Annotated in this window: 49 protein-coding genes (2 of these 49 running past the window's edge); 38 read left to right on the plus strand and 11 right to left on the minus strand. The window is 65.8% G+C overall.

The features are described 5' to 3' along the window. Positions 1 to 129: the start of a metal-sensitive transcriptional regulator gene (locus tag GUY37_RS00775; protein WP_166821029.1), read on the minus strand. The gene continues 165 nt to the left of window position 1, outside the view; the window shows 129 of its 294 coding nt (coding positions 1-129); its start codon is at positions 127 to 129; its stop codon lies off the left edge, out of view. Positions 130 to 242: 113 nt separating this feature from the next. Between GUY37_RS00775 and GUY37_RS00780 the strand changes: the two genes are divergently transcribed. The 4 genes from GUY37_RS00780 (at position 243) to GUY37_RS00795 (ending at position 7,152) form a co-directional block, all read left to right on the plus strand. Continuing rightward, on the plus strand, positions 243 to 2,027 hold the full coding sequence (locus GUY37_RS00780) for an MOSC domain-containing protein (protein ID WP_166821031.1): 1,785 nt from the start codon (positions 243 to 245) through the stop codon (positions 2,025 to 2,027). Between the two features lie 41 nt (positions 2,028 to 2,068). Then, positions 2,069 to 3,943 carry a sensor histidine kinase gene (locus GUY37_RS00785; RefSeq protein WP_166821033.1) on the plus strand — a complete coding sequence of 625 codons (1,875 nt, stop codon included), beginning with the start codon at positions 2,069 to 2,071 and terminating at the stop codon, positions 3,941 to 3,943. Between the two features lie 147 nt (positions 3,944 to 4,090). Next, positions 4,091 to 4,825 (plus strand): response regulator, encoded by a 735-nt coding sequence (locus tag GUY37_RS00790; RefSeq protein ID WP_152347193.1) that lies wholly within the window; start codon positions 4,091 to 4,093, stop codon positions 4,823 to 4,825. A gap of 380 nt (positions 4,826 to 5,205) precedes the next feature. Further along, entirely contained in the window at positions 5,206 to 7,152 is a 1,947-nt protein-coding gene (locus tag GUY37_RS00795) for a penicillin-binding transpeptidase domain-containing protein (protein ID WP_166821035.1), read from the plus strand. A gap of 51 nt (positions 7,153 to 7,203) precedes the next feature. Here the strand turns inward: GUY37_RS00795 and GUY37_RS00800 are convergent, their stop codons facing one another. Next, on the minus strand, positions 7,204 to 8,805 hold the full coding sequence (locus GUY37_RS00800; protein WP_166821037.1) for a succinic semialdehyde dehydrogenase: 1,602 nt from the start codon (positions 8,803 to 8,805) through the stop codon (positions 7,204 to 7,206). Positions 8,806 to 8,854: 49 nt separating this feature from the next. On the opposite strand from GUY37_RS00800, the gene GUY37_RS00805 reads away from it, so the two are divergent. Further along, complete coding sequence (locus GUY37_RS00805; protein WP_166821039.1) at positions 8,855 to 10,054, plus strand: amino acid deaminase/aldolase; 1,200 nt, start codon at positions 8,855 to 8,857, stop codon at positions 10,052 to 10,054. Next, on the plus strand, positions 10,051 to 11,409 hold the full coding sequence (locus GUY37_RS00810) for a D-arabinono-1,4-lactone oxidase (RefSeq protein ID WP_166821041.1): 1,359 nt from the start codon (positions 10,051 to 10,053) through the stop codon (positions 11,407 to 11,409). Before GUY37_RS00805 ends, GUY37_RS00810 begins: the two co-directional genes overlap by 4 nt. Before the next feature lie 126 nt (positions 11,410 to 11,535). Here GUY37_RS00810 and GUY37_RS00815 read toward each other — a convergent pair whose 3' ends face one another. Continuing rightward, complete coding sequence (locus GUY37_RS00815; RefSeq protein ID WP_228278281.1) at positions 11,536 to 12,168, minus strand: alpha/beta hydrolase family protein; 633 nt, start codon at positions 12,166 to 12,168, stop codon at positions 11,536 to 11,538. Between the two features lie 355 nt (positions 12,169 to 12,523). Here GUY37_RS00815 and GUY37_RS00820 point away from each other — a divergent pair, with 355 nt between their 5' ends. Then, positions 12,524 to 13,894, plus strand: a complete 1,371-nt coding sequence (locus tag GUY37_RS00820; RefSeq protein ID WP_208094733.1) for an MFS transporter — start codon at positions 12,524 to 12,526, stop codon at positions 13,892 to 13,894. Between the two features lie 223 nt (positions 13,895 to 14,117). Then, positions 14,118 to 14,918, plus strand: coding sequence for a transcriptional regulator (locus GUY37_RS00825; RefSeq protein ID WP_166821043.1), 801 nt, complete (start codon positions 14,118 to 14,120; stop codon positions 14,916 to 14,918). A 115-nt stretch (positions 14,919 to 15,033) separates the two neighbouring features. On the opposite strand, the gene purB is transcribed toward GUY37_RS00825, so the two are convergent. Next, on the minus strand, positions 15,034 to 16,467 hold the full coding sequence (purB, locus tag GUY37_RS00830) for an adenylosuccinate lyase (protein ID WP_166821045.1): 1,434 nt from the start codon (positions 16,465 to 16,467) through the stop codon (positions 15,034 to 15,036). A 250-nt stretch (positions 16,468 to 16,717) separates the two neighbouring features. Between purB and GUY37_RS00835 the strand changes: the two genes are divergently transcribed. The 6 genes from GUY37_RS00835 (at position 16,718) to GUY37_RS00860 (ending at position 23,333) form a co-directional block, all read left to right on the plus strand. Then, a complete protein-coding gene (locus GUY37_RS00835; RefSeq protein ID WP_166821047.1) occupies positions 16,718 to 16,963 on the plus strand; it encodes a hypothetical protein in 246 nt (81 codons plus the stop codon). Then, positions 16,960 to 17,652, plus strand: coding sequence for a hypothetical protein (locus GUY37_RS00840; RefSeq protein WP_166821049.1), 693 nt, complete (start codon positions 16,960 to 16,962; stop codon positions 17,650 to 17,652). Before GUY37_RS00835 ends, GUY37_RS00840 begins: the two co-directional genes overlap by 4 nt. 66 nt (positions 17,653 to 17,718) lie before the next feature. Continuing rightward, the gene (locus GUY37_RS00845; RefSeq protein ID WP_166821051.1) at positions 17,719 to 19,236 is read left to right on the plus strand and encodes a hypothetical protein; all 1,518 of its coding nucleotides are present in this window, start codon (positions 17,719 to 17,721) and stop codon (positions 19,234 to 19,236) included. Positions 19,237 to 19,749: 513 nt separating this feature from the next. Continuing rightward, entirely contained in the window at positions 19,750 to 20,904 is a 1,155-nt protein-coding gene (pdhA, locus tag GUY37_RS00850) for a pyruvate dehydrogenase (acetyl-transferring) E1 component subunit alpha (RefSeq protein WP_166821053.1), read from the plus strand. Beyond that, a complete protein-coding gene (locus tag GUY37_RS00855; RefSeq protein WP_152347181.1) occupies positions 20,904 to 21,881 on the plus strand; it encodes an alpha-ketoacid dehydrogenase subunit beta in 978 nt (325 codons plus the stop codon). The genes pdhA and GUY37_RS00855 overlap by 1 nt, the downstream gene beginning before the upstream one ends. An 18-nt stretch (positions 21,882 to 21,899) precedes the next feature. Then, a complete protein-coding gene (locus GUY37_RS00860; RefSeq protein ID WP_166821055.1) occupies positions 21,900 to 23,333 on the plus strand; it encodes a dihydrolipoamide acetyltransferase family protein in 1,434 nt (477 codons plus the stop codon). 595 nt (positions 23,334 to 23,928) lie between these two features. Here GUY37_RS00860 and GUY37_RS00865 read toward each other — a convergent pair. After that, positions 23,929 to 24,747 (minus strand): LysR substrate-binding domain-containing protein, encoded by an 819-nt coding sequence (locus GUY37_RS00865; protein WP_166821057.1) that lies wholly within the window; start codon positions 24,745 to 24,747, stop codon positions 23,929 to 23,931. 3 nt (positions 24,748 to 24,750) lie between these two features. Here GUY37_RS00865 and GUY37_RS19555 point away from each other — a divergent pair, with 3 nt between their 5' ends. Further along, positions 24,751 to 24,945 (plus strand): AtuA-related protein, encoded by a 195-nt coding sequence (locus tag GUY37_RS19555; protein ID WP_456061975.1) that lies wholly within the window; start codon positions 24,751 to 24,753, stop codon positions 24,943 to 24,945. A gap of 58 nt (positions 24,946 to 25,003) precedes the next feature. Here the strand turns inward: GUY37_RS19555 and GUY37_RS00870 are convergent, their stop codons facing one another. Beyond that, positions 25,004 to 25,969 carry a protein kinase gene (locus GUY37_RS00870; RefSeq protein WP_166821059.1) on the minus strand — a complete coding sequence of 322 codons (966 nt, stop codon included), beginning with the start codon at positions 25,967 to 25,969 and terminating at the stop codon, positions 25,004 to 25,006. 566 nt (positions 25,970 to 26,535) lie between these two features. Here GUY37_RS00870 and rpmB point away from each other — a divergent pair. From rpmB to GUY37_RS00905, 7 genes are all read left to right on the plus strand, one after another. Then, on the plus strand, positions 26,536 to 26,772 hold the full coding sequence (gene rpmB, locus GUY37_RS00875; protein ID WP_039211930.1) for a 50S ribosomal protein L28: 237 nt from the start codon (positions 26,536 to 26,538) through the stop codon (positions 26,770 to 26,772). Continuing rightward, the gene (gene rpmG / locus GUY37_RS00880; RefSeq protein ID WP_092010042.1) at positions 26,772 to 26,939 is read left to right on the plus strand and encodes a 50S ribosomal protein L33; all 168 of its coding nucleotides are present in this window, start codon (positions 26,772 to 26,774) and stop codon (positions 26,937 to 26,939) included. The genes rpmB and rpmG overlap by 1 nt, the downstream gene beginning before the upstream one ends. A 6-nt stretch (positions 26,940 to 26,945) precedes the next feature. Continuing rightward, positions 26,946 to 27,251: a 30S ribosomal protein S14 gene (gene rpsN / locus GUY37_RS00885; RefSeq protein ID WP_025779151.1), complete on the plus strand. Its 306-nt coding sequence runs from the start codon at positions 26,946 to 26,948 to the stop codon at positions 27,249 to 27,251. Between the two features lie 69 nt (positions 27,252 to 27,320). Beyond that, entirely contained in the window at positions 27,321 to 27,608 is a 288-nt protein-coding gene (locus tag GUY37_RS00890) for an HU family DNA-binding protein (protein ID WP_025779153.1), read from the plus strand. A gap of 217 nt (positions 27,609 to 27,825) precedes the next feature. Then, entirely contained in the window at positions 27,826 to 29,883 is a 2,058-nt protein-coding gene (locus tag GUY37_RS00895) for a cytochrome c oxidase assembly protein (RefSeq protein ID WP_166821062.1), read from the plus strand. Between the two features lie 361 nt (positions 29,884 to 30,244). Then, positions 30,245 to 31,603, plus strand: a complete 1,359-nt coding sequence (locus GUY37_RS00900; protein ID WP_323127517.1) for an MFS transporter — start codon at positions 30,245 to 30,247, stop codon at positions 31,601 to 31,603. A 232-nt stretch (positions 31,604 to 31,835) separates the two neighbouring features. Beyond that, complete coding sequence (locus GUY37_RS00905) at positions 31,836 to 32,582, plus strand: 3-hydroxybutyrate dehydrogenase (RefSeq protein WP_166821065.1); 747 nt, start codon at positions 31,836 to 31,838, stop codon at positions 32,580 to 32,582. A gap of 87 nt (positions 32,583 to 32,669) precedes the next feature. On the opposite strand, the gene GUY37_RS00910 is transcribed toward GUY37_RS00905, so the two are convergent. Continuing rightward, positions 32,670 to 33,545 carry a LysR family transcriptional regulator gene (locus GUY37_RS00910; RefSeq protein ID WP_166821067.1) on the minus strand — a complete coding sequence of 292 codons (876 nt, stop codon included), beginning with the start codon at positions 33,543 to 33,545 and terminating at the stop codon, positions 32,670 to 32,672. An 80-nt stretch (positions 33,546 to 33,625) separates the two neighbouring features. Here GUY37_RS00910 and mmsB point away from each other — a divergent pair, with 80 nt between their 5' ends. From mmsB to GUY37_RS00925, 3 genes are all read left to right on the plus strand, one after another. Beyond that, positions 33,626 to 34,591: a 3-hydroxyisobutyrate dehydrogenase gene (gene mmsB, locus GUY37_RS00915; RefSeq protein ID WP_323127535.1), complete on the plus strand. Its 966-nt coding sequence runs from the start codon at positions 33,626 to 33,628 to the stop codon at positions 34,589 to 34,591. Positions 34,592 to 34,648: 57 nt separating this feature from the next. Next, on the plus strand, positions 34,649 to 35,392 hold the full coding sequence (locus GUY37_RS00920) for a YggS family pyridoxal phosphate-dependent enzyme (protein ID WP_166821073.1): 744 nt from the start codon (positions 34,649 to 34,651) through the stop codon (positions 35,390 to 35,392). 93 nt (positions 35,393 to 35,485) lie between these two features. Continuing rightward, complete coding sequence (locus GUY37_RS00925; protein ID WP_166821076.1) at positions 35,486 to 37,450, plus strand: NHL domain-containing thioredoxin family protein; 1,965 nt, start codon at positions 35,486 to 35,488, stop codon at positions 37,448 to 37,450. A 201-nt stretch (positions 37,451 to 37,651) separates the two neighbouring features. On the opposite strand, the gene GUY37_RS00930 is transcribed toward GUY37_RS00925, so the two are convergent. The 4 genes from GUY37_RS00930 to GUY37_RS00945 all read right to left on the minus strand — a co-directional run bounded on the left by GUY37_RS00930 (position 37,652) and on the right by GUY37_RS00945 (position 42,598). Next, positions 37,652 to 38,527, minus strand: coding sequence for a hypothetical protein (locus tag GUY37_RS00930; protein ID WP_166821079.1), 876 nt, complete (start codon positions 38,525 to 38,527; stop codon positions 37,652 to 37,654). Positions 38,528 to 38,911: 384 nt separating this feature from the next. Beyond that, positions 38,912 to 39,871, minus strand: a complete 960-nt coding sequence (locus GUY37_RS00935; RefSeq protein WP_166821082.1) for a hypothetical protein — start codon at positions 39,869 to 39,871, stop codon at positions 38,912 to 38,914. A gap of 62 nt (positions 39,872 to 39,933) precedes the next feature. After that, positions 39,934 to 41,094 (minus strand): ABC transporter, encoded by a 1,161-nt coding sequence (locus GUY37_RS00940; RefSeq protein WP_166821085.1) that lies wholly within the window; start codon positions 41,092 to 41,094, stop codon positions 39,934 to 39,936. A 7-nt stretch (positions 41,095 to 41,101) separates the two neighbouring features. Further along, positions 41,102 to 42,598, minus strand: coding sequence for an LPXTG cell wall anchor domain-containing protein (locus GUY37_RS00945; protein ID WP_166821088.1), 1,497 nt, complete (start codon positions 42,596 to 42,598; stop codon positions 41,102 to 41,104). Positions 42,599 to 42,955: 357 nt separating this feature from the next. On the opposite strand from GUY37_RS00945, the gene dcd reads away from it, so the two are divergent. The 13 genes from dcd to GUY37_RS01010 form a co-directional block, all read left to right on the plus strand. After that, entirely contained in the window at positions 42,956 to 43,534 is a 579-nt protein-coding gene (gene dcd / locus GUY37_RS00950; RefSeq protein WP_166821091.1) for a dCTP deaminase, read from the plus strand. Then, entirely contained in the window at positions 43,531 to 44,814 is a 1,284-nt protein-coding gene (locus GUY37_RS00955; protein ID WP_228278282.1) for a hypothetical protein, read from the plus strand. The genes dcd and GUY37_RS00955 overlap by 4 nt, the downstream gene beginning before the upstream one ends. Positions 44,815 to 44,950: 136 nt before the next feature. Beyond that, positions 44,951 to 47,998 (plus strand): Na+/H+ antiporter subunit A, encoded by a 3,048-nt coding sequence (locus GUY37_RS00960; protein WP_166829092.1) that lies wholly within the window; start codon positions 44,951 to 44,953, stop codon positions 47,996 to 47,998. Next, positions 47,995 to 48,630, plus strand: coding sequence for a Na(+)/H(+) antiporter subunit C (locus GUY37_RS00965; protein WP_152347164.1), 636 nt, complete (start codon positions 47,995 to 47,997; stop codon positions 48,628 to 48,630). The genes GUY37_RS00960 and GUY37_RS00965 overlap by 4 nt, the downstream gene beginning before the upstream one ends. Further along, complete coding sequence (locus GUY37_RS00970) at positions 48,627 to 50,210, plus strand: Na+/H+ antiporter subunit D (RefSeq protein WP_152347163.1); 1,584 nt, start codon at positions 48,627 to 48,629, stop codon at positions 50,208 to 50,210. The genes GUY37_RS00965 and GUY37_RS00970 overlap by 4 nt, the downstream gene beginning before the upstream one ends. Beyond that, a complete protein-coding gene (locus tag GUY37_RS00975) occupies positions 50,207 to 50,887 on the plus strand; it encodes a Na+/H+ antiporter subunit E (protein WP_228278283.1) in 681 nt (226 codons plus the stop codon). The genes GUY37_RS00970 and GUY37_RS00975 overlap by 4 nt, the downstream gene beginning before the upstream one ends. Next, the gene (locus GUY37_RS00980) at positions 50,884 to 51,462 is read left to right on the plus strand and encodes a monovalent cation/H+ antiporter complex subunit F (RefSeq protein WP_166821094.1); all 579 of its coding nucleotides are present in this window, start codon (positions 50,884 to 50,886) and stop codon (positions 51,460 to 51,462) included. The genes GUY37_RS00975 and GUY37_RS00980 overlap by 4 nt, the downstream gene beginning before the upstream one ends. After that, entirely contained in the window at positions 51,452 to 51,847 is a 396-nt protein-coding gene (gene mnhG / locus GUY37_RS00985) for a monovalent cation/H(+) antiporter subunit G (RefSeq protein WP_101546653.1), read from the plus strand. The genes GUY37_RS00980 and mnhG overlap by 11 nt, the downstream gene beginning before the upstream one ends. After that, on the plus strand, positions 51,837 to 52,589 hold the full coding sequence (locus GUY37_RS00990; RefSeq protein WP_039211949.1) for a response regulator transcription factor: 753 nt from the start codon (positions 51,837 to 51,839) through the stop codon (positions 52,587 to 52,589). Before mnhG ends, GUY37_RS00990 begins: the two co-directional genes overlap by 11 nt. Further along, positions 52,586 to 54,025, plus strand: a complete 1,440-nt coding sequence (locus GUY37_RS00995) for an ATP-binding protein (RefSeq protein WP_166821097.1) — start codon at positions 52,586 to 52,588, stop codon at positions 54,023 to 54,025. The genes GUY37_RS00990 and GUY37_RS00995 overlap by 4 nt, the downstream gene beginning before the upstream one ends. A gap of 23 nt (positions 54,026 to 54,048) precedes the next feature. After that, complete coding sequence (locus GUY37_RS01000) at positions 54,049 to 54,747, plus strand: DcrB/PsbP domain-containing protein (protein WP_228278284.1); 699 nt, start codon at positions 54,049 to 54,051, stop codon at positions 54,745 to 54,747. 187 nt (positions 54,748 to 54,934) lie between these two features. After that, on the plus strand, positions 54,935 to 56,950 hold the full coding sequence (locus GUY37_RS01005; RefSeq protein WP_166821100.1) for a S9 family peptidase: 2,016 nt from the start codon (positions 54,935 to 54,937) through the stop codon (positions 56,948 to 56,950). Between the two features lie 95 nt (positions 56,951 to 57,045). Further along, positions 57,046 to 57,671, plus strand: the 5' portion of a protein-coding gene (locus GUY37_RS01010) for an N-acetylglucosamine-6-phosphate deacetylase (protein WP_166821103.1). The gene runs 601 nt beyond the window's last position; 626 of the gene's 1,227 nt are visible here — the first part of the coding sequence; the start codon lies at positions 57,046 to 57,048; its stop codon lies beyond the right edge, outside the window.

A 57,671-nucleotide genomic window follows, 5' to 3' on the forward strand; every position in this document is an offset into this window, starting at 1 on the left:
GGTGAGGATGTCGATGCAGTACTTGTCCTCATCGATCATCTTCCCGATGCCGCGGACCTGACCTTCGATCCGCTTCATCCTCCGCGCGAGAGCGTCCTTCTGCGAGGTGTATCCATGTTGCTCAGTCATGATTGCACCGTATACCCCTACAGGGTATAAATCAAGATGGTCCTCGCCGAGGCGGCTGTGCGTTTGCTCTCACCCCGACCCGTCCGTGCCGTCCGGCTCCTACAATCGTGAGTATGCGTGCTGCCAGACTGTTCCGGTTCCCCGTCAAGGGATTCCCCGCCGAGGAGCTCACCGAGGCTCGGGTGGTCAGGGACCGCGGAATCCGCGGCGACCGGATCGCGGCATTCACCAACGGCAGCCTCGACGTTCCCGCCGACGCCTGGCACTCGTACTCCGCCTTCACCGTGCTCAAGAACGACACCGACCTGCAGAGATGGCGTGTGGGCGTGTCCCTCCCCGAGGCGGCCGATGACGACTCCGCGACCGTGACCCTGACTGCCCCGACGGGAGAGTCGACGACCTTCTCCACGGACGATGAGAGCGGCAGGGCCGCCTCGGCGGGGTTCCTCTCCGAACGGATACCCCCTCAGGGTTCATTCCCGCGTTGCCTGGCCGTCGCGGATCAGGGGATGTTCGACTCGCAGCGCTCGGGGATCTCGCTCATCAACCCCGCCACGGTCGCCGCGATCGCCGATACGGACGAGGGTCGCGCGGCCCTCGGTGCCGAGAACGACGAGCTCGACCCGCTGCGGTTCCGCGGCAACGTCCTGCTCGATGGCCTCGCCCCGTTCGCGGAATTCGCGCTCATCGGGTCGATCGTCCGCCTCGGCGGCGTGCGCCTGGCGATCCGATCCTCGATCGAACGCTGCCCGGCGACGACGGTCAACCCCTCGACGAAGGCTGTGGACGTCAACGTCCCGCGGCTGCTCAACTCCGCATGCGGCCACCTGCACTGCGGCGTCTACGGCGAGATCCTCGAGACCGGGGACATCACGGTCGGCGATGAGGTCGTCGTCGAAGGCGAGGCACCGCGCGAACTGATCAAGACCGCCCGCACCCCGAGGTTCATGACAGTGGTCGGGCGGCAGCAGATCTGCAACGACATCGTCGAGGTGTCCCTGCGCGATGATCTCGGCTGGATCCGCGCATTCGACGAGCCGGGCACGAACCTGCGCGTCCACCTCGACCTCGGCGCACCGTTCTGGCGGACCTATACGATCACCGACGTCGACGACGACATCGTCCGCATCGCCGTGCGCACCCAGGGCAAGGGCTCGCGCGCCGTCGCATCGCTGGAGACCGGAGCGCGGATCCTCACCTCCGGGCCGCACGGAACCATGACCGCCTCCCGCGTCTTCGGCGGCACAACGGCCCTGATCACGGCCGGAATCGGCATCACCCCGAGCCTCGGTCTGCTGCGCGGGGACGGGCTGGCCGACCTGCCCGCCACCGACCGGATCCGACTCGTCCACGTCGACCGCGACCATCGCACCGCCTGCCTGTGGAACCGCCTGCAGGACCGCGCCCGCTCGGGCGGGGTGCCCGTCGAGACGCACCACCGCGACACTGCGACCGCCGGTCGGCCCGGCCACCGGGACCTCGTCGACTGGGTGGCCGGCTGCGACAATGTCATGGTCTGCGGGCCCCGCGACTTCACGGCGGCCGTGCTCGCCGCCGCGGACGAGGCCGGAGTCCCCGCCGTCCACCAGGAGACCTTCGCCTCCCCGAACACGGGAATGAGCGAGGCCATCGCCGCCTGTTCCCCCGCCGAGGTGACCTTGGAGAATTCGGGCACGAGCTTCGTCTGGCAGCCGCAGGAAGGCACCCTGCTCGAATCCTTGGAAGCGCGCGGATTCGGGTCCCCGAGCTCCTGCCGCGGCGGATCCTGCGGAACCTGCTCGGTGTCCCTGGCCGCCGGGTCCGTGCTCTACCCGATCGAACCGGCCGCCCGAGTCGAGAACGACGAAGTGCTCGTGTGCTCCGCGGTCCCCGCCGGACCCATCAGTCTGGCTCTCTGACCCCGGCAGACGGCGCCCGACCGGGTGGCACAATGGTTTCCATGCCGAAGAAGAAGCGCACCATGCTGTCGAAGGGGCCCGCCGGACCGGTGGGCCGCCTGAGTCGGTGGGTCCGCCTCAGCGCGGCCGGGCGGATCATGTTCGCGAACTCGATCATGCTCGTGGGCATCATGGTGCTCACGACGAGTCTGCTCTACCTCCAGCTCTCGCAGCTGAACACGAAACGCGAACAGGACCTGCTGCGGTCGGCGGCGGACAACATCTCGATGTCGCTGGGCCTCGTCGGCACCGGTGAGGTCGGTCAGGACGACTACCTCGATTCCGAATCCCGCGACGACGTCCAGACGCTGCTGAGCAACGTCATCAGCCAGTACGGCTTCGACATCGCCGCCGTCGTCCCCATGGATTTCCTGCTCACCCCGCCGACTCTGGGCTCACCCGGACGGCAGCAGGCGCTGGAGGCGAAGACCGCCTCGGCGGATTCCGGGCGGATCCCCGAGGATTCGATCGACCAGCTGGCCCAGGCCGTCGACGGACAGGCCCTGCAGGACGGCGAGTCGACCGTGCGCTTCATCGACGACGGCGGGCCGGCCGACGGCACCATGTACGTCATCACCCCGGTCTATGCCGAACACGTCGGCGTCGATGGAATGAGGTCCGACACCGTGGTCGGCGCCGTCATCGTCGGCAGCTCCGCCGATTCGGTCCGCGAGGGCTTCCTGGCCCAGGGCAAATGGCTCATCGGCATCGCCGTGCTCACCCTCCTCCTGGGCATCGGCTCCTCCTGGGTGACATCGCGGGGTCTGCGCCGAGTCACCGGTGACTACGGTGCCGACGAGCTGCGCAGCATGCTCGACTTCTACTCCTCTGTGCTCAAGGCCGTCTCCGAAGGACTGCTGCTCGTCGACCGAGCTCGCGGGATCGTGCTCATCAACGCCGAAGCCCGGGAGCTGCTGGGCATGCCGCCGGTCGAGGACGACGCGGACCCCGGCCCCACCTCGGCGGAGGAGATGCCGCTGCGCGAACTCGACCTGCCCGAAGCGCTGCACGATCTGCTCGCGGCAGGGCGGTGGGCCCGCGACGAGATCCACTACACCGACGACCGGGTCCTCGTCGTCAATCAGCAGCCCACCGAGGCGGCCAGCGATACGTGGGTCGTGACCATGCGCGATCACACAGAGCTGGCCGAACTCTCCGGCGAGCTCGTCTCCGTGCGGTCCTTCTCCGATTCCCTGCGCGCGCAGACCCACGAATACGCGAACCGGCTGCACATGGTCGTGTCCCTGCTCGAGACCGGGCACGTCGATGAGGCCATCGACTTCGCAGCGAAGGACATCGACGATCTCAACCGGGTCAACGGGGACGGGTCGATGACCTTCGACCACCCCGTCCTCTCGGCCCTGCTGTTGTCGAAGATCGCCCAAGCCGCCGAGGTGGGCATCGAGATGACGGTGGACACCGCGGATCTCACGGGCAACCTCGGCGGGGATGATCGCGATCTCGCGACGATTCTGGGCAACCTCGTCGACAATGCTTTCGACGCTCTGAGCAGGCAGGATGTTCTGTCAGAGGACAAAAGGGTCCACGTCGAGCTCTCCGGTTCGGGCGGTGCCGGCGGATTCACGATCGAGGTCAGCGACGACGGTCCGGGCATCGACGAGGAACATCTCGACGCGATCTTCGAACGCGGCTGGTCGACGAAGCACGACGGTGTCGAGACCGACCAGGGACAGGGCCGCCAGCAGACAGGCACTCGCGGGGTCGGGCTGTCGCTGGTCGTGCAGGCGATCCGCCGCCTCGGGGGAGCCGTCGATGTGCAGGGGCACGGGGAGGACTGCGACCGGTTCAAGGGCGCCGTGCTCACGGTGTGGCTGCCGGACCCGAGCGGTACAGCTCAGGTCAGCGGCGGATACTAGGCCGGCGGCGGTCAGGCGGGCGGGCCGGCGAAGGTCAGGCGGGCGAAGGTCGGGCCGGCCCCGCAAGCTCAGCCGGCCGCAACCCGATGTGACGGGACTGCAACACGATCCGGGGCGCTGTCAAACCGCTGAAGCTAGACTGAAAGCATGTCGGATACAACTGCGCCTGAACCGAGCATCGGTGTGCTCGTCGTCGAGGACGAGGTCGTCGCCGCCCGTGCTCACGCGAAGTACATCGACCGCATCGAGGGCTATCACGTCGCGGGAGTCGCGAAGAGCGCCACCCAGGCGATGGCTGCTCTCACGGGGCAGATCTACGGCCTCGATCCCTCCGGCGTCCATCTCGTCCTCCTCGATATGAACCTGCCCGACGGGCACGGTCTCCAGGTCTGCCGCGCCATCCGCGGCCAGCGCGTCGACGTCGACATCATCGCCGTCACCGCTGCCCGCGACATGCAGATCGTGCAGGAGGCGCTGTCGTACGGAGTCGCTCAGTACATCATCAAGCCCTTCACCTTCCCCGTATTCAAGTCCAAGCTCGAGGCGTATTCGTCCTTCCGCAACCGCCTCGGCGGGGATTCGAACGACGGGGAGGTCACCCAGACCGAGGTCGACAAGGCGATCTCTGCGCTGCGCACCCACACTGTGGCCGCAACCGCGAAGGGCGTGCCCGATGCGGTCCAGACGGAGGTCAGAACCCTGCTGAACGAGACCCCGGCGCAATCCGCCGCCGAACTGGCCGAAGGCCTCGGAGTCTCCCGAGTCACCGCGCGCCGCTACCTCGAATCCATGGCCGACGCCGGGATGCTCGAACGCCGTCCCCGGTACGGTGCCGCCGGGCGCCCCGTCCTCGAATACACCGTCGTCGCCGACGCAGGCTGAGGCCCGCTGATCGGGAACCGTCCCGGCTGAACCTCGTCCGGTGTGTCACACGGCGCGGTGCGTCGCCGGGCGCCGAGATCGACCCCACGGTCGGCCCACTGGCAGGATCAGCCGGCTGACCCCGGCCCGGCAGCGATTGTCTGGTCGATCCGCGGCGCTCTGCCGGCGGACAACGCCGTGGATCGACCAGACAATCGCCCAAGGGAGCGATTTCGCGAAGACTGACGGTCGAGTCAGCGGTCGCGAAGGCACCGAACTGCGCTCCTGCCGTCCGGAAGCCGAGTCTCAACGGCGAACTCAGCAAGCGGCAGAACTCAGCAGACGACAGAACTCAGCAAGCGGCAATGGACATTGCGGAACCCTCGGTAGAGGATGGTTCCATGTCGAAGAAGTCCCGGGTCTGGTTGACCATCGCTCTCGTCATCGTGCTGCTCGTCGGAGCCGGGGTCTTCGCGGTGTTCCGACTCCCGATGACGAAATCCTCCGCCGCCGAGGCCGCCGCAGACGATCTCGCCGAAGAGCAGCTGAGCTCGGACATCTGGCATGAGAAGGACCTCGCCCAAGGACTGTTCGACCGCGTCACGAAATCGCTGGGTACGAGAATCGACCTGCGGTCGGTCGCCGTCGACGACATCACCGAAGCCGACGGTCGGATTGTGGCGGTCCTCGATTGGACCTGGGCGAACACCGACGGTGAGGCCTGGCAGTACAGCTCTGAGCTGCCGTTGGAGAAGAACGGTCTGTTCTGGTGGGCGAATCTCACGGAGACGGCCATCCACCCGAAGCTGAGCAAGGGCGGCAGCTTCGAACTGCGCGCGAATCCGGGGCAGCGGGGGAACATCCTCGGCGCCGACGGCGAGGTGCTCATGGAGGAAGGGGAGGTCGTCGACATCGGCGTCCACCCGAATCGCCTGGAGCCCGATACCATCGGCAAGCTCGTCAGAGGGCTCAACGACGGCGTCGACTCCCTCGATCTCGACGCCGGTGACCTCGAGGACAAGGTCGACGATGCCGAAGGCAACCAGCTCGTCCCCGTCGTCACCCTGCGCGAAGACGACTATCGACGAGTCAAGGACGCGATCCACGATCTGCCGGGTGTCCTCTTCTCCGAGGACACCCAGACCCTGACCCGGTCCCGCGGATTCGCGCAGGCCACACTCGGTTCGGCCGGGCCCGCCAGCGCCGAAGACATCAAGGAGTCAGACGGCACGATCATCGCCGGTGACATCGTCGGCCGCACCGGTCTGCAGAAGAGCTTCAACGCCCGCCTCAGCGGTCCGGGCAGCGTCGAAGTCTTCGCCGAAGGGGACTCAACAGATGACAAGGGCGGGAAGACGAAGCTGACGAGCCTGCACGCCTTCGAGCAGAAGGACGGCGAGGACCTCGAAACCACCCTCGACGTCGATATTCAGACTGCCGCGGACGAGGCGGCGGCGACCGCGAAGAAGCCGGCCGCCGTCGTCGCGATCCGTCCCAGCGACGGACAGGTGCTGGCCGTGGCCAACCACGACCCGGAAGGGGCCGCTTGGGATCGGGCGCTGAGCGGCCAGTACGCTCCCGGCTCGGTGTTCAAGATCGCCTCCGGTTCGGCTCTCCTCGACGCCGGGGTGAAGCCCGACGACGACATCGACTGTCCGAAGACCGTGAACATCGGCGGAAAGGAGTTCAAGAACGCCGAAGACGAGGTGCTCGGGTCCGTGAGCTTCGCCGAAGACTTCGCCCACTCCTGCAATACCGCCTTCGTCTCCTCCGGTGAGACGGTCACCGGCGACGAGGTGGCCGACGCCGCCGCCCAACTCGGAATGCTCGGCGACGCCTCCGGATTCGGGGCGAAGATGGCCTCGGTGCCGGCCGCCGACGACGAGGTCACGCATGCCGCGCAGATGATCGGTCAGGGCAAGGTGCAGTCGAGCCCGCTGGCGGTGGCGACGATGGCCGCCTCGGTGGAGGCAGGGGAGACGATCAGCCCGCAGCTCATCCTCGGCGATGCACTCGAGGGTGCGAACTCCGGCGACGCGAACGCAGCTGACGATGGGGCGACCCGTGATGCTGACCCACTCGACGCGGACGCGGCGAAGGAGATCGCGGACATGATGCGCAAGGCCGTCACCGCCGGCACCGCCACCGACCTCAAGGACGTTCCCGGCGATCCCGTCCACGGCAAGACCGGAACGGCAGAATACGGCAACGACACCCCGCCGCGGACTCACTCATGGTTCGCCGGATTCCAGGACGATCTGGCTGTGGCCGTGCTCGTCGAGGACGGCGGATTCGGCGCCGAGGCGGCGGTGCCGGTGGCTCACGAATTCTTCACCGCCGTCAACTGAGTCGCACCGGGGCAGAGGGCATCCCCGCCTCGGTGCGCGCCCGGGCCGCAGCTATTTCATGCGCAGGGACCGCATCACTGACAGCGCGCCGGTCATGGCCTTCGCGAATGTCTTCTGGTCGAGGGGTCCGGCCGGTGCGATCGGGTGGAGGCGCTGCTCGGCGATCGTGTGCGAGTGCATGAACTGGAAGAGGCCCTCGGGCCCGTGCCGGTGGCCCATCCCCGAGGCCTTGACGCCGCCGGCCGGAGCATCGATGGACCCCCAGCTGGCCGGGTAGACCTCATTGATGTTGACCATTCCGGCCTCGATCTGCCGTGCTATCTCACGCCCGTGGGAGCGGGAGTACACAGAAGCCGAGAGTCCGTAGTCGCTGTCATTGGCGGCAGCGATCGCCGCGGCGTCGGAGGGCACCGAATAGACGGAGACGACGGGGCCGAACGTCTCCTCGCGGTGCAGCTCCGCCGCAGCCGGAACATCCGTGAGCACCGTCGGGGCATAGAAGTAGGGGCCGAGATCGGGCACAGGGTGACCGCCGGCGATGACCGTGGCCCCGACGCTGCGAGCCTGCTCGACATGTCTGGTAATCGTCTCGAGCTGCTTCGGCCCCGCCAGGGTGCCCAAGTCCGGGCCGTACTCGAACTCGGAGCTGAGGCGAAGAGCGCGAGCCGCCTCGGCGAAATGGGCGCAGAAGGTCTCAAAGAGGTCCTCGTGGACATAGATGCGTTCGATGGAGATGCACAGCTGCCCGGCCGAGGAGAACGACCCGCGCACGGCACCTTCGACGGCCTTCTCCAGATCCGCATCGGCGGCCACGATCAGGGGGTTCTTGCCTCCGAGCTCGAGCGCGGCGGGGAGCAGACGCTGCCCCGCCTCGGCGGCGATCGAGCGTCCCGCGGCCGTCGACCCGGTGAATGAGATTCCGTCGGCACCGGCCATGAGCGCGGGCCCGACCTCGGAGGACGGGCCGGGCACGAGCTGCCACACCTCCGGCGGCAGACCGGCGGCGATCGCCAGTCGGCGCATGAAGACCGAGGTCAGCGTCGTCGTCGAATCGGGTTTGTGAACGACGGCGTTGCCGGCGGTCATGGCCGCGAATAGGTCGGTCGCACCCAGGGTCAGCGGGTAGTTCCACGGTGTGATGAACCCGATCACGCCCAGCGGAGTGCGCGTGACCTCGGTGCGGGTGAGCACGGGGATCGCCCCGCGGCGACGTTCGGGACGCAGATAGCGGGCGGCCATCACCCCGTAGTGGCGCAGCACATTGAAGGTATCGAGGATCTCGTCATAGGCGTGGATCCGGGCTTTGCCGGTCTCGTACTGGATGATGTCGAGGAGCAGATCCTCGTGGCGGCGCAGCGACGCATGCAGTCGAGTGAGCACCTTCGCCCGGTGCTGAACCGACTGAGCGGCCCACGCGCCGCCGGCGATGCGGGCGGTGGCATAAGCGGTCTCGATATCGGCGGGAGTGTTCCGGGCGAACCGGTCGACCTCGGTGCCGGTGAACGGCTCAACGCCGCGCATCACCTCGCCCGAGCCGGAAGCGTCAGCGTACGGATCGGTGTCGAGGAAGTCCCGCAGCGCCGCGGTGACGTGCGTGGATGCGGTCCCGACAGTGCCCGCCTCGGAGGCGTGGGCGGTGGTCTCTGATTTCATCGGATTCCTCTCCCCGTGACGTAGGTCATCGCAGGCTAGACTACCGAATATGGTTTCGAGTGGTCTCCGGCGTGCGCTGAAAGGGACCGGTGCACCCACCGCCGTCGTCGATCTCGACGCCTTCGATGCGAACCTCGACGCTCTGGCCGAGCGCGCTCGCGGACTGCCGATCCGCCTCGCCACGAAATCCCTGCGCGTGCCCGCCGCCATCGACCGGGCGCTCGCCCATCCCGCCTATTCCGGTGTGCTCGCGTATTCCGTCCCCGAGGCACTCTATCTCCACGCCCGCGGCATCCGAGATATCGTCATCGGCTATCCCAGCCTCGACCGACCCGCCCTGGCCCGGATGTTCGCCGAGGCAGGAGCGTGCGAGAACATCACCGTGATGATCGATTCCGTGGATCACCTCGACATCATCGATCAGGCCCGCACGACCGTCGCCGAGGCGGGAGCCGCCTCGGTGCGGGTGTGCGTCGACGTCGATTCGTCCTATCGCCCGGCCGAGTCCTGGTTGGGCGACCGAGTCCATATCGGGGGCAGGCGCTCACCGATCCGGGATGCTCGATCCGCTGTCACGCTCGCCAAGCAGGTTGCGGCTCGGCCCGGTTTCGATCTTGTCGGATTGATGTTCTACGAAGGGCAGATCGCCGGCACCGCCGATGCCGGGCGCTCGGTGCGGCAGGCGATCGTGCGGGCAATGCAGAAAGCCTCGATCGCCGAACTCGCGGAACGACGGGCAGCCGTCATCGCCGCAGTGCGTGAGATCGCCGACCTGGAATTCATCAACGGCGGCGGAACCGGTTCGTTCGAATCCAGCTCCGTCGAAGGCACTCTGACCGAACTCGCCGCTGGTTCAGGCCTCTTCTCCCCGGGACTCTTCGACGGCTATACGCACTTCCGACACCGCCCGGCCGCCTACTTCGGCAGCCCCGTCGTGCGCCGTCCCGCTCCCGGCTGGGTGACGGTCTTCAAGGGAGGATACATCGCCTCCGGAGTCCCCGGCCCTGACCGTCTGCCGACCATCGCCTGGCCACAGGGACTCGCCTACTCGAGCCTCGAAGGGCCCGGAGAGGTGCAGACGCCGCTGACCGGGCCGGGTGCTGAGTCACTGCGCATCGGTGATCTCGTGTGGTTCAGGCATGCCAAGGCCGGTGAGCTGGCCGAGCATTTCAACGAATTCCAGATCGTGTCCCAGGGCCGGATCAGCGATGCCTGGACGACCTATCGAGGAGAGGGGCTCGTTCTGTGAGCGCAGTGCAGTCAGGGCAGGGCAGGCACGCGTTTCGGAACTGGGCCGGTCACGTCCATGCACATCCGCACACCTTCTCCGGCCCCGCCTCGGCGGAGGAATTGTCCGGGATCGTCACCGCCGCAGCGGCGGCAGGGGACCGGCTGCGGATCGTCGGGGCAGGGCATTCCTTCACCCCGGTGGCGGCGAGCGACGACGTCATGGTCAGCCTCGACGGCCTGTCCGGGATCGTCGCCGTCGACGAGTCGCGGATGCGGGTGTGCTTTCGTGCGGGCACCCGGCTGCGGGACATCCCGGTCCTGCTCGAGCCCTTCGGTCTGGCCCTGGAGAATCAGGGCGACGTCAACCCGCAGTCTCTGGCCGGTGCGATCTCGACGAGTACGCACGGCACCGGGATCGGGTTCACCGGGTTCGCCGGGACCGTCACCGGGCTGAGCCTCATGGGTCCCGACGGTGAGGTGCGGGCGCTGTCGGCCGAGGCGGAACCGGAGGCCTTCGACCTTGCGAGGGTCAGCCTCGGCGTCCTCGGTGTCATCACCGAGGTCGAACTCCAGTGCGTGCCGGCTTTCGACCTCATCGCCGAGGAGAGAGCGGTCGGATTCGACGAGCTCCTCGATGGACTGACCGAGCGGATGCGCGGATCCGACCATTTCGAGTTCTACTGGTTCCCGCACACCGATTCGGTCCTGACGAAGACGAACACCCGGGTCGCGCCGGGGCAGGCAGGTCCCGGTCGCCTCGCCGAGGCGGGGGTGCGCAACCGGTGGCTCAACCTCCTCGACAAAGAGGTGGTGGAGAACGGGGCGCTGCGACTGGCGGTCGAACTCGGCGCGAAGATCCCGGCCGTGGTGCCCCCGATCAATCGCATCGCCCAGTCAGTCGTCGCGGATCGGACGTACCGGGCGCCGGGCCACGACGTGTTCGTGACTCCACGCCGGGTGCGGTTCAATGAGATGGAATACGCACTGCCCTTCGCGGCCGGGCCCGAGGCGATTCGGGAGATCCGCGATGTCATCGAGGCCAAGGGGTGGGCGATCTCCTTCCCGCTCGAGGTCCGGTGCGCGGCCGCCGATGACGTGCCGCTGTCGACGGCGTCGGGGCGGGAGACGATGTACATCGCCGTCCATCGCTTCATCAAGGAGGACTTCGCCGAGTACTTCCGCGTCGTCGAGGAGATTCTGTGCCGGCACGGCGGGCGACCCCATTGGGGCAAGATCCACACACGCACGGCCGCTGACCTGCACGAACTCTATCCGCGTCTTGCGGACTTCTGTGACCTGCGGGCTCGCCTGGACCCGGAAGCCATGTTCGGCAACCGCTTCACCGACTCACTGTTCGGTCTCACCCGGCGCTGAGAGCTGTCAGCCGCGAAGTGGTCGCAAACGGATACTTCGCGCGTCGAAGCTCAGAAAGTCTCCGATAGTGACCTGTTCTTCGGATGCTCGCTGCTCGCTGCTCGCCGGGGCTTGGGCGCGTGGCGCTCAGCGCGAGGTGCCGGCAGCTGCTTCGAGCCAGTCGAGGATCTCCGGCCACGCCGCCTCGGCGATGGATCTGCGCATGAGACCGTGATGCCCGATGTGGTCGATGCCGAGCTCCGCGGGGGAGACGGTCCGCCGGGTCACCGGCGCCAGTCGCAGTCGGTCGGTGAGCGCATCGATCTGCGCAGGAGCCGCCCACAGATCGTCGGTCGTGCCGACGGAGAGCACCGGGGTGCGCAGTCGGGCGATGCGCGCCTCGGCGTCGAAAGTCGGATCGTCGAAGAAGAAGTGGGGCCGTCGCAGCCAGCTCGTCCACTCATAGAGTGCGGCGGCGGGGATGTCTTCGCCGAGGCCCACACGGCTGCCGGGCATGTACCCGAGCATCCGGGTGACGGCCCTGCCGACGACCCCGAGCCCGACTCCGACGCGCAGGCGCTCGCTGCGGGGTGCGATGTCGCGGGTCGCCGCCATGTGAGTGGCGATGGTGACGATGCCGCTCAGGCGCTCGCCGCCGCAGCCCAAGAGCAGGGAGTGGCCGCCGACGCTGTGGCCCAACGCGACCTGCGGCAGATCGGGGAAGGACGCTTCGGCCCAGGCGGCTGCGGCCGAGACGTCCTCGAGCATCCAGTCGCGCATGCGGATGTGCCGATGAGCGCGGGCCGTGGCCCGGTCTCGACTCCGCGGAAGCCGTAGGTGATCACGGCGAACCCGCTGGCGGCGGCCGCCTCGGCGAAGGAGAAGTAGAAGCGTTCCGGAGTCGCGGTGGCCGGGTGGATCGTCAGCACTGCTTGTGCAGCGCCCTCGGGGAGGAAGAGGTGCCCCTCGAGCTCGCTGGAGCCGTACCGGCTCGAGACCGGAATGCGCAGGGTCTGTGGCGTGAGCGTGTCCATACGTTTCAGCGTAGTGAGTCGGAGACAAGAATGCTACTGATTGGTAATAACTGTTGATTTCACATCCCCGGCGAGTCCGGGAGTGCTGGTACGCTCGGGGAATGACCGCGTCGGATCGGAACCATCCCGCATCACCCGCCCAGGCAAGCAGCCGAGACCGCGAGAGGGGTCGGCGCAGGTCGATGTTCGTCGCCGCCTTCGGCACCGTCGTCGAGTGGTACGACTTCTCGATCTTCTTCTATGTCGCCACGACCCTGACCAAGGAGTTCTTCGGCGATCAGACGGACTCTCTGCTGCTGACCCTCGGGGTCGGTGCGGCGGGATTCCTCTTCCGGCCCTTGGGTGCGATGGTCTTCGGCCACCTCGGTGATCGGATCGGACGGCGATCCACGCTCATCATCTCCGCGGTCCTCATGGCGATCTCGATGCTCGGGATCGCAGTCATCCCGAACTACGAGACGATCGGCATCTGGGCGGGCGTCCTCATGGTCACCCTGCGCTGCCTGTCCGGGTTCTCCGTCGGTGCCGAATACACCGGCATCATGGTCTTCCTCATGGAGTCGGCGCGCCCGGGACGCCGCGGCCTGGCCGCGAGCTGGGCTGCGGCCAACAGTGAGGTCGGTGCCCTCCTGGCGGTGGGATCCGGTGCGCTGTTGGCGAATACGCTCAGCCCCGAGGCGATGGATTCCTGGGGCTGGCGGCTGCTGTTCGTCCTCGGTGCCGTCCTCGCCATCCTCATGGTGCCGCTGCGCTCGATGATGGAGGAGACCGAGACCTTCAAGCGGCTCCAGCAGGCGGAGAAGGAGAAGAAGGACGTCGCTCTCAAGCGCTCCCCGCTCATCACCGCGATCGTCGAACAGCCGCGCGCGATCCTCGTCGCCTTCCTCATCTCCTCGATCGGCTCGGTCAGCTACTTCCTCAACATCACGTATGTGCCCACGTACGTCGAAGAGGTCGCGAAGGTTCCGAACTCCGGTTCCCTGGCCCTGGGCACGGTTGCGGCCGTCGTCGCCATCGTCGTCACTCCGTTCTTCGGTCTCGCCTCGGACAAGTTCGGGCGCAAACCCGCTCTGGCCGCACTCATGGTCGTCTTCGTCTTCACGACGATTCCCGCATATGTGCTGCTTTCGAATCAGTCCGCGGGCATCGCGATCGCAGGGTCTGCGTTCCTCGCGATTCCGGCGGCCGGGTGGAGCGCGGTGGCCGCTGCCATGGTGCCCGAACAGTTCACCGGCACGAGCCGCTTCTCCGGCATGGCGATCGGCTACAACGTCGCCACCGTCCTCTTCGGCGGACTCTCGCCGCTCATCGCCACAGCGCTCATGTCCTCGACGGGCATCACGCTGGCACCGGCGATCTACGCCACCGTCGTCATCGTCGTCGCCGGAGTCCCGACCCTCATCCTCGCCCGCAGCATGGGCAACAAGACCCTCGCCGAGGTGGACGCGGACAAGCATCTCGTGCCCGCCTGAGGGCGTGGCCGGGGCGGCCCGAGCGCAGTGTGGGCTGTCGGCTCACGACCATGCGGCGATCGAAGGAAGGCACCGAATCGGCCGCTGCGGCGGATCGGTGACAGGCGTTGCCGTTCTGCCACACGCTGCGCACATCTCGAGCGCGATGAGCTCATAGGTTGGTTTCAGAACACGCATTCGGGCGACCTGGTCCCGGGTGCGAGAGACCGACCAAGGAGTCACCATGAAACGCACGAAGCGCGCCACCTTCACCGCCGCCGCCCTGCTCAGCTGCACACTCGCCTTCTCGGGCTGCTCGCTCATCAGCCAGGTCGTGCCGGACCAAGACGGGACTGCCGGAGAACAGGTCGAGGCCGACGGTCAGCAGACCGAAGGCCAGCAGCCGACCGGAGAGAACGACGCCTCGCAGGACGCGGGCGGGGACTCCTCCGATTCGGGATCGTCCTCCTCGGCCGAGGGCACATCGAACGGCACCGACGGTTCGAACGGCACCGAGGGTTCGGACGGCGGAACCGCAGGCTCGGACGACGGGACGACCGGATCGGATGCAGGACAGTCGTCGGGCAGCCAGGGCGAGGTGAGCATCGGCGAAAGCTTCGAGGACCCGGAGATGCAGGACAAGATCGAGGTGCTCTCGGCCGTGCGGAACTTCGACTCGTCCCAGAAAGCCACGTCCATCGAACTCGGCGGCGAAGTCGTCCTCCTCGAGGTCAAGATCACCCCGGGACAGAAATACAGCGGACTCATCCAGTCGGGCGCCTTCAAGATCTCCGACGACGGCGGTGCCGACTATCGGTACGACCAGACCGACGGCCTCGAAGCCGAGATGAGAGCTGCCGGATACGAACCCTTTGAAGATGTGACTCGCCGCGACGGCGGAACCCATCAGGGCTGGCTCGCCTACGTTCCCGACGAGAAGCAGGACACCTACACGATTCGGTACGAACGCGGACCCGGCAAGGTGATGGGAACCGAGGAGAAGGTTCCGGAGTTCACGACCACCTTCGACATCCCCTCCGTCTGATTCGCGGCCGTCCAGGACGCCTGCGGCAGGCGGAGCCCGCCGATCACCGAAAAGCATATCGAGGCCGGCCCTCCGAATTCGGAGGCCGGCCTCGATGCCTCGTCAGCGTTTCACATCAGCCTTCGCTGAAGGCCTTCCAGTCCGAGACCTCGGACTCGGCGAGCTGAGCCGCCACACCCGTGTAGGTGGCAGGGGTCAGAGCCTTGAGCAGTTCGGCACGCTCGTCGGGCAACCCGAGACCGTCGACGAAATTCTGCAGATCGACCTGGTTGATGCGCTTGCCGCGAGTGAGTTCCTTGAGCGTTTCGTACGGGTTGTCCATTCCCGGCACTCCCTGCAGTCCGGCGGCACGCATGACCGACTGGACGGCTTCACCGAGGATCTCCCAGTTGCCGTCGAGATCGGCGGTCAGGGCCTCCTCGTTGATGGCCAGGGTGCCGAGCCCCTTGACCAGGTTGTTCAGCGCGAGCAGCGAGTGGCCGAAAGCGACACCGATATTTCGCTGCGAGGTCGAGTCGGTGAGGTCACGCTGCATCCGGGAGGTCACCAGGGTGGACGCGAGCGAATCAAGCAGGGCGCACGAGAGCTCGAGGTTCGCTTCGGCGTTTTCGAACCGGATCGGGTTGACCTTGTGCGGCATCGTCGATGACCCGGTCGCACCGGCGACGGGAATCTGCTTGAAGTAGTTCATCGAGATGTAGGTCCACATATCGGTGGCCAGATTGTGTGCGATCCGGTTGAACCGAGCGATATCGGCGAACAGCTCGGCGTTCCAGTCGTGGGACTCGATCTGTGTGGTCAGTGAATTGAAGGTCAGCCCGAGTCGGTCTTCGACGAAGGTGCGGGCGATCTGCGGCCAGTCTGCTCCGGGCACGGCGGCCAGGTGCGCAGAATATGTACCGGTGGCGCCGTTGATCTTGCCGAGGAACTCGGTGGCGGCGATGCGTTCGTACTGGCGGCGCAGGCGGTGGATGAAGACCGCGAGTTCTTTGCCCATCGTCGTCGGGGTGGCCGGCTGACCGTGAGTGTGGGCGAGCATCGGAACCTCGGCCAGCTCCGCGGCGGACTCGGCGAGTGCGTCGATGAGAGCCTTCGCGCGGGGCAGCCACACCTGCTCGGTGGCCCCCTTGACTCCCAGCGCCCAGGACAGGTTGTTGATGTCTTCGGACGTGCAGCAGAAGTGGACGAGCTCGCCGAGGTCCTCGGCGCCGATCGTCACTAGGGCTTCTTTGATTGTGTACTCGACGGCCTTGACGTCATGGACGGTGACGGCCTCATGGGCGGACAACGTGGCGATGGTGTCGGCGTCGAAGTCGGCGGCGAAGGCACGCAGACCGTCGACCTCGTCGAGGGTGAGGGTGCGCACGCCGTCGATCACGGAGTTCTGTGCGAGGTGGATGAACCACTCGATCTCCACCGTGATGCGATTGCGGTTGAGAGCCGCCTCGGAGAGGTGATCGACGAGGTCAGCGGTGTCTTTGCGGTAGCGCCCATCAAGCGGTCCGAGAGCGATGGCGGGCGAGATTTCGGCAAGGGAAACAGTCGGCATGTCCTCATTTTCTCATGAGCGGCGAACCGGGCGGCACCTGTCCGGGCCTACCCGCTGGTAAGCGAAGGCGGAGGGCGGGACTCGGGAGTCGCCGCCTGTGGATTCGGTGGTGACTTCGACATCTGTGCCCTGTGGATGCTCAAGGCGCTTCCCCAGCCCTCAGATCGAGGCTTCCGCACTCGAGCCGCGCTCTCCTACGGTCGAGTGATTCGGGCACGGATGCCGAACAGGCAGCTGGGAGGGCAGAGGTATGATCACGGACGAGTTGGAGCGCAATCGCGAGCAGTGGAGACGGCGAGCGGAGGTGTTGCACTCCTTGGCGCAGAGCTGCCGGCAGATCGACGGATGGGATTCCCCTGCGGGGAAGCTGCTCGATGACCGGGTGGTCTCGTGCGCGGAGTCGATCGACTTGTTGGGTGAACGGGCGGAGAAGCTCGCTGAGGCCTATGACCTCCACCTGCAGGTCGTGTCGGTGGGAGGGCGGATCCAACTGTGAACGCCCATCCCGCCGCACGCGAGACAGCCGGAATCGACAGTTGGATCGTCGTCGACCTCGACCGGATCCTCAGGCTGCCCGAACGGCTGCGTCGACTCTGGCCGCCCGATCTGCTCCCGCACCGGGCCGATCGGGAGCCCGGAGCCGCCTCGGCGGAGGTGGGAAATGCCGGTGCAGCCCCGGGGAGGGGTGAGGCGGGCGGCGGGGGAGCGAAACGGGAACTCGACGTGCTCACCGCATGGCTGCGAGGCTTCGCCTCCGAACTCGACCGGGCGAGCACGCGCATCAGCGTCGTCGTGTCATCCGGAGTCGAAACCGTCCACCTGGCGCTGTGCCTGGGGTCGGGCGTCGGGCATGCGATCCTGGCGCTGCAGGGAGAGGGGCTTGAGGACTTCGCACAGCACCAGCTGCTGCGCCGGATCGAAGCCCGATTGATCGGGCACGTCGTCGAGGATCTCGCCGAGCTCGTCGAACACGACTGTGTGCTCACGCTCAGCTGGGCCTCTGGAACGGGCACCACGGGACTGGAGTTCCTCCGCCGAAAGGGCGGCGCCTGGTTCCGGCCGGTCATCGAACGCGCCGGCGATTCCGTCACCGTCGACGACGACGTCGCCGCAGGAGAGGCAGCGGTGCGGATGCTGCTGAGCGCCGTGCTCACACGGACGCTGACGGCAAGTGCCGCGAATTGACGGCGGCGGGATCCGACGAGGATCGATCTGGACTTGAGGGGACCGGGACATGAGGGGAGACCCGCGATGATCGATTCGACAACGCGCGGCGGTGGGCGGATCACCGTCGACGAACGCGCCGACGGCAGCGGAGACGCACTGCAGACCGTCATCACCGACGTCGGTGACCTGGCTGTCGAAGCAGCCGTCGGGGACTTCGACCTCGCGACCCTGCTCACTCAGGTTCCGGCGCCGGTGACAGCGCTCAACCTCGATGCCTGCCGGGTCCGATTCCACAGTCAGCTGGCCGCCTCGGTGCTCGAGCTCGAGGCCACTCTGCTCGCCGTTCGGGCCGCTGCCTTCGCCTATCGCCAGGCGGAGAAGGGCCTCAGCGAAGTCTTCGGCGGGCTGCTCGACGCGCTCGGCTACGCGACCGGACGGGCCCTCGCCCTCAGTCTGCCCGTCCTCATTCCCGTCGCACTCGTCGTCGGCGCCCAGGTCGTCGTGGTCACGAAGATCCTCGACGCCACCGGACTCGACGATGTCATCTCCAAACAGTTCGGCATCAACCTGGGCAAGACGAAGGCGAAAGCGAAGGAAGCGCTGATCACGTTCGTGTTCGAACAGTCCGACGTCACCGGGGCGATCATCGAACACGTTCTGCCGGGCATCGTCGTCGGATTCATGGGGCTGCCTCCGTTCGTCCTCAACGCCGACGGCGACCACGCGTTCTGGCCGCACGACTCGAAGTCGATGACGATCTGGGTGCTGGCCGGGGCGAACAAGTTCGATCTGCTGCTGCCCTCTGACGTCGAGGTGTGGAAGGCGAAGGGTCTGACCCCGCCACACAAGGAGCCGCCGCGGGATGTCGAAGACCTCTTCATCCGCGAAGCGAACTGTCACCGCGGAACCGATTCTGGGCAGGTCCGCATCGAGGAGATCGTCGGCCCCGATGGGACGACCCGCTATATCGTCTACGTCCCTGCCACCACCGACTGGTCCCCGAAGTCCGGGGACAACACAACCGACCTGACGACGAACGTGCAGGGCATGGCCGGCAATGACACGGTGATGCGCGAAATGGTGCGGCAAGCCATCGCCGACGCCGGTATCGGTGGCGATGCCGAAGTGATGCTCGTCGGCTATTCGCAGGGAGGCATCACTGCGGGTTCACTGGCCGCGGACCCCGCGTTCTTGGACGATGTCAATGTCACGGCGCTGATGACGGTCGGTGCTCCGGTCTCTGATTTCCCCATCGACTCCGGTATCGACGTGCTCTCGATCGAACACGAACAGGACCTCGTGCCCGACCTCGACGGCAACGAGAACCCGGCGACGAAGAACTGGTCGACGGTCACCGTCGGCTACGACCCGGAGGAACTGCGCAAAGCCCCCGAGCTTGCGGATAAGACCGATGCCGAACTCGATGCGATGTTCGCTTCGGCCGGAGCGGCGCACTCCTCCGTGGCTTATGCCGCCTCGATCGGTCTGCTGCTGCGGGCTGGGAACTCCGGCTTCGACCGCTTCACCTCGAAGAACTCGGGGTTCTTCACCGGCGACCTGACGAAGACGCGCGATTACCAGGGCAAGCGCAAACGCCACTGAACTCGGCTCGCGGATACGGAACTCGGCATCGAAGCGATGCACCGCGTCCGAGCCCGGTCCCGGCGCACGGAACCGGAACTCGATCCCGCACCTGAGTGCCGCCTCGGTGTGGGCCGGACCTCGTGGAACCGGAACTCGACGACGCACCGGAGGGCCGCCTCGGTGTGGGCCGGACCTCGCGCAACCTGGACGCAGGGGCGGGTCGCCTCGGTGATCGGACGTGCGTTGGTCGGACGGTGGAGCATCTCTGCCGTGATCGACAATTGTCCGCGGAACGCTTTGGAACTCGGCCACATGTGTCGAGCTCAGGCCATAGTCTGTTCCTGACCTGCACTTTTGATACTCGAACCGCAAGGGAAAAGTGGCAAGCAGTGAGTGGATTCGGTATTGTGATACCACCTGTGAATCAGATCACTCGAGGGCGAGTTCTCACATCCGAGGGCCTGCCCGACGGACACGGTCCACCACTGGTCACCTCCGGTGAAGATGGACCTCGAACAAAGGAGAACTGAAATGACCTCCAACATTTCAGTGGGAACCGGCGCTGCCCACAGTCAGTCCTCGGAGCCCAGAATGATCCAGATGCTCACCGAAGACGGAAATCGCGTCGAATCCGGTGAGTACGATGCCTTCGCCGCAGAACTCACCGATGAGGATCTGCGCGGCTTCTATCGGGACATGGTCCTGGTGCGCCGCATCGACGCCGAAGGAGCCGCCCTGCAGCGTCAGGGACAGCTGGGCCTGTGGGCACCGCTGTTCGGACAGGAAGCGGCTCAGATCGGCATGGGACGGGCCGCCCGCCCTCAAGATTTCGTCTTCCCCACCTACCGCGAACACGGCCTCGCCTACACCCGCGGTGTCGAGCCCGAGACCCTGCTCAGCATCTTCCGTGGTCAGAACCACGGCGGCTGGGACCCGCAGGAGCACCGGTTCCACACGTACACCATCGTCATCGGTTCGCAGACCCTGCACGCCACCGGCTATGCCATGGGCGTGTCCATGGACGGCGACGTCGGCACCGGTGACATCGAGCGCGACACGGTCGCCATCGCCTGCTTCGGCGACGGTGCGACCTCGCAGGGCGATGTCTCCGAGGCGCTGACCTTCGCCGGAGCCTTCCACGCCCCGGTCCTGTTCTTCTGCCAGAACAACCAATGGGCCATCTCCGAGCCCACACACGTCCAGACCGCCGCACCGCTGTCCACCCGCGGCGAAGGATTCGGAGTCCCCGGCATCCGCGTCGACGGCAATGACATCATCGCGATGTACTCCGTCGCCCGCGCCAGCCTCGACTCCGTGCGCGCCGGCCACGGCCCGATGCTCATCGAAGCGTTCACCTACCGTCGCGGCGCCCACACCACGGCCGACGATCCGACGAAGTACCGTGACAAGGCCGAAGAGGAGATCTGGGAGGACCGCGACCCGATCATCCGCCTCAAGGCCTACCTGGACAAGCACACCGAAACCAGCGCAGAGTTCTTCGCCGAGGTGGACGCCGAGGCCGACACCCTGGCCGCCCGCATCCGCCACAACTGCATGACTATGGAGAACCCCGACGGCGTCGAGATGTTCGCCCACGTCACCGCGGAACCCCACTCCCTCGTCGACGAGGAACGTGCCGGATTCCTGGCATACCAGGCCTCGTTCGCCGATGCGGGTGAGGCCTGATGGAGAAACTTCCCCTCTCTAAGGCGATCACCGCCGGAATGCGCAAGGCCATGGAGGACGACCCGAAGGTCGTCCTCATCGGTGAGGACATCGGCAAACTCGGCGGCGTCTTCCGCGTCACCGAGGGACTGCAGAAGGACTTCGGTCCCCAACGCGTCATCGATGCCCCGCTGGCCGAGTCCGGCATCGTCGGCACCTCGATCGGCATGGCCATCCGCGGTTACCGTCCCGTCATCGAGATCCAGTTCGACGCGTTCATCTTCCCGGCCTACGACCAGATCGTCACCCAGGTGGCGAAGCTGTACAACCGGACACTGGGCAAAGAGAACATCCCGATGGTCATCCGCGTGCCCTACGGCGGCGGCATCGGCTCACCCGAACACCACTCGGAGAGCCCCGAGACCGTGTTCGCCCACCACGCCGGCCTGCGGCTGGTCTCCCCGTCGAACGCGCATGACGCGTACTGGATGATCCAGGACGCGATCAAGAGCGACGACCCGGTGATGTTCTTCGAACCCAAGCGCCGCTACTGGATGCGCGGGGACGTCGACACGTCTGCACGGGGCGAGTTGGGCATGCACGACGCCCGTGTGGTGTCCGAGGGAACTGATGTCACGCTCGTGGCCTACGGTCCGCTGGTCCCGACGGCGGAGGACGTGGTCACCGCGGCCGCTGAGGAAGGCAAGAGCGTCGAGCTCATCGACCTGCGCAGCCTCAGCCCGATCGACTTCACCGCGATCGAGAAGTCCGTGACCAAGACCGGCCGTCTTGTCGTCGCCCATGAGGCCCCGACCTTCTTGGGGCTGGGCTCGGAGATCGCCGCGCGCATCACCGAACGCTGCTTCTTCAACCTCGAGGCCCCGGTCATCCGGGTAGGCGGCTACCACACCCCGTACCCCGGGTCGCGGATGGAAGAGCACTACCTGCCCGACCTCGATCGCATCTTCGATGGTGTCGATCGGGCCCTGTCCTACTGATTTCGAGGAGAGTCAAGAATGTCATTCGAATTTCCTCTTCCCGACGTCGGTGAGGGCCTGACCGAGGCCGACATCGTCGCGTGGAAGGTCGCCCCCGGCGACACTGTCACCGTCAACCAGATCCTCGTCGAGATCGAGACCGCGAAGTCGCTCGTCGAGCTGCCCAGTCCGCAGGCCGGCACCGTCGGTGCGCTCCTCGTCGAGGAGGGCCAGACCATCGAGGTCGGCACCCCGATCATCCGGTTCGGCGGAGATGATTCCAGCGCCGAGGCGGCCCCCGCCACCGCTGGTGCGCCCGCTTCCGGCTCGGCTGAGAAGCCGGTCGAAGAATCCGGGGACGCCGACGGCGGAGCCACACTCGTCGGCTACGGTGCGAAGGAGACGTCGTCGAAGCGTCGTCCGCGCAAGGGCGCTTCCGTCCCCGCTCCTGCCGCTTCCGCAGCATCGGCGGCCCCGGCTACCCCGGCTGCGGCGCGGGCTCCGGCGGCATCGCCTGCACCCGCAGCAGCTCCTGCGCCCTCTGCGGCTCCAACCGCGGATGCGCAGCTCGCGGCGGCACCTGCCTCGCCGGTCAAGCCGCTGGCGAAGCCGCCCGTGCGGAAGCTTGCGAAGGATCTGGGTGTCGATCTGTCCCAGGTCGCCCCGACCGGTCCCCACGGCGACGTCACCCGCGATGATGTGCACGCGGCCGCGAACCGGACGGCGGCTCCCACGGCGGGTGCGACTGCACCGGCGGCCGCCTCGGCGAGTGACCAAGGAGCGCTCGAGGAACGGATTCCGTTCAAGGGCGTGACGAAGATGATGGCCAAGGCGATGGTCGATTCGGCATTCACGATGCCGCACGTCACCGAATTCCTCGATGTCGACGTCACCGAGACGATGGCGATGGTGCGCCGGCTGAAGTCGACGAAATTCCTCGGCGAGGACGTCAAGGTCTCGCCGCTGCTCATCGTGGCCAAGGCCGTGGCGTGGGCGGTGGGCCGCAATCCGCGGATCAACTCGTGCCTCGAAGGTGACGAGATCGTCGTGAAGAAGTACGTCAACCTCGGAATCGCGGCGGCGACCCCGCGCGGTCTCATCGTGCCGAACATCAAGAACGCGCAGGCCATGGGACTGGGCGAGCTCGCTCAGGGCATTCAGGATCTCACCGCTCTGGCGCGGTCGGGCAAGACGCCGCCGGCCGATCAGGCGGGCGGCACGATCACGGTCACGAACGTCGGCGTCTTCGGAGTCGACGCCGGTACGCCGATCATCAACCCGGGCGAGGCCGCGATCCTCGCGTTCGGGCAGGTTCGGATGAAGCCGTGGGTGGTGGGCGACGAGATTGTTCAGCGTGAGATCACCACGCTGTCGGTCAGCGCCGATCACCGTGTCGTCGACGGCGAGATCATCTCGAAGTTCCTCGCCGACGTCGGACGGGGCCTGGAGGACCCGACCCTGATGCTGGCCTGAGGTCTTACCCTGGTGCCGGCTTTCTGCCGGTTCTGGCGGCTGAGTGTCCCGGTTTCGCATAGTGCGAGGCCGGGGCGCTCTGTTCCCCTTGCCGGTCTCGGCCCAGTGTCCCTACACACTTCTCGGACATCTCTGTGTGCCTACTCGCTGGTCGGGCACCGCCACGATTGCGTGGGGCAATGATCTCACGCATCAGCACACACCTTCGCGGACTCTGGAGACCCCTTGAGCCGCATCCGTTCGCCGCTGCGGGCCACACTGCCGCATTTCGACGCCGGCCCGGTTGCAGCGGCGTCGCGGCCACGGTGCGATCCGGCGAATAGGTACACCTTGTTCTGAACTGCTCACCGAAGGACGTGATGAGTTCAGAGAAGACGAGACCACAACAGTCTTCGCCGCTGGCCCTCGTCTGCGAACCGCAGAAATGACCCGGGCACTGCCCGGTGAGTGAGCAGGAGCACCGGCCGCGAGGTGACGATACAGCCTGTCCGATAAGTCACTCGACAACACAACCAGGGCTGTTCGGCTCAGACTGGGCCGTGATCGAATGGCAGGCGGCCCGAGCAGAAGCTGGGGCGCTCGAGCGTTGCGCCCGTCAGTCGGTGGCTGCAGCGAGCAGTCGCTGCTTGAAATTGGAGACTGGGCGCGGAAGCGGAGCCTCGGCAAGATAGGTGAGGACCAGTTTGCGTTCGATCGTGGGCGTGATCGGGACGCTGACGAGATCGTTGAAGTTCATCAGCGGGACGACCAGCCGCGGCACTGCGGTGATGCCCATACCTGCTGCGACCATTCCACCGACTGCGGGAATCGTGTCGGCGGTCTGCACCTCCTTGGTCTCTGCTCCGACCTGCAGCAGAGCTCGCCGCACCATCGGTGCAATGCTCGTCACAGAATTGAAGCCGACGAACTCCTCACCATGGAAATCTTCCCACCGCACCGAAGCTCGTGCAGCGAATCCATGATCGCGGGGGACGATTGCAACAAAGGGGTCGGAGAGGAACGGTTTCACAGCCAGGTCGGCAGGGAGGGAACCTGTGAAGGCGACGAGACCGATGTCAACCGTTCCGTCGGCCACCATCGGCACGACCTGATCCTGAGGCGCATCACGGATGACGAGTTCGACCTCCGGGAACTCGCGTCGAAATGTATGAACGACCTCTGGCAGGCCTGTCGCCGCCAAGGACGGCAGGCAGGCGATCCTCACCTGGCCTGAACTGCCGGTGACGAAGCCGGAGATCCGCGTCAGCGCAGAGTCGAAAGATCGAACTGCGTGCGCGGCGTACAGGGCCACCTCATTGCCGGTGACCGTTGCGGCGACTTTCCGGGTGGTGCGCTCGAACAGGGGCGTGCCGATGCGTCGTTCCGCTTCGGCGTCGTCGCCCGTGAAGGTGTTGGATTCTCCGAGCTGAGTCACGCCATCACCGAGGAGACAGTGGCGAATCATTTCGGCTTGCCGGTCTCACGAGTCAGCTGTTTCCTGTTGTCGCGGCTCAATGCCATGAGCTTCGAACTCAAGGGGATGCTGGGCAGCGGAGTGACAGGAGTCAGCCACCTCGACGGGCACGGAAAGACGCTGAGCTATCACCTGCTGACAATGCAGCTGACGCATTAAGCAGAATGTTCATTCGCGGGCCGATCCACGTCCTCAGCGGGCGGCCCGACTGTTCGTGCTATTCGTCGAGATAGGCGCTGTTGTCCTTGGGGCTGCCGTTCTTGACGAGCCGCTTGGCCAGGCAGTGGTTGCGGTCAAGGCCCCAAGAGCGGCACTGGTCGAGAGCCGGTTCCGGATCGCTGTAGCCGGTGTCGACTACCGTGACCCAGTAGCCGTCGTCCTTATATGAGGCCCAGTCGCCGCTGTGGATGAGGATCGCCCCCGGATACTTGACCTTGTTGGCCTCGTACTCGTTGAGAATGTCCTGCGCCGACCACGTCTTGCCGTCAGCCTTGAGGCCGACATTCTTCGCGCTCACCTGGCTCACCCACTGTCCCTCGAGGTCAGCGGCCTTTTTGGTGCCCTCCTCCGTATAGGCGCCGAGCTGCTGTTCCGGACTCTTCGACGGTTGGACCAGATCTTCGGAAGGAGTGGGCGACGGACTCGCCGGCTCACTGGTCCCGACATCGACAGGAACGGTTCCCGACGACGGAGCGAGCCATCGGATGCCGAAGAATCCCACCAGCGCGAGAATCATGATGATGGCGATGATCACGACGGCGATCTTCAGTCCATTGCCCGAGGATGACTCGCTGTGAACGGTGGGAGGGAACTGCGGGGGAGGCGGGGTGTGCGGTCCGTTCCCTGCCGAACCACCGGCACCAGCGTCGCCGGCACCACCACCACCGGCAGATCTATGAGTCTGCTGAGAATTCGCATACTGATGTGAACCGGCAGAGTCTGCGTCACCGAAAGGTGAGTGACCCGCAGGGGCGAAGACGTTGACGCTGCGAGCTTTCGAGATCGACTGTTCCCCCGTGTGCCGTTCGAGGTACTCGTAATAGGTCGAGTTGTCGAAATCGGCAGACGTACGGTCCGCCTCATTCCCGTACGACCGGGCCTGACCAGCGGATTCACCAGAACCCTTGTGCCAGTCGTCACTAGTCGCCGGACGAATGCGCGGCCTCTGTGGAACGTCGCTCATCAGTCCTCCTGAATGCCAGATGTGGTGGCACTCATCTACTTACCTTGGCACGAGTCGAGCAGGCGTTCAACAGGAACGCCAACAGGACGCGTTGCCGACGAAAGCCTACTGCGGAATTCCCCGAGTTGCCTTGACCCCAGCTGTGAAAGTTCCTCCGAACGTCCATGGGGGTGAGAACGGGCCCCCCCAAGGGGGTCGGTGTCAGTGACGAAGACCCCACCGCAGAAGCCGGGATGAATTTGCCCTCCGGCCCGCTGTCTCAGTAAGATTGATTCCTGTTGTGTCGCAGCAGGCAGGTCGCCGATCGATCTGCTGGGACACGCATGGTGCTCACCCACCGCTGCACTCCAGCTTCGGCCATCTCTCACAGGCTACGGCTTCAGCGCTGGTGAGACATCTCGCCCGAACGGGCAGACCTGTTTCGGCGTACACAATTTTCACGGTGACAGTCGAGAAAATTTGTTGATGTCTTCCGACATCGGCGCAAGCGAGCGGGGAGCACACTCACGTGTGATCCCGCAGGAGCTTGTTTCGAGAGTCGGTAACTTGTGAACTGGAGGAGAGACATGGCAGCAACCTGCCAGGTAACCGGGGCAGTCCCCGGTTTCGGACACAACGTGTCCCACTCGAAGCGCCGCACGAAGCGCCGCTTCAACCCGAACATTCAGAAAAAGCGCTACTACGTTCCGTCATTGCGCCGCAGCGTCACCCTGACCCTGTCCGCTAAGGGCATCAAGGTCATCGACGCTCGCGGAATCGACGCTGTGGTCAACGAACTCATCGCCAAGGGAGTGAAGCTCTGATGGCTAAGGCACAGGATGTTCGTCCCATCATCAAGCTCAAGTCGACGGCCGGCACCGGGTACACCTACGTGACCCGCAAGAACCGCCGCAACACCCCGGACCGCATCGTGCTGAAGAAGTACGATCCCGTAGTCCGCAAGCACGTCGATTTCCGAGAGGAGCGCTGAGCGCACATGGCTAAGAAGTCAAAGATCGCAAAAGACAAGCAGCGTCGCGTCATCGTTGAACGCTATGCAGAGCGCCGCGCGACTCTCAAGCGTCAGCTGACCCACCCTGATTCCACCGATGAGCAGCGCGAAGAGGCACGTCTCGCACTGCAGAAGCTCCCCCGGGACGCTTCGCCGGTTCGCGTTCGCAACCGCGACCAGGTTGACGGTCGTCCGCGCGGCTACCTCCGGAAGTTCGGACTCTCGCGAGTTCGTTTCCGCGAAATGGCACACAACGGCGAGTTGCCCGGCGTTACCAAGTCGAGCTGGTAATCTCGAGGAAGTTCGTCATCGGAAAAACGGACCGATGACCTACCGACTTGTCCTAAGGAGGACACTTTTATGGCTAAGAACCGCAGTGAGCTCGTTGCAGAAGTTGCCGAGAAGTCCGGCCTGACCCAGAAGCAGGTCTCGGACGTGCTCGATGGTGTCTTCGATGTCTTCTCCGACGTCGTGGCCAAGGGCGAAAAGCTCACCATCCCCGGCTGGCTCTCCGTTGAGCGCACCGAGCGTGCCGCTCGCAAGGGTCGCAACCCGCAGACCGGTGAAGAAATCCAGATCAAGGCCGGCTACTCCGTGAAGCTGTCCGCTGGTTCGAAGCTGAAGGGTGCCGCTGGCAGCCCGAACTGATCTACGCAGCAGCGTCGAATGGCCCGGATCGACTGATCCGGGCCATTTGCTGTCTCAGAACGTCTTCGAACAGGTGGAATCATCGTCGCGGACGAAATCGTCCACCCTCGCCGAGGCGGCTCCCCGAGATCTCGGCCACGAAGGGACCTGCCGGCTGGCAGTGTGCCGTCGCCGAACGATATCCTTGGGTCATGTCAGAAGGGGCGGTCCGCGCGCAGTGAATTCTTCAGGTTTCGAACCGATCACACGGTTCGTCCAACGTGCCACCGTCCCCATCGTCGTCTTCCTCGGGCTGATCGTCGGATTGGCCGCACTCTTCTTCACCGGAGCAGCCAACCCCACTCTGCTCAACGACCCCGGCTCCGTCGTCCGTTTCGGTCTGCCTGCCGCGAAGTTCGTCTTCAACATTGCGATGTCGCTGACCGTCGGCGCCCTCATGTTCGCCGTCCTCATCCTCCCGCGCACCGCCGGTGGTCGCTCTCGCCGACACAAGAAGACGGATGAGGACGTTCAGCTCGACCCGCTGTGGACGAGGTCCGTCCAGATCGCCGAATACTCCTCGGTGGTGTGGACGCTGTCTGCGGTCGCCGTGCTCGTCTTCTCCTTCATCGATACGGTCGGCGCCCAGGCTTACCTCGACTTCTCGAACCAGCTCGGAGTGTTCGTCACTCAGATCGCCTACGGACAGCTGTGGGTGCTCGTCGTCGTCCTCATCGCCGTCGCCTCGACCCTGTGCTTCGGCACCCGCTCCCACGTGGGCATCGCCGCCGCCGGAGTGCTCAGCGTTGCCGTGATCTTCCCATTGGCCTCGATGGGTCACTCCGCCGATGCCTCCGGGCACACCCAGGCCGTCAACAGCCTCGGTCTGCACATCCTCGGAGCGGTCCTCTGGCTCGGTGGACTCTTCGCCGTCGCCCTGCTGGGCACACGCCTGGCCGCCTCGAAGAACCTCAAACCGATCATCGAACGCTATTCGACCATCGCACTCATCTCCTTCGGGCTCATCGTCTTCTCCGGAGTCGTCAACGCGCTCCTGCGCGTGCAGGGCCTCGATGACCTCATGACGCCCTACGGGGAGGTCATCCTCGCGAAGGCGTTCGCGACGGTCCTGCTCGGGCTGATCGGTTTCTGGCACCGTCAGTTCGTCATTTCACGATTGGGCACAGCCGCCTCGGCGACGGTTGAGTTCTGGCGTCTCATCACCGTCGAATTCATCCTCTTCGGGGTGACGATGGGGATGGCCGTGGCCTTGGCCCGGTCGCAGCCGCCGGTGCCGCAGGAGCCTGTGGGCGATCCCACGCCGGCTGAGATCCTCACCGGCGACCCGCTGCCGCCGAAGCCGAACCTGGACCGTTACTTCAGCGAATGGTCGATCGATCCGCTGTGGATCGCGATCGCGGTGGGCACCTCGATCGCCTACGTCGTGGCGTTCGTCAACCTCCGCCGCCGAGGCGACAGATGGCCTGTGCTGCGCCTCATCAGCTGGCTGGTGGGCATGGTGTTCCTCGTCTACGTCACCTCGGGCGGCCCCCGCGTCTACGGTGAGGTGCAGTTCTCCGCGCACATGATCGAGCACATGCTTCTGGTCATGGTCGTGCCCCTGCCGCTGGTGCTCGGCGCACCGATCACCATGCTCATGCGCGGAACGAAGGCCCGTCGGGACGGGTCTGCCGGTCTGCGCGAATGGGTCCTCTGGCTCGTCCACACGCCGTATCTGCGCTTCTTCGCGCACCCGATCGTGGCGAGTGTGAACTTCGCGGGCTCGCTGGTGGTCTTCTACTACTCGGGAATCATGTTCTACGCGCTCGATACGCATCTCGGGCACGAATTGATGATCGCGCACTTCCTCGGCGCCGGTTACCTGTTCGCCCAGGCCCTCATCGGCATCGACCCGGGGGTCAAGCGCCCCGTCTTCCCGATGCGGCTCGTGATGCTGCTGGTGACGATGGCCTTCCATGCGTTCTTCGGCATCTCGATCATGAGCTCGAACGTCCTGATCGCCGGTGACTGGTTCGGCAACATCGGCGCCGGGTGGGGCTACACGGCGATCGAAGACCAGCAGCTCGGCGGTGCCATCGCGTGGGGCATCGGCGAATTCCCGACCCTGTTCATCGCCATCATGGTCTGCGTGCAGTGGGCGAAGTCCTCGGACCGGGAAGCCAAACGCATCGACCGCAGCGAGGACCGCACCGACGACGCCGAGCTGCGCGCCTACAACGCGATGCTCGCGTCGATGGCCGAACACGACGCGAAGGCTCCTCCGCGCCGTCGGTGAGACTCGGACTGCATGGGTGATTCCTCGCCGGCGAGGAATGAGCTGCCGCGGCGTTCCGCTCGCGTCACAAAGACCCTTGCGAACTGAAAGCAGTCACAACTGACCGTTGCACATCGGCTGTGCACGAATGTGCACCGGAAATTCTCGGATTATGGCCAGGTCGCTACCAAAAACTCCGTAACGTGGCGCACACTGATGCTTGGATGAGAAATATCCGAGCGCCCGAAATGCTGCGCTGAGGCAGGTGTTCGCCAGCCGCATCGATGCGGCCCGCGTTCTCCGAGCCGTCAGCCGGTCGGCGCCAGTGCAAGTCGATTCGCGCATTCAACGGTGACGCGAATTGTGGAAACGAAGGAGTCCCATGAGTTCTCAGAACGATGCTGAGAGGAAGTCGATCCGCGCTCAGCTGCGCAAGGTCGTCGCTGCCTCGATGGCCGGAACGGTCGTCGAATGGTACGAGTTCTTCCTCTACGGTTCGGCCGCCACCCTGGTGTTCAACCACATTCTGTTCCCGCCTTCCGACAATCCGCTGACACCGATCCTGGCCGGATTCGCCACCTACGCGGTCGGCTTCATCGCCCGTCCCGTCGGCGGTATCGTCTTCGGTCACTTCGGTGACAAATACGGACGCAAGAAGCTGCTGCAGCTCTCGATCATCCTCGTCGGCGTCGCCACGTTCCTCATGGGCTGCCTACCGACATTCGACCAGATCGGCTACCTCGCTCCCATCCTCCTCGTCCTGCTGCGCGTCGTCCAGGGCTTCGCCGTCGGCGGCGAATGGGGCGGAGCTGTCCTCCTCGTCGCCGAACATGCTCCGAACAAGGAACGTGGTTTCTGGGCGTCGTTCCCACAGTCCGGCGTCCCCCTGGGCAACCTGCTCGCCACCGCGGTTCTGTTCATCCTCACCGCGACGCTGACCGAAGAGCACTTCCTGTCGTGGGGCTGGCGTGTGTCATTCTGGCTATCGGCCGTCATCGTTCTCATCGGCTACTACATCCGCACCCGCGTGTCTGACGCACCGATCTTCGACGAGGTGCAGGCCGAAGAGATCGAAGAGGGCGTCGATTACGGCGTCAAGGCTGTGTTCAAGCGCTACCCGCGTGAGGTCTTCGCCGCGATGGGTCTGCGCTTCGTCGAGAACATCCACTACTACCTGGTGGTCACGTTCTCGATCACCTACCTCGCCACGCAGGTGCAGATCGAAGCGTCCGAGATCCTCGGCCTCCTCCTCGGTGCGCATGCGATCCACGCGGTCCTCGTTCCGATCGTCGGTGCCGCGACCGACCGCATCGGACGCAAGCTGCCCTACGCTGTGGGCATCGTGCTCACCGCGTCTTGGGGCTTCTTCGCCTTCCCGATGTACGACACCGGCAACGCGGTCATGATCTTCCTGGCCCTCCTCATCGGTCTGGTCTTCCACGCACTCATGTACGCGGGGCAACCGGCGATCATGTCCGAGATGTTCCCGACACGCATGCGCAACTCCGGTGTCTCGACCGGTTATCAGGTCACGGCCATCGTTGCTGGGTCGTTCGCGCCGATCATCGCCACCGCGCTGCTCGACGCATTCGAGTCCTCGATTCCCATTGCGCTCTACCTCCTGGCCGCAGCGATCATCTCGTTCATCGCTCTCATGTTCACTCGTGAGACCAAGGGCATCGATCTGCGCTCGCTCGACCATGCAGACAAGGTGCGCCGCGGAGTCGCCACGGCCAGCTGAAGTCAGCCGGTCAATGTCTGATGGGGGCGGTGTCGGTGAAGACCGGCATCGCCCCCATCGCCTGGCACCGAGCGCGTCCGTCGGGCTGCGGCACACACTCGACGCCCGCCTCGGCGCCACGATCGACGCCCGCCTCGGCGCACGCTCGACGCCCACCTCGGCGCCACGGTCGGCACCTGCAAGGTGGAAGATGGATACGCACCACAGACCCGAACCACGAAAGGGGCATCTCATGGGAGATCTCACCAGCAAACGCGCCCTCGTCACCGGCGGAGCATCCGGTCTCGGCAAGGCGATCGCTCAGTCCTTCGCTCAGGCCGGTGCCTCCGTCGTCGTCGCCGACGTCGACGCTGACTCAGCACAGGCCGTTGCCGACGAAATCGGCGGCGAAGCGTGGGCAGTCAACTTAGCGGACACCTCGGCGCTGGACAACACCGGCTTCGACGTCGACATCCTCGTCAACAACGCCGGCATCCAGCGCATCCACCCGATCACGGAATTCCCGCTCGAGGACTGGCGGCTGATCAACACGCTCATGCTCGAGGCACCGTTCGTGCTCACGAAGGCGGTGCTGCCGAAGATGTACGAACGCGGCTGGGGACGCATCATCAACCTATCTTCCGTCCACGGTCTGCGCGCCTCGACGAACAAGTCCGCATACGTCTCGGCCAAGCACGGTCTCATGGGACTGACGAAGACGACCGCGCTCGAGGCCGGCCCGCGCGGAGTGACGTGCAATGCGATCAACCCCGGCTATGTGCTCACGCCCCTGGTCAAGGGGCAGATCGCCGACCAAGCGAAGACCCACGGCATCAGCGAGGACGAGGTGCTCGAACAGGTCTTCCTCGGCCATTCCGCGGTGCCCAAGCTCGCCGAACCCGAGGACGTCGCGGCAATCGCGCTCTTCCTCGCCGGGGAGCATGCCGCAGTCATCAACGGCAGCGCCCACAGCATCGACGGCGGCTGGGTCGCCGCCTGACCCACTCTGCCCTCCCGCACCCTCCGGACTACCTGACGGCGGCCCAGCAACCTGGCGCCAGGTTGCTGGGCCGCCGTCAGGTAGCAATCAGAGGGATTCCAGGACTTTGCGGACTCCGGCGTTGCGCAGGGACTCATGACGGACCGAGGCCCAATAGGACACCCGCTTGGAGAACAGCTCCGGCAGCACCTGCACCAGACGGGAATTGCCGTGGGCGAGGAAGTCCGGCAGGATCCCTATCCCGGCCCCGTGCGAGGTCGCGAGCACATGCGCATGCACCGAGGTGGACCTGAAGAACCCGGTCCCGCGCGGAAAGGCATCGGCCGCCTCGTCGAGATCATCGACCCGCAGCGAATTCTCGATGTAGTAGACCATCCGGTGGTCGCCCAGATCATCCAGCGTCTGCGGCATCGTGTGCGAGGCGATGTAGTCCTGCGAAGCATAGAGCTGCAGCCGGTAGTCGCGGATGTGCTTGGCAATTGAGCGCGGGGCATCGGGGCGCCCGACGACGATCTCGATATCGACACCCGACCGGTACTGCCGGGCCCGCTGAGTGGCGGTGATCAGCTCGACCTGCAGGCCCGGATGCTGCGCCTGCAATTCGGTGAGCGCCGGAACGGCGAACTCGAGGGCGAAGGCCTGCGGGCACGCCAGTCGGATCGTCCCGGACAAGGCCGAGTTCGAATGCGCATCGATGCGGCCCAGCGCGGCCTCGATGTCCTCGGCGATCGGCAGCAGCTGACGTCCGGCGGCACTGAGCTCCCACCCGTCGGGAGAGGCTACGAGCACCCGATCGCCGTACGCCTTCTCGAGAGCGGCGATGCGCCGTGACACGGTCGTATGGTTGAGGCCGAGGCTGTGCGCCGCGGCCGTGAACTTCCCCAGGCGGGCGACGGCGAGCAGAGTCAGCAGATCCTCGGGAGCAATCTGCGGACCGGAGCTGCCGGGTGCATAAGAGGCCATAGTGTTCCCATTCTATCTGCGTGCGCGCACATAACCGGTGCGGAATAGGTGAGGCGTCCCGCCGGACTTCCACACGCCGACTGGCGTACTGTGAGAGGGAACACGTAAGAGTTGCTGAGCATGATGCGAGGAGGCATATTATGTCGACGATTGGATGGGTTGGCCTGGGGAATATGGGCCGCCCGATGACTGCGAACCTGGTCAAGGCCGGTCACACCGTCAACGGATTCGATCTTGTGGAGATTGCGGTCAAGGAAGCGGCCGAACACGGTGTCAATCCTGTGTCGTCCATCGCCGAGGCGGTTGCCGGTGCGGATATCGTCTTTACGATGCTGCCCAAAGGTGAGCATGCGCGCGCGGTCTATCTCGAAGCCGACGGAGTGCTGGCTCACGCGGATAAGACGACCCTTCTCGTCGATTCGTCGACGATCGACTTCGATTCCGCTCGTGTGCTGCACGCCGAGGCGGCAAAGGCCGGGTTCCGCTTCGTCGACGGTCCCGTGTCCGGTGGCATCAGCGGCGCCGAAGCCGGCACGCTGACCTTTATGCTCGGCGGCAGCGATGCCGACGTCGCCGAGGCGAAGACATTCATTGAGCCGATGGCCGGCAACATCTTCCATGCCGGAGGTGAAGCTGCAGGTCAGGCGGCCAAGATCGTCAACAACATGATGCTTTCGATCAGCCTTCAGGGTGTCGTCGAGGGCGCGGTCCTCGCTGAACGGCTTGGCCTCGAGGCGAAGACCATCTATGACATTGCGAGGGTCTCTTCCGGTGACTCCTGGCCGCTGCGCACCTGGTATCCGGTGCCCGGTGTGACCGAGACCTCGGCCTCGAACAATGCGTTCAAGCCCGGATTCGCCACCGCGCTCATGCACAAGGATGTCGGACTTGCCCTCGCCGGCGCCGAAACGGCAGGGCTTGACCTGCCGGCCGCGAAGCTCGTTCACGAGCAGCTGCAGAAGCTCGTCGATGCCGGCCTCGAAGGGCTTGACACCTCCGCGCTGATCAAGAACATCGACCCGAAGGCCGCCGGCCTGCCCGAGTAGCTCGCGGGGCTGCGGCAGGGACCTGAAACTTCCGCGGGGACGTGGAAGACTGGAGCCATGAGCACCACAGACCCTGCCGCACACTCAATCAGTCCCGCTGAGAACGCAGCCATCACCGGCAACCTCGACGAGGTGGCCGACCGTTCCCGTGCCGCCGCCGAGTCGAGCGGTCGCCGCGGTGACGATGTGAGGGTGCTGCTGGCCACGAAGACGCAGCCGGCAGAGAAGATCCGCGTCGCCCTGGAGCACGAGTTCACCCTCATCGGCGAGAACAAGGTGCAGGAGATCGTCGGCAAGGCCGAGGCGCTCGCCGACCTCAACCCCGAGACGCATCTCATCGGACCCCTGCAGCGCAACAAGGTCAACCACACACTGCGTCATGCGCACTGCATCCAGTCCGTGGACACCCTCACTCTGGCCGAGAAGATCAACAACCGCCTCGACGTCCTCGACGAGACCGTCGACTACTTCATCCAGGTCAACACCTCCCGCGAGGACTCGAAGTTCGGTGTCGCCCCCGAAGACGCCGAGGAGCTCATCACCGCGACACGGGAACTCGGCAGGATGCGCCTGCGCGGGCTCATGACCATCGGCCTGCCCGGCAGCAGCCCCGAAGAGATCCGCCCCAGCTACTCCGACCTGCGCGAACTCAGCGAGAAGCTGCGGGATTCCGGGGTCATGCCCGCCGAGGCGGTCGAGCTGTCGATGGGCATGAGCAACGACTTCGAACTCGCGATCGCCGAAGGGGCGACGATGGTCCGGGTCGGCTCGAGCGTCTTCGGTGCCCGCGACTACTCCTGACCGGTCGTCTTACCTGGTGTCGGACGCGAAGAGAGCTGACGCTTGATGACACCGGGGAGCCCGGCTCGGTGGGGGATCTGCGATCATAGAACCATGAACAGCAGTCCAGAATTCTCCGCGTCAGCCACCTCCTCGGCACGGGACGTCAAGGTCCGTGCGCCCGAACTCGTCGGTCGCCGGTGGATGAACTCCGGCGGCAAGGATCTCACCCTGGCCGACCTGCGCGGAAAGGTCGTCCTCCTCGACTTCTGGACATTCTGCTGCATCAACTGCCTCCACGTCCTCGACGAGCTGCGCCCGCTGGAGGAGAAGTACTCCAAGGAACTCGTCATCATCGGGGTCCACTCGCCGAAGTTCGAGTTCGAACGCACCGTCGAAGCCGTCGATCAGGCCGTGGAGCGCTACCAGGTCGAGCACCTCGTCCTCGACGATCCCGACCTCGTCACCTGGCAGGCCTACACTGCCCGCGCCTGGCCGACGCTGGCCGTCATCGACCCCGAGGGCTACCTCGTGGCGACCATGTCCGGTGAGGGCCACGCGGCCGGACTCACCGAGATCATCGAGGGCCTCATCGAAGAGCACTCGGCCAAGGGCACCCTCCACTCCGGCGACGGACCCTACGTCCCGCCACCGGCCGCGGAGACGGACCTCTTCTACCCCGGAAAGGCCACGCGCCTGCCCTCGGGACATCTCATCGTCGCCGATTCCGGACACCACAGCCTCGTCGAATACGACGACGATGCGGCCACGATCATCCGCCGCATCGGCACAGGCGTTCGCGGATCCGACGACGGGGATTTCGCCTCGGCGAGCTTCAGCGAACCCGGCGGCATCACCGTGCTGCCCGCCGACCTGGCCGCCGAAGTCGGCTACCAGCTCATCGTCGCCGACACCGTCAACCACACCCTGCGCGGGATCGACCTCGTGAACGAGACGGTCACGACGATCGCCGGCACCGGGGAGCAGCACATGGTCGGCGCCATCGACAATGTCCGCGGCAAGCCGGGTGAGCTGGGACGATACGACGGACCCGCGCGTGATGTGAAGCTGTCCTCGCCGTGGGATGTCCTCTTCGTCCCCTCCACCGCCGAGGTGGTCGTGGCGATGGCAGGCAACCACACCATCTGGTCATTCGATCCGAGGGACGGCACGATCCGCATTCTGTCGGGCACGATGAATGAAGGACTGGTCGACGGCGACGGGGAGTCTGCGTGGTTCGCTCAGTCCTCGGGCCTCGACCTCGGCTCCGAGGGTGAGGTGTTCGTCGCCGACTCCGAGACTTCGGCGATCCGCCGCCTCGACCCCGCCACCGGTGAGGTCTCCTCGCTGGTGGGCGTCGGACTCTTCGATTTCGGCTTCCGTGATGGACCGGCCGCCGAGGCGCGCCTGCAGCACCCGCTGGGTGTGCGCAGCCTGCCCGACGGATCGATCGCGATCGCCGACACCTACAACGGTGCGATCCGCCGTTTCGACCCGAATACCGATGAAGTCACGACCCTGGCACGCGGTCTGCGCGAACCCTCGGACATCCTCGTCGTCGACAGCGGCAGCGGTCTCGGTGACGTCGGTGCGGACAACGGGGACTCCTCCGAGGCCGAGCTCCTCGTCGTCGAGTCCGCGGCGCATGCGCTCACCCGGGTGAAGCTGCCCAAGGATGCCCAGAAGGTCGACGAAGGCGCGCTGACGACGAAGCGCCCGTCGACCGAGATCGCCTCCGGTCCGGTGTCGCTGACCGTGAGCTTCACTGTTCCGACCGGTCAGAAGCTCGACGACCGGTGGGGCGACCCGACGTTCCTGCAGGTGTCCGCGACGCCGCCCGAACTCATCGTCTCCGGCGAGGGCGGAGCCGAGGGACTCAGCCGCGATATCGTCATCAACCCCGAGTTCGCCGAGGGAGTGCTGCACGTGACCGCGCGCGCCGCAGCCTGCGACGGTGAGCCCGGGGGAGAGATCCCCCTGCACGCCGCCTGCCACCTCTACCAGCAGGACTGGGGAATCCCCGTCGAACTCGTGGACTCGGCGCCGAACGACCTCACCCTCGACCTCCGCGGCGCCTGAGCCCTCGGCCGCCAGAGCGCGGGCCGATGTCGATCAGGCGGATGGCAATCGCTGAGACGCCCATGCACGGAGATTGTTGGGTCGATCCACGGTGGTTTCAGTGTTGTGAACGCCGTGGATCGACCCAACAATCGGCGGATTCGCCCCTTCGCCCGCCGTGCCCAGTTGGGGTGGGGCTGCATGGACGCCCCGGATGGCTGCTCAGCCGAGGTGAGTCGCCAGAATATGCTTGAACGTGTCCATGTCTGTTCGCTTCGAGACGCGAAGGACCACCCATCCTTCGGCCTCCAGCAGCTGACGACGCTCGATGTCCACGCCGAATTGGTAGGACGAGGTTCTGTGATGGTCACCTTCGTATTCGATGGCGAGCTTGATGTCGGGGTATCCGAGGTCAGGGCGGAGAGTCGCCGAGACCGTCGAACACTTCACTTCCGGGTGAACTGCCGGTTCAGGGAAACCGTTCTCGATGATCCACAGTCTCAACCGTGTTTCGCGCGGAGAGTCGACTGTCTCGCGGATCAACGTCAAAGCCCGCCGCACCGATTTTCGCGCCTTGAGGTAGTGGCTTGCGTCGGCCTTCTCCCGAAGCTGATCGAGACTGGTGAGCGGACCACTGTTCTGTCGGCTGATCGCTGCATCACCCAGTGCGATCAGGCCGTTTTGGCTGAGCAGCGGTGCGAGTTCGAAGAACAGATCTGTGGCTGAAACCAGCGGCAGATTGTAGAACTCAGTGATGTCGAAGCCGGATCCTCGGTGGAGCTTCACGGCTTTTCGCCGAATTCGCAGACCTCGATCGCCGCTGATGATGTGGGTGTCGAAGTCCTTGCGCCGGCTAGGCAGCGGCAGCCCGTAGAGTATAGCGGCCGTCAGCGAACAGCCGATGACATTCGGGTGTAAGAGCAGAAGAGCTGAAAGTCTCACTTGTTGCTGCAGCCACTGTTGATCCGCCCACGGTGGGCAAAGAACACGAGAGCTGGGGTCGGCTTCAATCCATACACCCCGGAAGACCTGTAAGAAGCGAGACCGGTCTTTCAGTGCGAATTCCGTGAGCCCACGCGTTGCGAGATCGCGGCGCATAAAGGGGACGGGAGCTGTCTGGAAGTCGGCAGCGACCGAATTGTTCTGTGCATGAAAGACAGGATCATCCGCGCACAGTCAATAGTGAACGCGTCAGAATGCGTCTGTGGACAATCTTCGTCGGTCCTCAGGAATCGGCGTGAGAGTGCAGAGACCGCCCGACCCTGGCCAACGCTGGCGAATACACGGTCCGGTCGCAGTCTGCAACGACAGGGCGAGGAGTTCATCCACAGGAAAGAGTGGGCGAGTGGGGCTCCTTGAGACACGTTTGAAGCCCCTCGCCGTGCGATTGTTGGGTCGATCCACGTTGGTTTCGGCCCCCTGAACGTCGTGGATCGACCCAACAATCGCTATGGCGGGGCGAATCGCTGGAGGAGCGCCCGCTCAGGCGATGGTGACGTCCCCGAGGCGGCGCGGTTCGAAGCTCACCTGCGAGGACTTGACGACCACCGATCCACCCAGGACGAAGGAGAGCTTCTCGTCGAAGTCGTGTTCGGCGGCGGTGACGATGTCCCGGTAGCGTCCCTTGACCCGCACCTCGACCGTCGACGGAGTGAGCTCGAGATCGTTGCCGGACGAGGTCAGCCCGATCTGCGGGCTGCGCTCGAGTGACCAGGAGACGTCGCCGATGATCTCGTTGTCCGTGTCGTAGCCGAAGACGCAGCCGGCAGGCATGAGCGTCTTCGACTTCATGCAGTCCTGCAGGTGGTCGGTGACCTGCTCCTCCACAGTCTGCTCGAGCTTGGGCGTGGGCTCGGGCGAGAGCTTCACGGTCGGGGAATCGCCGGGGGCGGCCACCTCGGCGCGTTGGGATTTGGACTTCAGATACGTCGCGTCGAACCCGACGAGGTAGCTCGCCGGAAACAGCACCGGCACACTTCCCGTGCTGACCCCGTAGCCGTTGACCGTCGCCGTCGACGAACCGGAGACGTCCAGGGTGAGGGTCGGCCAGTCCTGCTGTTCGATGGCCCATCGGTTGAAGAGACCCGCGCTGGCCGGCAGCCGGACCATGTCGAGATCGACGGTCTGCTCCTGTGAGGAGAGGTTGAAGCTGAGGCGGACCTTCGCATGGTCGCCGTCGACGGAGACGGTCTCGGCCTCGGGTTCGCGCGGCAGATCGGGAGCCGCCGAGAGGACCTCGTCGCTGAGCGCCAAGGTCGATGTCGGAGTCGGCGTGGACAGGTAGGAGAAGGCTCGCTGCGCATCGCCGTCTCCGATCGCCGCGATATAGGCTTCGGCGGCTCGGGCGGGAGTGTAGACGGTGAGGTTGAGGAGGGGGACCGCTGCAACCGTGAGGACGATGACCGTCAGCGCTGAGATCAGAAGTCTGCGCGACGTTCGCATGGCGCTCCTGATTCGGTTGGGGACTGAGGGGACTGGGCAGTTCTCAGTCTATCTGCCGCGCGTCACTCAACCGGGTAGGCGTGCAGGGCAGAGGTGTCGACCTCGACGAAGACATGCGTGCCGACCTTGACGTTGGCACGCAGTTCGGTGATCGTCGCGCCGAGTCCCGGGTGCAGGACACCGAAGCCGATGGTCGGCTTAGCGCCCGCGTCGGATTCGGCGGCTGTCGCTGCATCCTCAGCTGGTTCGGCCGCTGCCTCCGATTTCGTCGATACCTCCGGGGCCGTCTGCCTGTTCGGCACTCCGGCGAGATCGGCGAGGTCGACGTCGAGGGCGAGGCCCATCTCCGTGTCGACCGGTGAGAGCTTCGCCTGCAGGCAGGAACCGCGATCGCGCAGTCCGGTGACGATGGCTTCGAACACCGTCGCCGAGGTGAACGCCGGGTCGTGTTCGTCCAGTGACAGGAGGGCGGCACGCCACCCGAGAGTCACGAACACCTTCCCGTCGAGTTCGGTGCGGGCGCGCACGGCCGAATGGCCGATGGACAGCCATCCCTTCCGCGCCAACCCGGAGTAGACGTTGACCCCGCTGAGCTCGGCCGGCAGCGAACCGCGCGGTTCGGTGACGATCTGCTCCAGCGAGCCGAGGGCGACGAGCTGGTCCTTTTCGATATCGGCCACGCCCGCCTCGGCGATGGTGTGGTCGGTCAGCGAATTCGAGCTGAACACGACTCCGCGGCCTTCGTGGGCGACGAGTTCGGCGAAGCGGCTGCGCAGCCCGGTGCGCAGATGGCCGGGGACCGAACCGAAGGGGTCGATGAGGGTCAGCCACTTCGCGCCGCTCGCCCAAGCCGCGGCCAGGGCGAGGCGGGCACGATCGGTCGCATCGAGGTCCTCGAGGCGGAGGCGCAGGATTTCGGGCCGCAGCCCGAACGTTGTCAGTGCAGCTGATGGATCCGCTGCCGATGCCGCCTCCCCAGATCCGGCATCGGCTTCGCGAAGATAGCTCTTCATCCAGCTGCGCACACGCGAACGACCCGACCGGCGTCCGGTCGGGAAGCGTGGTGGTGGTGCGACGTGAGGCAGGGCCGCCGCGGACAGCACCACCGAAGTGGTGCTGTCCGGGCTGCCCATGAGTCCGAGCATTGTCCCTGCTCGCAGACGTCCTAGGTCGATCTCGCGTCCGTCGAGCTGCAGCCCCGCGAGGGACAATTCATCGTTCACCGTGAGTTTAGAACTCCGCGGGATCGTCGGAGGCGTTCATCCGCCGACGGGTGATGATGACGGCGGCTGCACCGACTGCGAGCAGCCCGACACCGAGTGCCAGTCCGGTCATCTCGGCACCGGTGCGCGGCAGATCGCTGCCCGATTCGCCCTGGCCGCTGCCGTTTCCGTTTCCGCCTTCGTCGACGGCGGTGCCGTTGGTCAGCACGGTGAAGCTTCCGCCCTGGGGCTCATCGAAGCTCTCGGCCTGGGCACGCACGTTGTACGTGCCGAGCACGGCCTTGACCTTCGCCTGGACGCCGAACGTGACCTTGCCGTCGGAATCGGCTTCCTTGGTCATCGTGTAGCGATCGACCTTGCCCTGGGCATGCTCGACCGTGATGGAGACCTTCTCGCCGGGCTGAGCCCCGCTGACGCCGATCTTGATGCCGTCGTTCAGGAAGTCCTCGGAGCTGACCTCGGTCGGGTCGATGAACATGGAGGGCTGTGCTTCAGCGGCAGGTTTCTTATCCTCGGTGCCGGGGCTGGCCGGACCGGTGGACTCAGCTGCGTCGTCCGCGGCCTTCTCGTCGCCTCCATCGCCGTCTTCCGCAGGCTGGCTCTTGCCCGCCTGATCAGCGTCGTCGGAGTCGTTGGCGTCGCCTGCACCTTCGGTCTCGTCGACCTTCGGCTCTTCGTCCTTCGGAGCTTCGCTTTCGGTCTCCGTGGGCTTGGGGGCCTCGGTGGTGGGATCCTCATCCGGGGCCTTGGCCGGTCCCGGCTTCACATCGTCGGCAGGAGCCTCATCGGTCTTATCGGTCTCCGACGGGCTCGGCTTCGGAGCCTTGGTGGTCGGATCCTCGGTCTTCGTCTCGGTCGGCTCCGGGGCCTTGGTGGTCGGATCTTCAGTCTTCGTCTCCGAAGGCTCGGGAGCCTCGGTGGTGGGGTCCTCGGTCTTCGTCTCCGACGGCTTGGGGCTCTCCGACTCGTCAGGAGTCTCATCCGGGGTCTTGATCGGACCGGTGGCCGAGTCGCACTCGTCGTCTCCGTTGCCGGAGTCGTCGACGTCGGAGGCCTTGGAGACGACCTCGAAGGAGACCTTGGAGGACTTCTTCTCGGACTTGAGGTCGGTGAGGTAGAGGGAGTATTCGCCGACAGGCACCTGAGCGCCGTCGGTGACGGTGAAGAAGTAGGTGCCGGAGACCTTTCCGTCCTCGTCGACAGTGAGCTTCTTATCCGGGGAGTATTCGGTGCCATCGGTGCCGACAACGGTCACCGTGGCTTTCTCGTCCTCGGTGAATCCGGTGCCGGAGAAGCCGATTCCCTTCTTGTCGTTCGCGATGTCGTCGCGGGTCACCTGCGCCTGCGCAAGGGTCGCCTGCGGGTCCGACTCGTCGGGAACCGAGGAATCCGATTCGGAGCTGCTCGATGACTGCTGATCACCCTGGGCGCACAGCGATTGCTGAGGGACCGAAGCGGTGGACTCTGTCGCTGCGAACGCCGGGGCGCCAGCAAGACCTGTCAATGCAACGGCTACTGCGGGGGCAAGCACAAGACGCGAGGTCTTCACAGTAATGCCTTTCGATTGTTGTCTACCCACGAAAGACGATGGACTCCCGGCATTCCTTGGCTCAAGAAGGGGAAGGCACCATCGTGCGCGGGTCCGTACAGCTCATTACCCTAAAGCATTCATCCGCCGCTATGGGGAGACACACGGGTAAAAACCAGGAGAATTCGGGAGAATCGTTATTGTTTTGTGACATAGTTGCGGCGTGTCGGTGGAAGTCGTTCGCTGATTCTGCCCGTTCGGCCTATGGGGTCTCGGGTGTGTGGGACATGAGATCTCGAGCGTGTGAGGTCCGGAACGACTACCATCGGAAACGTGACTCTCCTTTCCGACCGCGAGATCCGCGCCGAGCTCGACTCCGGGCGCATCGCCCTCGACCCCTACGACCCGTCGCTGATCCAGCCGGCCAGTGTCGATGTGTGTCTCGATCGCTATTTCCGGCTCTTCGACAACCACAAGTACGCGGTCATCGATCCGAGTCTCGAACAGCCCGAGCTCACCCGCTTCGTCGAAGCCGCTCCGGGGGAGCCCTTCGTTCTCCACCCGGGCGAATTCGTCCTCGCCTCCACCCATGAGCTCGTGACTCTGCCCGTCGATGTCGCCGCTCGCCTCGAGGGCAAGTCCTCGCTCGGGCGTCTCGGCCTTCTCACCCACTCGACGGCCGGATTCATCGACCCCGGCTTCAGCGGCCACGTCACCCTGGAGCTGTCGAACGTCGCCACCCTGCCGATCACGCTGTGGCCGGGAATGAAGATCGGTCAGCTCTGCTTCTTCCGACTCAGCTCCGCGGCAGAGAACCCGTACGGCTCCCAGGCCACGGGCAACCGCTACCAGGGTCAACGCGGTCCGACCGCGTCCCGTTCGCACCTCAACTTCTACCGGAGGGGCATGTGATCACCCGCCGCGAACTGCGGCTGCAACGCGAAGCCGCCGAACGCGCCGCCCGTGAACAGGCCGACGCCGCGCGCTATCAGGTCCCGGAGAACCAGGCTCCGGACGACCAGGCTCCGGCCGACCGGGCTCCAGGTGCTCAGGCTCCGGGCGTGCCGAATGCGGCCGGAGACCCGGCCGCCCACACCGCCGACACTTCCGCACCGCCGGAGGTCGGCGTCCCCGGCGCGAGCGCTCCTGCCCGTGCTCCCGAAGCTTCCGCGGCGAGTCGGCGGCGGAGCGGGATGCCGTCGACGGGACGGCCCGGCTACGGCGGTGACGCCTCCGCGCCCGAGGACACGGCCACCTCGGCGGATCTGCGTGGTTTCCATCTCATCCTGCTCGATGACGCCCTCGAGGTCTCCGATGTCCTCGCGCTCATCCACAACAAACTGCCCGATCTCCACCCGGTGCTCGACGAGCACGGACAGATGCGACTGAGCCGGCACTCCCGGCTGAGCTCGGGGGCCGCCCTCGACCCCGCCGATGCCGCCGCGCTCGAAGTCCCCGACTGGGCTCGGCATGCGATTGTCATCGACTGCCCCCGCGACCGGCAGCCGACCCCGCCGCCGGACTGGTTCGCCGATGCCGACGGACTCCACGAGGCCTTTCCCGACGGAATGCCGGACCGGGAGGAGGAGCGGATGCTCAGCCTCGTGCTCTCCATCGCCTCCCGCCTCCACACGGGCGTGCGCCTGGCCGACGAGCCCGGACTGCCGACGCGGGTGATCATCCCCGACCCCGAGGCGAAGGTCGACCTCTACATCTACTCCTCGTATTGGATGGAACCGCCGGTGGCTCTCGACTTCGTGCGCCGCCGCGCCCCGCACGCCTTCCAGCAGGCCCTGCCCACCCCCGACGAGGATGTGCTGGCCCAGGCGAGCATCGACGATCCTCTCTTCGACCCTTCCGCCCCGGTCGTCCTCGACGGCTATGCCCTGCTCGTCCCGCTCGGTGAGATCGATGAATCCGCCGGCAGCCTCGAGATCCGTGTGATGGAGGCCGAGTGGGTGCCGCCGATCGTCGCTGCCCACACCGATGCCCCGCAGATCGAATACCACGTGCACTGGATGGACACCGAGTCGAAGCGCTATCAGCCGAATCAGGGACGCCGATTCCGGCGGATGCGCGGCCAGGTGGCTCAACTGACCGATGCGATCGGAGCCGAGCTGCTCGTCGGCTCCGCAGGCATCGGACTCGACGAGAACGGCTTCCTCGTGACCAGTCGACAGCTGCGCACGTGATCGGTGCCATGCCGGGGCAGAACCTGTCTCAGCTCACACCCGCTGATTGGGGGAACGACACCTGTCCATGCGAAAATGACCTGACGAACCTTTTTCACAAACAGGCATATGACGGAGGTGGCCGCCGGTGATAGTCATGACAGGCGCCTTCTTCGTGGCATCTGTCATCGCCTACCCTCTGGTCCGCCTGCTCGGCCGCAACGCCTTCGTCTTCCTCGCGCTCGTCCCCTTCGCGGGACTCCTGTGGAGCCTGTCGACGATCTCCGATCTCTTCGGCCCCGCGGCCCAGCCGCTCGTCGAGAACCTCGACTGGCTGCCCGAACTCGGGCTCGGCGGAGTCTTCCGCCTCGACGTGCTCTCCTGGGTCATGACACTGCTGGTCACCGGGGTCGGAGCCCTCGTCTTCATCTACTGCGCACGCTACTTCCTGCCCGATGAGCCCGGCTTGGCCCGGTTCGCCGGGATCTTCATGGCCTTCGCCGGAATGATGTACGGACTCGTCGTCGCCGACGAGCTGCTCATGCTCTACCTGTTCTGGGAAGGCACCACGGTCTTCTCCTATCTGCTCATCGGGCACAGCCAGTCACGTCGCCGCTCGCGGCAGGCGGCACTGCAGGCGCTCATCGTCACCACCGCCGGCGGCCTCGCCATGCTCGTGGGCATGATCCTGCTCATCACCGCCACCGGCACCGGGCAGATCTCGACCCTGGTCGACCGCGCCCAATCGGGAATGGACACCGGCGGAGTCATCGTCTCCGCGGTCATCCTCATCCTCGTCGGCGCGATCTCGAAGTCCGCGCTCATGCCGTTCCACTTCTGGCTGCCCGGCGCCATGGCCGCCCCCACCCCGGTGAGCGCCTATCTGCACGCCGCCGCCATGGTCAAGGCCGGAATCTACCTCGTCCTGCGCCTGGCGCCCGGCTACAACAACATCCCCGGCTGGTCCGAGGTGCTGCTCACCCTGGGTCTGCTGACGATGTTCATCGGCGGTTGGCAGGCGCTGAAGCAGACCGACCTCAAACTGCTCTTGGCCTTCGGCACGGTCTCCCAGCTGGGGTTCCTCACCACCATGGCGTCGTTCGGCACTCCGGACATCACGAAAGCGGCCCTTGGTCTGCTCATCGCTCACGCCCTGTTCAAGTCCTGTCTGTTCCTGTGCGTCGGCATCATCGACCATCGCGCAGGCACCCGTGACCTGACGAAGCTCTCCGGCGGTTGGAAGGCCTTCCCAGTCGTGGCCGTGTGCGCGACGATCGCGGCCGCCTCGATGGCGGGGCTGCCTCCGCTGCTCGGCTTCGCTGCGAAGGAAGCCGCGTACTCGACCCTCCTGTCCTCACCGGACAAGGCTTCGGTCATCGCCTTCATCGGCATCATGATCGGCTCGATCCTCACCGTCGCCTATTCGGCCCGCTTCGTCTGGGGCGCGTTCTCCTCGAAGCCGGGAGTCGACGACATCGCCCGCCGCGACGAGAAGCTCACCCTCGTCGTCTCTCCGCTCATCCTCACCGCGCTGACTCTGGCGCTCGGTCCGGGAGTCGGACTGCTCGACGGCTACTTCTCCGCCTGGACGACCGGCCTTCCGGCCGTCGCCGAGGGCGACGGGCACTACCACCTCGCGCTGTGGCACGGATTCGAACCGGCGCTCGCCTTCACCGCCGTGACCGTCGCCGCGGGCATCGCCCTGTTCATCTTCCGCCGTCCCTTCGCGAGGGTCCAGCAGACTCTGCCGTCGGGGCTGGACTTCCACGAGCTCTACCGGATGCTCATCGGCTGGATGGAAGCCCTGGCACTGTGGGTCACCGCCCGCACCCAGCGCGGTTCGCTGCCGTTCTACCAAGGCGTGGTCTACCTCGTCCTCGTCGCCGGACTGGGTCTGGCGATCATCGCCAACGACACGTGGAACATCACCTTCCGGCTCTGGGACACTCCACTGGACTTCATCGTCGCCGCGGTGCTCATCATCGTCGCGATCGGTGCCACCCGAGCGAAGAAGCGCTTCACCGCCGTGGTCGTCACCGGCATCTCCGGCTATGCCATGGTCGCCTACTTCGCCTTCGTCGGCGCTCCCGACCTGGCCCTGACCCAGGTGCTCGTCGAAACCATCACGATCGTCGTCTTCGTCCTCGTCCTCCGGCGCCTGCCGGCGCGCATCGGTGAGTCCACCGGTCGCCTCACCCCCGCCTGGCGGGCGATCATCGGCGGTGCCGTGGGCATCACCGTGATGCTCGTGGTCCTCATCGCCGCCGGAGTGCGCATGAGCGACCCGGTCTCCACCGACTTCGGGCAGCTCGCCTACGAACTCGGCCACGGCAAGAACATCGTCAACGTCACCCTCGTCGACATCCGCGCCTGGGACACGATGGGCGAGATCTCGGTGCTCGTGGCCGCGGGAACCGGCATCGCCGGCCTCATCTTCGTGCGCGGTCGTGAGGGCCACCTGCACCGGTTCGAACGGAAGAAGGACGGCACCGAGACGGCCGGCCGAATCCGCTTCCAACCCGTTTCCGAAGACGTCGTCGACCTCCACCACGCCGGCCGTGGCGAAGGCCTGTCGCAGAAGCGCGTGTCCTGGCTCATCGCCGGACGCACCCTGGCCCCACGCAACCGTTCGATCATCCTCGAGGTCACCGCGCGTCTGATCTTCCACGCCGTCCTCGTCTTCTCCGTCTATCTCCTCTTCGCCGGCCACAACGAGCCCGGCGGAGGATTCGCCGGCGGCCTCGTCGCCGGTCTCGCCCTCGTCGTGCGCTATCTCGCCGGAGGCAAGTACGAACTCGCCGAGGCGGCACCCTTCACTCCCTCGGGAATGCTGGGCACCGGCATGATCACCGCGATCCTGACCGTCATCGGCGGTTGGGTCTGGGGAGGCACGGTCTTCGAATCCGTCTACCTCGAAGGCGATCTGCCTCTGCTGGGGCACCTGTCCTTCGGCACCTCGACGTTCTTCGACATCGGCGTCTACCTCATCGTCGTCGGCCTCATGCTCGACATCCTCCGCTCCCTCGGAGCCGAGGTCGACCTGCATCAGGAGCGCGACGAGACGATGCTGACCAGCCGCATCCACGACAATGTGAACTTCTCCGAGAACATGGGCGCCACCGCCGAGCACCGTGCCGTGTCCGAGATCATGGACCGGGTCAATGAACTCGACGTCGACAACGGTGCGGAAGGAGGCCGCCTGTGAGCGTGTCCTTCGTCATGGTCCTGGCCATGGGCGTCCTCTTCGCCGCCGGCATCTACCTCATGCTCGAACGCTCGCTGACCCGAGTTCTGCTCGGCTTCATCCTGCTCGGCAACGGAGTGAACCTGCTCATCATCCTCACCGCCGGCCGCGGTTCCCCGCCCCTGACCGACGGAGAGAACCTGTCGACCGAGGGCATGTCCGATCCGCTGCCGCATGCTCTCATCCTCACGGCCATCGTCATCACCTTCTCCGTGACGGCGTTCCTGTTGGCGATGATCTACCGATCCTGGAGGCTCATGCGCGCCGATTCGCTGCAGGATGACGACACCGACCTCCAGGTGGCGATCACGAAGATCATCGACTCCGAGGCGGAGGCGAGCACCGACTACGACGACACCGAGTTCGGTGACGAAGCGGAGTCCCCGATCACCGGTGCCATCGACCTCGACGACGACGGGACCCCCACAGAGCGGGAGGATCTCGCCGAAGACATCGAGGATGCGTCGAGTCCGGCTGAAGCCGATGCCCTCGCCGAGGCGGCCGCGGACTCCCAGACGGAGGCCCACAGTGCCGGCGAGGCCGAGGCCGCCGACGATGCCCGGGACGCGAAGCAGCGGGGAGACGACGCATGATCGATCTTCTGCCCGTGCTCGTGCCTCTTCCCGTGCTGCTGCCGCTCATCGGTGCCGGAATCGCGCTGATCCTGTCCAAGCACACGCGGGCGCAGAACCTCGTGTCGATCGCGATCCTGCTCGCGGTGATGGTCATCGCCACGATGATCCTCTTCGGCGTCGATGCGCACGGACCGCAGGTCGTGGCGATCGGCGGCTGGCAGCCCCCGGCGGGCATCGTGCTCGTCGCCGACCGGCTGTCGTCGCTCATGCTCATCGTGTCCTCGCTGGTCACCCTGTGCGTGCTCGTCTACGCGCTGAGTCAGGACGCCAACGACGACTCGAACGAAACTCCGATCTCCGTGTTCAATCCCAGCTATCTGGTGCTGTGCGCGGGCATTGCGAACTCGTTCCTCGCCGGGGACCTGTTCAACCTCTACGTCGGCTTCGAGATGTTCCTCGTCGCCTCCTATGTTCTGCTCACGCTCGGCGCCACGGCGGAGCGGATCCGGGCGGGAGTCACCTATGTGATCATCTCGCTGGTGTCCTCGGTGATCTTCCTCGCCGCCATCGGCGTCATCTACGCCGCGTGCGGGACCGTGAACATGGCGCAGCTCTCCGAGAGGATCTCGGATCTGCCCGCCGATGTGCAGATGATCCTCCACGTCCTGCTGCTGCTGGGCTTCGGAATCAAGGCCGCGATCTTCCCGCTGTCCTTCTGGCTGCCGGACTCCTATCCGACGGCCCCGGCGCCGGTGACCGCGGTCTTCGCAGGACTGCTGACGAAGGTCGGCATCTACGCGATCATCCGCACCGAAACGCTGCTGTTCACCGAATCCTCACTGCGGGTGCCGCTGCTCATCGCGGCGGGTCTGACGATGCTCGTGGGCATCTTCGGAGCCATCGCACAGTCGGAGATCAAGAGGATCGTGTCGTTCACCCTGGTCTCCCATATCGGCTACATGCTCTTCGGCGTGGCCTTGGGCACGAGCATCGGGCTGTCCGCGGCGATCTACTATACGGTCCACCACATCATCGTCCAGACCGCACTCTTCCTGGCCATCGGACTCGTCGAAATGCGCGGCGGGTCCACCTCGACGAGGTCGCTGGGCGGTCTCATGGTGCTCTCGCCGGTGCTGACGATCATCTTCTTCATCCCGGCTCTCAACCTCTCCGGAATTCCGCCGTTCTCCGGGTTCATCGGCAAGGTCGCGCTCTTCCTCGCCGGTTTCGACGATCACGCGTGGCTGCCCACGGTCCTCATCGTCGCCGGCACCGTGACGAGTCTGCTCACCCTCTATGTCATCGGTCGTACCTTCAACCTCGCGTTCTGGCGTGATCCGGCCGATGCGGAAGAGGCGAACGAGGATCTCGTCGAAGAGTTCACAGAGCGGAAGAAGACCCTGCTGGCGGGGAAGAAGTGGAAGTCTCAGATCGGCGTTCCCCCTGCCATGGTGGTGGCCACCTCGGTGGTGGTGATCGCCTCCATCGTTCTCACGGTCGCCGCCGAACCCCTGTGGGACATGTCGAACCGGGCGGCGGAGAACCTCTCGACCCCGGTCGACTACGTCAACAACGTGCTCGGAGGTGATGAGTCATGAGCTCCGATCGAGCGCAGGGACAGAACCGGGCCCCGTCGCCCAACCGCGCCCCGTCGCCCAACCGCGCCCCGTCGCCCAACCGCGCCCCGGCACCCAACCGCGCGCGGATGAGCCGGGGCCGCGGAATCATCCAGCAGCTCGTGCTGCTGATCTCGCTGGTCCTGCTCTGGCTGATGCTGTGGGATTCGATCACTGTGGTCACCGTGGTCTCCGGAGTCGTGCTGGCCTTCATCGTCACACGCGTGTTCTACCTCCCGCCCATCGTGCTCTCCGGACGGTTCAACGTCTGGCATGCGACGGTGTTCGGGCTGTGGTTCCTCTACTCGGTCCTCCACGCCTCCATCGAGGTCGCCTGGTACGCGTTCCGCCGCCGCGCGGTCGGAGCCGGGTCCGTCATCGCCTGCGATCTGCGCACGAGCTCGGACCTCGTGCTCACCCTCATCGCCGATACCGCCAGCCTCATCCCCGGGTCGATCATCATCGACAGCGACCGCGCCATGGGCATCCTCTACCTGCACTTCCTCGACTGCGATTCCGAGGAGAAGCTGCGCCGGGCCAAGGCCCAGGTCTACCACATCGAAGAGCTGCTCATCCGCACCCTCGGTTCGCACCGTGACCTCGCCGCCCTGCGGGCCAGGCCGAATCCTCTGAATGAGTCCGAAGGAGGCCGCTCATGAGTGAGACCGTCCTCCACGCGCTCATCATCGCCGGTTCGGTGCTGCTGGCCACCTCGGTGGTCGTTGCGCTCTTCCGGATCGTCCGCGGTCCCTCGATCCTCGACCGCATGATCGGCACCGACGTGGTGCTCGCCTCGATCATGTGCGGCCTCGGCGGGTATATGGCCCTGTCCGACCGCACGGATCTGCTGCCCGTGCTCATCGTGCTCGCGATGCTCGGCTTCGTCGGTTCGGTGAGCGTGTCGAGGTATGTGTCGAAGTCCGATTCGATGACGCCCGGCGCCGAGGCGGGGGCACTGTCGGACTTCACCAGCACGGACTGGCACATGCCGCGTGACACGGAAGCCGAGGATTCCGCCGAGGCGGCCGACCGGACCCGGCCGCGCGCTGAGTCCGGATCGGGCGCGGCGCAACCGGTGCGTCCCAGCGATGAGGTCACCGAGATCGCGGATCCGACCTACGACGCTCACGCCGACAGCGGCGGAGAGGGCGAGGGCACCGGACCGGACCCGGGACCCGAGGACGCCGAGCGCATGTCGTCCGGCGAGGGGGAGGGGAACACCCGTGGTTCTTGACATCATCTCGGCCGTGCTCATCTTCCTCGGCGCGGTTCTGTCCCTGGCCGCCGCGGTCGGCCTCGTCCGCTTCGGCGACCTCCTCTCACGGATGCACGCGAGTGCGAAACCCCAGGTGTTGGGCCTGGTGCTCGTCGCGGTGGCGATCGCCATCCAGTTCCCGACCTGGGCGACGGTGACGACGCTGGCGATCATCATCTCCTTCCAGCTCGTGACGATTCCCGTCGCCACCCATATGGTCGGTCGCGCCGGATATCGCACCAAACACCTGCGTCGATCTATGCTGTACCGAGATGAACTCGCCGAAGCGGTCGACCGTGCCGAGGCCAGAGAGATCGCCTGGGAACGCCAGAGAGGAACCGGAACAGACCACCATGACGGCTGACAATCACACCGAGCCCCAACCACTCGTCTTGGTCGCCGATGATGAGCCGGACGTACTCGGAGCGGTCGTACCGTTCCTCGAACGCTCCGGGTTCCGGGTGCTGCCCGCCAGCGACGGACTGCTCGCCCTCGACGAGATCCACCGCCACAGACCCGATGTGTGCGTCCTCGACGTGCTCATGCCCGGAGCCGATGGCCGGCAGGTGCTGCGCCGTCTGCGGCAGGAGGAGAACTGGGTTCCGGTGCTGCTGCTGACCCAGGTCGGCGAAGGCGTCGAGAGGGCGATGGCCCTCGAAGAGGGTGCCGACGACTACCTCAATAAGCCCTTCGATCCGCACGAGCTCGTCGCCCGCATCCGGGCCGTGCTGCGCCGCACCCGCAATGACGGGCCGCCCCTGGCCACGGCTCCGGTGCTCGTGTCCAGCTTCGGTCTGCGCGTCGACCGCGTCGGACGCCGCGCCTGGCTGGGCCAGCGGGAGCTCGTCATCACCCCGAAGGGCTTCACCCTGCTCGAATACCTCATGGTGCACAAGGACGAACTCATCGAACGCTCCCGCCTGCTCGAAGTGCTGTGGGGATTCGAAGAGGCCGTGGGCACGCGCGCCGTCGACTCGCGCGTCGCCGAACTGCGTCGTGTGCTCGGTGAAGACGCCGCCGAACCGCGGTGGATCGCGACCGTGCAGGGGCGCGGCTACCGTTTCGTCGGTGAGGTCCGCGGCGAGGACGGACAGAGTCGTCTATGACGAACTTCCTTGTCTTCGAGATCCAGGTCTGGCTGTTCCTGCTGCTGCTCGTCATCGTGCTCGGCGGTCTGGCCGTCGGCGCCTGGTTTGGCTGGCGGCACCTGAAGAGACGCGAGGCCGCGCTGCGAGAATCGATCGAGACGGCCGCAGCCGAGGATTCGATGACGAAGCGCAATCGGATGCTCATCCGACTCGACCACGAGCTGAAGAATCCGCTGACGGCGCTGCGCACCTCGGCGGCGAGCATCCGGGAGGTCGTCCGTGACGGCGGCGCGCTGAGCGAGGTTGAGCCGGCCGCCAAGCAGGTCGACGTGTCCTCGCGCCGGGTCGCCCGTCTGCTGGCTGATCTGCGCAAACTCGCCGATGTCGAGACCCGCATCATCGAATACGCACGCGTCGACCTCGACGCGCTCATCCACCAGGCCGTCGAGGACGCCTCGACGGCGCCGGGCGCCGAGGATCGGATGATCGTGGCCACGGTGGCACGTGCTCCGTGGCGGCTGCCCGATGTCGCCGGTGAAGAGGATCTGCTGCTCACCGGGATCCTCAACCTGCTGGGCAATGCCCTCAAATACTCGTCGCAGGCCGAAGTCGTCGAGCTGCGCGCCAATGAGCAGATCATCGACGGGCACCGCTGGGTCGTCGTCGAGGTCGCCGATACGGGCAGCGGGATCCCGCTGCCCGAGCAGGAGAACGTCTGGGACGAGCTGTCTCGCGGCTCCCGTGTGCGTGCGGTCGCCGGCTCCGGAATGGGCCTCTCACTCGTGCGTGCCATCGTCACCCGCCACGGCGGGTCCGTGCAGCTCTTCAGCCAGGAGGGTGTGGGCACCTCGGTGCGCATGGTCCTTCCCGTCCTCGCCGATGCCGCCCCTGTGACGGTTCCGCAGATGTCGGATCATATGGATCGGGTCGCTGCCGGTTCGCATGCGGTCCAACCCGTGCAGCAGTCGGATTCTCGGCGGGCGCCCGGTTTCCTGCCGCCGAGGCAGCCCAACGAGGCCGAACTGCAGGGGCGGATCCTCGGCACCCCGCGACGCACGTCGAAGCGTCGGCTCGAACGCGTCGACGGCAACCTCGTCAACCGGCGGACGGGCGAATCCGTCTCCGGTGGATTCCCGCCGGATTCCGGGCAACATTCGCAGTTCAAACCACCCCGTCAGGCACCGAACGCCGGAGGACAGAACCCGGGTTACGGGCAGCCGCCGGTGGGCGGCCAGGCGAATTCGGGACCGCAGAACTCAGGACCACAGTACCCGGGCCCCCAGACCGCAGGGTCACAGAACTCGGGCCCACAGTATCCAGGGCAGGCACCCGTGGGCAGCCAGCCCAATTCCGGTCCGCAGCCGCCTCAGTACGGGAACCGACAGCCGCAGCCGACTCAGAACGGTCCGGAAGCGGGGTACTCGAACCGTCGCCCGCAGGGTGACCAGCAGTGAGACCGGCGACTGGACGAACGACATTGCTGAGATCCGCTTCGGCGCGGCGAGCCGCGGCTGCCGGCACACTCGCACTGACCGTACTGCTCAGCGGGTGCTCGGTGTTTCAGATCCGCACCGAAGACAAGTCCGCGGGTCCCGTCCGGATCGGTGTGCAGGAGACTGCCGGCCCCGAGCCCACTGGCAAACCCACCGAAGCCGGGATCCCCGAGGGGATGGAGAAGACTTCGGTGACGTTCGGCGACAGCTGCCCGGTCGAGCTCAGCTTCGCGCTCGGCGATGATTGGACGGACAGCACCGGGAGCACCGATCAATTCCACGTCTTCAGCCGCGGGGACGACAGCGTCCGCTCCGATATCATCCTCGTCAACTGCACCGACGAGTACGGTGACAGTGCCCAGGAAGTCGTCGATCAGAAGCGGCGCTTCAACTTCTCCAAGCAGGATTCGCAGGTGCTGGCCGAGCAGACGGGATCTCTGGCCGCAGGAGAGTTCTGGAGCTATCAGGGTGTCCTCGGTCCTACCGAGATCCTCGCTCTCGACAGCCAACCCACTTATGCGTTCGGAGTGCAGACCGGATACAAGATCAACGGTCGCCTGGTGAATCTCTCCATTGAGATGCGCACTCTCAAGGACAACGCTGCAACAGAGAAGGACTACGAGAAGATGCTGCCGACTGTGACGATCGATGGTGAGAAGGTTCCGGCGCCGAGCTTCCAGTGACCTTCGAATGACCTTCGAACGACGCGGTGTTCGACCGCCCGGATTTCGGTTCTACGATGTCGCGCGACCAGGATTCGATCGGCCGCTTCGGCGGTCCCGCGGGGGCACGGCAGTAACCAGCCGCCTCGGTGATCTGGGGTTTTCGGGATTTCGCCCCGGATTCGACGTTGGGATCTAGGATGGGAAGATGACGACCCACGACGCAGTGACCCGACTCCTCGACGCCCGCCGCCTGCAAGGCCTCCTGACGAATCAGAGCGGGCGCGTCATCGCCCAGTACTCGTTCCTCAACTCCGAGGGCAGCTCCTCTCTCAGCCACCTCGCCGATATCAGCGGGGAGGAACCGCGGCGAATCACCCGCGGTGACCAGTCCGTGGGACCGACCGCGCTGAGTGAGAACGGCACGATCGTCTTCGCCTCGAAACGCAAGGGCGAAGACGGCAAGGATGCCGACTCTCCGAGCCTGTGGGCACTGCCGGACAACGGCGAGGCCCGCAAGCTCGCCGACCACGAGGGTGGTTTCTCCCGAATCGAGGTCAAGGGCGAGACCCTCATCGTCGAATTCCCCGTCCATACATGGGCCGCTGACGAGAACGACCACCAGGAGTTCAGCTCCGAACGCAGCGACGCGAAGGTCAGCGGAATCCTCCACACCGGCTTCCCCGTCCGCCGCTGGGATCACGATCTGGGGCCGGGCCGGCAGACCCTGGCCGTGGCCACCCTCGACGAGGCGGGCGCCGACTTCCCCGAAGTCAGTGACGAGCTGAGTGCTCCGGCGGGCCTGGACTTCCGCTACCTGTCCCTGCCGTCCGGTCGACTGGTCGATTGGGCCGTCGACGATGAGGCTCGCTTCGTTCTCGTCCAGCTCGAGAAGCCGATCCCCGGCCAGCTCGAGGCCAGTGAGATCTGGCGCGTGGACCTCGACGGGGAGCCCGAGCTGCACCGTCTGACGAAACCGGCTGCCGATCACAGCTTCGACATCGAGGCCATCAGCCCGGACGGGACGAAAGCACTGGTGACCCGCGTACAGAACTGGACTCCCCAGACCAACCTCTCGGCCGAACTCATGGTCCTCGACCTCGAGACCGCGGAACTGACACCCGTGTGGCCGGACGCCGACTTCTGGTTCTCCCCGATCTGGGCCGACGATTCGACGATCGTGGCCACCGCCGATGACCACGGCCGCGGCAGCATCTTCATCGGTGACATCAAGGATGCGCAGCCCAGGCGGCTCGTCGGAGGAGTCGATCAGAAGTATTCGTTCTCGGGTCTGGCCCTGCGCGGGGACACGGTCGTGGCGGCCGCCTCGGCGATCGATGTCGCACCCCTGCCGATCTCCGTCGACCTCGCAACCGGGGTGATCAGCGAGCTCGCGAACCCGGCGACGGTGCTCGACGAAGGCGGCACCCTCACCGAGGTCGAGGTCCGTGCCGAGGACGGCGCCCCGATCCGTGCGTGGCTGGTCCTGCCGGACGGCGAAGGGCCGCATCCGCTCGTCGTCTTCGCCCACGGAGGACCTTGGGGATCGTGGAATGCGTGGACCTTTAGGTGGAATCCGGGCCCCTTCGCGGCTGCCGGCTATGCGGTGCTGCTGCCGGATCCGGCGATCTCCACCGGGTACGGGCAGGCGATGATCGACCGCGGTCAGCAGCAGCTGGGCGGCACGCCTTTCACCGACATCATGACGCTGACCGAGGCGGCAGGGGCGCGGGCGGATATCGATTCCGAGCGCATCGCCCTGGCCGGCGGATCCTATGGCGGGTACATGGCCAACTGGGTGGCCGGGCACACCGGCAGTGCCTTCAGGTGCATCGTCACCCACGCCTCCCTGTGGAACACCACGTCGATGGGGCGGACGACGGACAATTCGTCCTGGGATGAGGCGATGCGGGAGCAGTCGGCGCAGTATTCGCCGCACCTCTTCGCCGGTGACATCGAGGTGCCGATGCTCGTCATCCACGGGGACAAGGACTACCGGGTGCCGATCGGGCAAGGTCAGGAACTGTGGCTGGATCTGCTCACTCAGGCGAAGACTCCGCTCGACGCCGACGGTGACACTCAGCATCGATTCCTCTATTACCCGGACGAGGGGCATTGGATCCTCGGGCGCGGCAATGCCGAGGTCTGGTACCGCACCGTGCTCGCGTTCCTCGACACGCATGTGCTCGGAATCGACGCGAACCGGGTCCGCACACTGGGGTGAACCGACACCCTGCTCGCCGGCACCCTGCGGTGAGGAGTTCACGCACCGATTCCGTACCTTGAATGAGGCGAACGCAGAGCGATGGAAGGACCCTGATGACACAGACCGAGCAGATCCCCGCCGAGGCGGTCATCCACAATGCGTGCATCCTCGACGGTGAGCCGGCGACGTTCGCCGAGGAGACCGCCGACACCTGGATCGCCATCGCCCAGGGAACGGTCACCGCACGGGGCCGCGGGGACGGCTGGAAGGACAGGGCCGCCTCGGCGAGGGGTGACGTCATCGACGCGGCAGGCGGATTCGTGGCTCCGGCGTTCGTCGATATCCACTGCCACGGCGCTGGCGGAGCGAGCGCCGAGGACGGTGCCGAGGCGATCGATGCGGTCCTCGACGTGCATCGTGCTCACGGAACCGGCAGGCTCGCTCTGTCGTTCGTCTCGGACACGGTCGACGGGCTGTGCCGGTCCCTGCGCGTCGGGGCCGGGCTCGTCCGCGAGCGCGCCCCGGTCATGGGCCTGCATGCCGAGGGTCCGTTCCTGTCCCCGGATTTCAAGGGGGCGCATGCGCCTGAGGTGCTCACATCGCCGACTCCTGCGGCGGTCGAGGCGATCCTGGAGGCGGCCGATGGAACGCTCGCGCAGATCACCATCGCCCCCGAACTGCCCGGTGCCCTCGACGCGATCGCCCGGTTCACCGAGGCTGGGGTGCGTGTGGCTGTCGG

This window comes from Brevibacterium limosum (genome assembly GCF_011617705.1).
Taxonomy (GTDB): Bacteria; Actinomycetota; Actinomycetes; order Actinomycetales; family Brevibacteriaceae; genus Brevibacterium; species Brevibacterium limosum.

Coding starts and splice junctions, on each gene's coding strand:
- GUY37_RS00780 (WP_166821031.1), top strand. CDS start 243: ATGCGTGCTGCCAGACTGTTCCGGTTCCCCGTCAAGGGATTCCCCGCC.
- GUY37_RS00785 (WP_166821033.1), top strand. CDS start 2,069: ATGCCGAAGAAGAAGCGCACCATGCTGTCGAAGGGGCCCGCCGGACCG.
- GUY37_RS00790 (WP_152347193.1), top strand. CDS start 4,091: ATGTCGGATACAACTGCGCCTGAACCGAGCATCGGTGTGCTCGTCGTC.
- GUY37_RS00795 (WP_166821035.1), top strand. CDS start 5,206: ATGTCGAAGAAGTCCCGGGTCTGGTTGACCATCGCTCTCGTCATCGTG.
- GUY37_RS00800 (WP_166821037.1), bottom strand. CDS start 8,805: ATGAAATCAGAGACCACCGCCCACGCCTCCGAGGCGGGCACTGTCGGG.
- GUY37_RS00805 (WP_166821039.1), top strand. CDS start 8,855: ATGGTTTCGAGTGGTCTCCGGCGTGCGCTGAAAGGGACCGGTGCACCC.
- GUY37_RS00815 (WP_228278281.1), bottom strand. CDS start 12,168: ATGCGCGACTGGATGCTCGAGGACGTCTCGGCCGCAGCCGCCTGGGCC.
- GUY37_RS00820 (WP_208094733.1), top strand. CDS start 12,524: ATGACCGCGTCGGATCGGAACCATCCCGCATCACCCGCCCAGGCAAGC.
- GUY37_RS00825 (WP_166821043.1), top strand. CDS start 14,118: ATGAAACGCACGAAGCGCGCCACCTTCACCGCCGCCGCCCTGCTCAGC.
- purB (WP_166821045.1), bottom strand. CDS start 16,467: ATGCCGACTGTTTCCCTTGCCGAAATCTCGCCCGCCATCGCTCTCGGA.
- GUY37_RS00835 (WP_166821047.1), top strand. CDS start 16,718: ATGATCACGGACGAGTTGGAGCGCAATCGCGAGCAGTGGAGACGGCGA.
- GUY37_RS00845 (WP_166821051.1), top strand. CDS start 17,719: ATGATCGATTCGACAACGCGCGGCGGTGGGCGGATCACCGTCGACGAA.
- pdhA (WP_166821053.1), top strand. CDS start 19,750: ATGACCTCCAACATTTCAGTGGGAACCGGCGCTGCCCACAGTCAGTCC.
- GUY37_RS00855 (WP_152347181.1), top strand. CDS start 20,904: ATGGAGAAACTTCCCCTCTCTAAGGCGATCACCGCCGGAATGCGCAAG.
- GUY37_RS00860 (WP_166821055.1), top strand. CDS start 21,900: ATGTCATTCGAATTTCCTCTTCCCGACGTCGGTGAGGGCCTGACCGAG.
- GUY37_RS00870 (WP_166821059.1), bottom strand. CDS start 25,969: ATGAGCGACGTTCCACAGAGGCCGCGCATTCGTCCGGCGACTAGTGAC.
- rpmB (WP_039211930.1), top strand. CDS start 26,536: ATGGCAGCAACCTGCCAGGTAACCGGGGCAGTCCCCGGTTTCGGACAC.
- rpmG (WP_092010042.1), top strand. CDS start 26,772: ATGGCTAAGGCACAGGATGTTCGTCCCATCATCAAGCTCAAGTCGACG.
- rpsN (WP_025779151.1), top strand. CDS start 26,946: ATGGCTAAGAAGTCAAAGATCGCAAAAGACAAGCAGCGTCGCGTCATC.
- GUY37_RS00890 (WP_025779153.1), top strand. CDS start 27,321: ATGGCTAAGAACCGCAGTGAGCTCGTTGCAGAAGTTGCCGAGAAGTCC.
- GUY37_RS00900 (WP_323127517.1), top strand. CDS start 30,245: ATGAGTTCTCAGAACGATGCTGAGAGGAAGTCGATCCGCGCTCAGCTG.
- GUY37_RS00905 (WP_166821065.1), top strand. CDS start 31,836: ATGGGAGATCTCACCAGCAAACGCGCCCTCGTCACCGGCGGAGCATCC.
- GUY37_RS00910 (WP_166821067.1), bottom strand. CDS start 33,545: ATGGCCTCTTATGCACCCGGCAGCTCCGGTCCGCAGATTGCTCCCGAG.
- GUY37_RS00920 (WP_166821073.1), top strand. CDS start 34,649: ATGAGCACCACAGACCCTGCCGCACACTCAATCAGTCCCGCTGAGAAC.
- GUY37_RS00925 (WP_166821076.1), top strand. CDS start 35,486: ATGAACAGCAGTCCAGAATTCTCCGCGTCAGCCACCTCCTCGGCACGG.
- GUY37_RS00930 (WP_166821079.1), bottom strand. CDS start 38,527: ATGCGCCGCGATCTCGCAACGCGTGGGCTCACGGAATTCGCACTGAAA.
- GUY37_RS00935 (WP_166821082.1), bottom strand. CDS start 39,871: ATGCGAACGTCGCGCAGACTTCTGATCTCAGCGCTGACGGTCATCGTC.
- GUY37_RS00960 (WP_166829092.1), top strand. CDS start 44,951: ATGACAGGCGCCTTCTTCGTGGCATCTGTCATCGCCTACCCTCTGGTC.
- GUY37_RS00970 (WP_152347163.1), top strand. CDS start 48,627: ATGATCGATCTTCTGCCCGTGCTCGTGCCTCTTCCCGTGCTGCTGCCG.
- GUY37_RS00975 (WP_228278283.1), top strand. CDS start 50,207: ATGAGCTCCGATCGAGCGCAGGGACAGAACCGGGCCCCGTCGCCCAAC.
- GUY37_RS00980 (WP_166821094.1), top strand. CDS start 50,884: ATGAGTGAGACCGTCCTCCACGCGCTCATCATCGCCGGTTCGGTGCTG.
- GUY37_RS00990 (WP_039211949.1), top strand. CDS start 51,837: ATGACGGCTGACAATCACACCGAGCCCCAACCACTCGTCTTGGTCGCC.
- GUY37_RS00995 (WP_166821097.1), top strand. CDS start 52,586: ATGACGAACTTCCTTGTCTTCGAGATCCAGGTCTGGCTGTTCCTGCTG.
- GUY37_RS01005 (WP_166821100.1), top strand. CDS start 54,935: ATGACGACCCACGACGCAGTGACCCGACTCCTCGACGCCCGCCGCCTG.